Annotated in this window: 48 protein-coding genes and 1 pseudogene (2 of these 49 only partly in view); 8 read left to right on the forward strand and 41 right to left on the reverse strand. The window is 63.0% G+C overall.

The genetic code is table 11. The features are described 5' to 3' along the window. The 5 genes from C1M53_RS04510 to C1M53_RS04530 form a co-directional block, all read right to left on the reverse strand. On the reverse strand, nt 1–13 hold the 5' portion of the coding sequence (locus tag C1M53_RS04510) for a sugar ABC transporter permease (RefSeq protein WP_129411149.1). It extends 884 nt beyond the left edge of the window; only the first 13 of its 897 coding nucleotides appear in the window; it begins with the start codon at nt 11–13; its stop codon lies off the left edge, out of view. After that, nucleotides 10–1,128 (reverse strand): ABC transporter ATP-binding protein, encoded by a 1,119-nt coding sequence (locus C1M53_RS04515; RefSeq protein ID WP_129411150.1) that lies wholly within the window; start codon nt 1,126–1,128, stop codon nt 10–12. The genes C1M53_RS04510 and C1M53_RS04515 overlap by 4 nt, the downstream gene beginning before the upstream one ends. A gap of 72 nt (nt 1,129–1,200) precedes the next feature. Next, on the reverse strand, nt 1,201–2,463 hold the full coding sequence (locus tag C1M53_RS04520) for an ABC transporter substrate-binding protein (protein WP_129411151.1): 1,263 nt from the start codon (nt 2,461–2,463) through the stop codon (nt 1,201–1,203). A gap of 44 nt (nt 2,464–2,507) precedes the next feature. After that, nucleotides 2,508–3,449 carry a carbohydrate kinase family protein gene (locus C1M53_RS04525; protein WP_129411152.1) on the reverse strand — a complete coding sequence of 314 codons (942 nt, stop codon included), beginning with the start codon at nt 3,447–3,449 and terminating at the stop codon, nt 2,508–2,510. Further along, nucleotides 3,449–4,831, reverse strand: coding sequence for a 6-phospho-beta-glucosidase (locus C1M53_RS04530; RefSeq protein ID WP_129411153.1), 1,383 nt, complete (start codon nt 4,829–4,831; stop codon nt 3,449–3,451). The genes C1M53_RS04525 and C1M53_RS04530 overlap by 1 nt, the downstream gene beginning before the upstream one ends. A gap of 161 nt (nt 4,832–4,992) precedes the next feature. On the opposite strand from C1M53_RS04530, the gene C1M53_RS04535 reads away from it, so the two are divergent. After that, nucleotides 4,993–5,739, forward strand: coding sequence for a GntR family transcriptional regulator (locus tag C1M53_RS04535; RefSeq protein WP_245488446.1), 747 nt, complete (start codon nt 4,993–4,995; stop codon nt 5,737–5,739). 47 nt (nt 5,740–5,786) lie between these two features. On the opposite strand, the gene C1M53_RS04540 is transcribed toward C1M53_RS04535, so the two are convergent. The 18 genes from C1M53_RS04540 to C1M53_RS04625 form a co-directional block, all read right to left on the reverse strand. Next, nucleotides 5,787–6,533 (reverse strand): SDR family NAD(P)-dependent oxidoreductase, encoded by a 747-nt coding sequence (locus C1M53_RS04540; RefSeq protein ID WP_129411154.1) that lies wholly within the window; start codon nt 6,531–6,533, stop codon nt 5,787–5,789. Between the two features lie 31 nt (nt 6,534–6,564). Continuing rightward, a complete protein-coding gene (locus C1M53_RS04545) occupies nt 6,565–7,743 on the reverse strand; it encodes an alanine--glyoxylate aminotransferase family protein (protein WP_129411155.1) in 1,179 nt (392 codons plus the stop codon). 120 nt (nt 7,744–7,863) lie between these two features. Further along, nucleotides 7,864–8,670 (reverse strand): 4-pyridoxolactonase, encoded by an 807-nt coding sequence (locus C1M53_RS04550; protein WP_129411156.1) that lies wholly within the window; start codon nt 8,668–8,670, stop codon nt 7,864–7,866. A 47-nt stretch (nt 8,671–8,717) separates the two neighbouring features. After that, the gene (locus C1M53_RS04555) at nt 8,718–9,653 is read right to left on the reverse strand and encodes an ABC transporter permease (RefSeq protein WP_129411157.1); all 936 of its coding nucleotides are present in this window, start codon (nt 9,651–9,653) and stop codon (nt 8,718–8,720) included. A gap of 3 nt (nt 9,654–9,656) precedes the next feature. Further along, a complete protein-coding gene (locus C1M53_RS04560) occupies nt 9,657–10,754 on the reverse strand; it encodes an ABC transporter permease (RefSeq protein ID WP_129411158.1) in 1,098 nt (365 codons plus the stop codon). Then, the gene (locus C1M53_RS04565) at nt 10,751–12,313 is read right to left on the reverse strand and encodes an ABC transporter ATP-binding protein (RefSeq protein WP_129411159.1); all 1,563 of its coding nucleotides are present in this window, start codon (nt 12,311–12,313) and stop codon (nt 10,751–10,753) included. Before C1M53_RS04565 ends, C1M53_RS04560 begins: the two co-directional genes overlap by 4 nt. A gap of 78 nt (nt 12,314–12,391) precedes the next feature. After that, the gene (locus C1M53_RS04570) at nt 12,392–13,366 is read right to left on the reverse strand and encodes a BMP family protein (RefSeq protein ID WP_245488447.1); all 975 of its coding nucleotides are present in this window, start codon (nt 13,364–13,366) and stop codon (nt 12,392–12,394) included. 163 nt (nt 13,367–13,529) lie between these two features. Then, on the reverse strand, nt 13,530–13,895 hold the full coding sequence (locus C1M53_RS31600; RefSeq protein ID WP_165358043.1) for a hypothetical protein: 366 nt from the start codon (nt 13,893–13,895) through the stop codon (nt 13,530–13,532). Between the two features lie 82 nt (nt 13,896–13,977). Beyond that, entirely contained in the window at nt 13,978–14,988 is a 1,011-nt protein-coding gene (locus C1M53_RS04580) for an ABC transporter substrate-binding protein (protein ID WP_129411161.1), read from the reverse strand. Between the two features lie 36 nt (nt 14,989–15,024). Continuing rightward, nucleotides 15,025–15,834 carry an ABC transporter permease gene (locus C1M53_RS04585; protein WP_129411162.1) on the reverse strand — a complete coding sequence of 270 codons (810 nt, stop codon included), beginning with the start codon at nt 15,832–15,834 and terminating at the stop codon, nt 15,025–15,027. Next, on the reverse strand, nt 15,831–16,661 hold the full coding sequence (locus C1M53_RS04590; RefSeq protein ID WP_129411163.1) for an ABC transporter ATP-binding protein: 831 nt from the start codon (nt 16,659–16,661) through the stop codon (nt 15,831–15,833). Before C1M53_RS04590 ends, C1M53_RS04585 begins: the two co-directional genes overlap by 4 nt. Before the next feature lie 58 nt (nt 16,662–16,719). After that, nucleotides 16,720–17,649, reverse strand: a complete 930-nt coding sequence (gene fhmpcd1, locus C1M53_RS04595) for a 5-formyl-3-hydroxy-2-methylpyridine 4-carboxylate 5-dehydrogenase (RefSeq protein ID WP_129416022.1) — start codon at nt 17,647–17,649, stop codon at nt 16,720–16,722. Further along, entirely contained in the window at nt 17,649–19,283 is a 1,635-nt protein-coding gene (locus C1M53_RS04600) for a choline dehydrogenase (protein ID WP_129411164.1), read from the reverse strand. The genes fhmpcd1 and C1M53_RS04600 overlap by 1 nt, the downstream gene beginning before the upstream one ends. Before the next feature lie 111 nt (nt 19,284–19,394). Continuing rightward, on the reverse strand, nt 19,395–20,117 hold the full coding sequence (locus C1M53_RS04605) for a class II aldolase/adducin family protein (protein WP_129411165.1): 723 nt from the start codon (nt 20,115–20,117) through the stop codon (nt 19,395–19,397). Between the two features lie 75 nt (nt 20,118–20,192). Beyond that, nucleotides 20,193–20,651, reverse strand: a complete 459-nt coding sequence (locus C1M53_RS04610) for a YbhB/YbcL family Raf kinase inhibitor-like protein (RefSeq protein ID WP_129411166.1) — start codon at nt 20,649–20,651, stop codon at nt 20,193–20,195. An 84-nt stretch (nt 20,652–20,735) separates the two neighbouring features. Beyond that, nucleotides 20,736–21,326 carry an amino acid synthesis family protein gene (locus C1M53_RS04615; RefSeq protein WP_129411167.1) on the reverse strand — a complete coding sequence of 197 codons (591 nt, stop codon included), beginning with the start codon at nt 21,324–21,326 and terminating at the stop codon, nt 20,736–20,738. Between the two features lie 68 nt (nt 21,327–21,394). After that, on the reverse strand, nt 21,395–22,534 hold the full coding sequence (locus C1M53_RS04620) for an NAD(P)/FAD-dependent oxidoreductase (RefSeq protein WP_129411168.1): 1,140 nt from the start codon (nt 22,532–22,534) through the stop codon (nt 21,395–21,397). 44 nt (nt 22,535–22,578) lie between these two features. Beyond that, on the reverse strand, nt 22,579–23,409 hold the full coding sequence (locus C1M53_RS04625; protein ID WP_129411169.1) for an alpha/beta hydrolase: 831 nt from the start codon (nt 23,407–23,409) through the stop codon (nt 22,579–22,581). Nucleotides 23,410–23,596: 187 nt separating this feature from the next. Here C1M53_RS04625 and C1M53_RS04630 point away from each other — a divergent pair, with 187 nt between their 5' ends. After that, nucleotides 23,597–24,268, forward strand: coding sequence for a GntR family transcriptional regulator (locus tag C1M53_RS04630; protein WP_129411170.1), 672 nt, complete (start codon nt 23,597–23,599; stop codon nt 24,266–24,268). A gap of 146 nt (nt 24,269–24,414) precedes the next feature. Then, on the forward strand, nt 24,415–25,968 hold the full coding sequence (locus C1M53_RS04635; protein WP_129411171.1) for a GMC family oxidoreductase: 1,554 nt from the start codon (nt 24,415–24,417) through the stop codon (nt 25,966–25,968). A gap of 1 nt (nt 25,969) precedes the next feature. On the opposite strand, the pseudogene C1M53_RS04640 reads toward C1M53_RS04635, so the two are convergent. After that, a pseudogene (locus tag C1M53_RS04640) lies at nt 25,970–26,260 on the reverse strand (oleate hydratase); the annotation flags it as partial. Nucleotides 26,261–26,321: 61 nt separating this feature from the next. On the opposite strand from C1M53_RS04640, the gene C1M53_RS04645 reads away from it, so the two are divergent. Both C1M53_RS04645 and C1M53_RS04650 read left to right on the forward strand, forming a co-directional pair. Further along, nucleotides 26,322–26,900 carry a TetR/AcrR family transcriptional regulator gene (locus C1M53_RS04645; protein WP_129411172.1) on the forward strand — a complete coding sequence of 193 codons (579 nt, stop codon included), beginning with the start codon at nt 26,322–26,324 and terminating at the stop codon, nt 26,898–26,900. A gap of 82 nt (nt 26,901–26,982) precedes the next feature. Beyond that, nucleotides 26,983–27,477 carry a hypothetical protein gene (locus C1M53_RS04650; protein WP_129411173.1) on the forward strand — a complete coding sequence of 165 codons (495 nt, stop codon included), beginning with the start codon at nt 26,983–26,985 and terminating at the stop codon, nt 27,475–27,477. Between the two features lie 104 nt (nt 27,478–27,581). Here the strand turns inward: C1M53_RS04650 and rsgA are convergent, their stop codons facing one another. Further along, a complete protein-coding gene (gene rsgA, locus C1M53_RS04655) occupies nt 27,582–28,661 on the reverse strand; it encodes a ribosome small subunit-dependent GTPase A (RefSeq protein WP_129411174.1) in 1,080 nt (359 codons plus the stop codon). Between the two features lie 558 nt (nt 28,662–29,219). Further along, nucleotides 29,220–30,746, reverse strand: coding sequence for an MFS transporter (locus C1M53_RS04660; RefSeq protein WP_129411175.1), 1,527 nt, complete (start codon nt 30,744–30,746; stop codon nt 29,220–29,222). 155 nt (nt 30,747–30,901) lie between these two features. Here C1M53_RS04660 and C1M53_RS04665 point away from each other — a divergent pair, with 155 nt between their 5' ends. Then, the gene (locus C1M53_RS04665; protein ID WP_129411176.1) at nt 30,902–31,819 is read left to right on the forward strand and encodes a LysR family transcriptional regulator; all 918 of its coding nucleotides are present in this window, start codon (nt 30,902–30,904) and stop codon (nt 31,817–31,819) included. A gap of 106 nt (nt 31,820–31,925) precedes the next feature. On the opposite strand, the gene C1M53_RS04670 is transcribed toward C1M53_RS04665, so the two are convergent. The 4 genes from C1M53_RS04670 to C1M53_RS04680 all read right to left on the reverse strand — a co-directional run bounded on the left by C1M53_RS04670 (nt 31,926) and on the right by C1M53_RS04680 (nt 36,051). After that, on the reverse strand, nt 31,926–33,692 hold the full coding sequence (locus C1M53_RS04670) for an iron ABC transporter permease (protein WP_245488448.1): 1,767 nt from the start codon (nt 33,690–33,692) through the stop codon (nt 31,926–31,928). A 91-nt stretch (nt 33,693–33,783) separates the two neighbouring features. Continuing rightward, nucleotides 33,784–34,821 carry an extracellular solute-binding protein gene (locus C1M53_RS04675; protein WP_129411177.1) on the reverse strand — a complete coding sequence of 346 codons (1,038 nt, stop codon included), beginning with the start codon at nt 34,819–34,821 and terminating at the stop codon, nt 33,784–33,786. A gap of 145 nt (nt 34,822–34,966) precedes the next feature. Next, nucleotides 34,967–35,092 (reverse strand): hypothetical protein, encoded by a 126-nt coding sequence (locus C1M53_RS32305; protein ID WP_281040919.1) that lies wholly within the window; start codon nt 35,090–35,092, stop codon nt 34,967–34,969. 74 nt (nt 35,093–35,166) lie between these two features. Continuing rightward, the gene (locus C1M53_RS04680; RefSeq protein ID WP_129411178.1) at nt 35,167–36,051 is read right to left on the reverse strand and encodes a LysR family transcriptional regulator; all 885 of its coding nucleotides are present in this window, start codon (nt 36,049–36,051) and stop codon (nt 35,167–35,169) included. A 148-nt stretch (nt 36,052–36,199) separates the two neighbouring features. On the opposite strand from C1M53_RS04680, the gene C1M53_RS04685 reads away from it, so the two are divergent. Beyond that, nucleotides 36,200–36,580 (forward strand): nuclear transport factor 2 family protein, encoded by a 381-nt coding sequence (locus C1M53_RS04685; protein WP_129411179.1) that lies wholly within the window; start codon nt 36,200–36,202, stop codon nt 36,578–36,580. 277 nt (nt 36,581–36,857) lie between these two features. Here the strand turns inward: C1M53_RS04685 and C1M53_RS04690 are convergent, their stop codons facing one another. The 6 genes from C1M53_RS04690 to C1M53_RS04715 form a co-directional block, all read right to left on the reverse strand. After that, the gene (locus C1M53_RS04690; protein ID WP_129411180.1) at nt 36,858–46,580 is read right to left on the reverse strand and encodes a filamentous haemagglutinin family protein; all 9,723 of its coding nucleotides are present in this window, start codon (nt 46,578–46,580) and stop codon (nt 36,858–36,860) included. Next, on the reverse strand, nt 46,547–48,046 hold the full coding sequence (locus C1M53_RS04695; RefSeq protein WP_129411181.1) for a filamentous hemagglutinin N-terminal domain-containing protein: 1,500 nt from the start codon (nt 48,044–48,046) through the stop codon (nt 46,547–46,549). The genes C1M53_RS04690 and C1M53_RS04695 overlap by 34 nt, the downstream gene beginning before the upstream one ends. Nucleotides 48,047–48,200: 154 nt before the next feature. After that, nucleotides 48,201–49,214: a FecR domain-containing protein gene (locus C1M53_RS04700; protein ID WP_129411182.1), complete on the reverse strand. Its 1,014-nt coding sequence runs from the start codon at nt 49,212–49,214 to the stop codon at nt 48,201–48,203. Between the two features lie 94 nt (nt 49,215–49,308). Further along, entirely contained in the window at nt 49,309–49,824 is a 516-nt protein-coding gene (locus C1M53_RS04705; protein WP_129411183.1) for an RNA polymerase sigma factor, read from the reverse strand. Further along, nucleotides 49,821–50,423 (reverse strand): STN domain-containing protein, encoded by a 603-nt coding sequence (locus C1M53_RS04710; protein WP_165358044.1) that lies wholly within the window; start codon nt 50,421–50,423, stop codon nt 49,821–49,823. The genes C1M53_RS04705 and C1M53_RS04710 overlap by 4 nt, the downstream gene beginning before the upstream one ends. A gap of 495 nt (nt 50,424–50,918) precedes the next feature. Next, a complete protein-coding gene (locus tag C1M53_RS04715) occupies nt 50,919–51,482 on the reverse strand; it encodes a TetR/AcrR family transcriptional regulator (RefSeq protein WP_207213067.1) in 564 nt (187 codons plus the stop codon). Between the two features lie 87 nt (nt 51,483–51,569). On the opposite strand from C1M53_RS04715, the gene C1M53_RS04720 reads away from it, so the two are divergent. Further along, a complete protein-coding gene (locus C1M53_RS04720) occupies nt 51,570–53,021 on the forward strand; it encodes an amidase (protein ID WP_129411186.1) in 1,452 nt (483 codons plus the stop codon). A 799-nt stretch (nt 53,022–53,820) separates the two neighbouring features. Here the strand turns inward: C1M53_RS04720 and C1M53_RS04730 are convergent. The 5 genes from C1M53_RS04730 to C1M53_RS04750 form a co-directional block, all read right to left on the reverse strand. Then, on the reverse strand, nt 53,821–54,339 hold the full coding sequence (locus C1M53_RS04730) for a hypothetical protein (RefSeq protein WP_129411188.1): 519 nt from the start codon (nt 54,337–54,339) through the stop codon (nt 53,821–53,823). A 55-nt stretch (nt 54,340–54,394) separates the two neighbouring features. Then, nucleotides 54,395–55,951, reverse strand: a complete 1,557-nt coding sequence (guaA, locus tag C1M53_RS04735; protein WP_129411189.1) for a glutamine-hydrolyzing GMP synthase — start codon at nt 55,949–55,951, stop codon at nt 54,395–54,397. A gap of 57 nt (nt 55,952–56,008) precedes the next feature. Further along, nucleotides 56,009–56,665 (reverse strand): 5'-methylthioadenosine/S-adenosylhomocysteine nucleosidase, encoded by a 657-nt coding sequence (locus C1M53_RS04740; RefSeq protein WP_129411190.1) that lies wholly within the window; start codon nt 56,663–56,665, stop codon nt 56,009–56,011. A gap of 94 nt (nt 56,666–56,759) precedes the next feature. Further along, nucleotides 56,760–57,218, reverse strand: a complete 459-nt coding sequence (locus tag C1M53_RS04745) for a PaaI family thioesterase (protein ID WP_129411191.1) — start codon at nt 57,216–57,218, stop codon at nt 56,760–56,762. A 144-nt stretch (nt 57,219–57,362) separates the two neighbouring features. After that, nucleotides 57,363–57,671 carry the end of an RsmB/NOP family class I SAM-dependent RNA methyltransferase gene (locus C1M53_RS04750; RefSeq protein ID WP_129411192.1) on the reverse strand. Its footprint extends 981 nt past the window's final position, so the window shows 309 of its 1,290 coding nt (coding positions 982–1,290); the start codon falls outside the window, past its right edge; its stop codon occupies nt 57,363–57,365.

Genomic DNA, 57,671 nt, shown 5'->3' on the forward strand with positions numbered 1-57,671 from the left:
GCCTTGTCTTCACGCCCGCACCCCATTGGCTGCGGCGGAACGCTCATGGCTCAGGGAATGGTCGAGCCGGCGGCCATCCCTGTCGAACAGGAAGAGATCCTCGAAACGCCAGTCGAGGCCGACCGATGTGCCGGTCGCGACCTTACCCAGCGCATTCGGCAGCCTGACAGACCAGGCAATGTCGGGCGCGATGCGCACGTAGGCGAGATGTTCATGACCGAGGTCTTCCAGCCGTTCGAGCGTGCCTGTGACCTTGCCCTGCCCCTGCGCGGCAATCGACAGGGCTTCGGGCCGGATACCGATTTCGGCCGGCATACCGGCGCCAGACAACGTGACATCGAATGACAGGTTTCCCGGTCCCTGCACGCTGCAATCGACACCGGAAGCGCTTGCCGAGACAGCCATGAAGTTCATGCGCGGGCTGCCGATGAAACCAGCGACGAAACGGTTCTGCGGCGCATGATAGAGCTGCTGCGGCGTGCCGATCTGCTCGATGCGCCCCTTGTTCAGGACGACGATGCGATCGGCCAGCGTCATCGCCTCGACCTGGTCGTGGGTGACATAGATCATCGTCGCCGCCAGACTGGCGTGCAGCTTGGCGATCTCCATGCGCATTTCCATGCGCAGGTCGGAATCGAGGTTGGACAGCGGCTCGTCGAACAGGAACACTTCGGGCTGACGCACCAGGGCGCGGCCGATAGCGACACGCTGGCGCTGCCCGCCGGAGAGTTCGCGCGGACGCCGTGACAACAGGTGATCGATCTTCAGCGTTGCCGCGACTTCCGTCACCTTGGCATCGATCTGCTGCCGCGACAGGCCGAGCGTCTCCAGTGCGAAGCCGATGTTGCGGGCGATCGTCATGTGCGGGTAGAGCGCATAGCTCTGGAAGACGAAAGCGATGCCACGTTTGGAAGCGGGGATATCGGTCACCACCTCGCCGTCGATGACGACGTCGCCGGCACCGACCGGTACCAGTCCCGCGATCAGGCGCAGCAGGGTCGACTTGCCACACCCCGAAGGACCGACGAAGACGACGAGTTCGCCATCGGCGATTTCGAGGTCGACGTCGGTGATGACGGGAACGTGGCCAAACGACTTGGACACTGAACGCAAGGCGACTGATGCCATGGCATCCTCTGGCTGTATTGAAGACAAATGGATGGTTCCGGCGCCGTCCAGCGCCGGAACCAATCGCGAAAGCTAGCGGCTTTCCTTCAGCTTCTCCAGCCGACCGGCAAGATCGGTCAGCGTCTTGTCGACATCGGCGCCGTCGGCGATGATCTCGTGGACGGCGCGGTAGAAGGCCTGCGAGACGCGGTTGTAGCTCGACCCGGTGTAGCCGGACGGACGCGCCACCGACCCGTCGAAGGCCGCCTGCGCATCGGCAAGGAACGGCAGTTTCGCCAGCACGTCCTTGTCGCTGTAGAGCGACTTCTGCGTCGGGTTGTAGGCACCTTCGATGGCGCGCATCTTCTGCACCTCGGGCCCGACAAGATAGCGCAGCAGCTCCGTCGCGAGCTCGGGCTTGGCCGTGTATTTCGAGATGCCGAGATACATCGGACCGAGGCAACCGCTCGACTTCTGGCCATCGGCGCCGACCGGCAGCGCCATCATGCCGACCTTGCCGGCGACCTTGGAACCCTCGGCCTGCGAAGTGCCCCAGACATAGGGCCAGTTGCGATGGAAGACGGCATTGCCGGCCTCGAACACCGCGCGCGAGGTTTCCTCGTCATAACCGAGCACGCCTTCCGGGCTGATCGTCTTGACCCAGTCCTTGGCGCGCGTCAGCGCCTTGGCGGCTGCCGGATTGTTGATCGAAACCTTGCCATCCGGCTCGATGATGGTGCCGCCACCGCTGGAGGCGACCCATTCGATCGCGTCACAGGTCAGGCCCTCATAGCTCTTGCCCTGCCAGGTGAAGCCCCAGAGATCGGGATTGCCGGCCGCCCTTTCCTGTTCCTGGATCAGCTTGGCCGTTTCGGTCAGCTCATCCCACGTCTTCGGCGGCTGCTTGCCGTACTTCTCCAGCAGGTCCTGGCGGTAGTACATCAGCCCGGTATCCATGTACCAGGGCAGCGCCACCAGACGGCCATCCTGGGTGGTTGCCGCATCGATGGTCGACTGGAAATGCTGGGCCACTTCCTCTGCCGGAACCAGCGGTTTGAGGTCCAGCATGTTGCGCTGGAGCATGCCGATCCAGATCACGTCGATGAACAGCACGTCGGCATCGGTGGACTGGGCGGCAAGCAGTTGCTGGTAGATCGGAATGGCGTCGTCGAGCAGCGCCGGCATCTTGGTGATCTTCACCTCATTGCCGGTCTTTTCCTTGAAGCCGGCAGCCGCCTTGGCGCAAAGCTCGTACTCGCTGGCGCCGCAGAACATGGAGACGGTGTCCGCCCAGGCGGGCGTCGCCGCTGCGGAAAAAAGCATGGCCGCGCCGAGCGCGATGGATCTCATCATCATTGTCTCGTTCCCTCTGTTGTTGCTTCGGATGATGTCGGTGGTGGCTATCGCGCGTGCTTCTCCTTCCCGTCTTGTGAAACACGTGCGAGCAGATCGGCTTCGCGCGGCAGGGCGCGACCGCCATAGTCGGTGGTGGAGAGCGAACCGCAGATGACGGCATAGCGGAGCGCTTCCTCGAACGGCGCGCCGCGCAGCACGCCATAGATCAGGCCGGCGTTGAAGGAATCGCCCGCCCCGGTGGTGTCGACGACCTCGACCTTCGGAGCCGGCACCGCATAGCGGCGCCCTTCATGGCTGGCGATGGCGCCATTGGCACCGCGCTTGATCACCACGGTCGGGACATGACGCTCCAGAACGTCGAGTGCGGCTTCGGCATCCGCCGCCCCGCTGAACTGGATGGCCTCGCTTTCGTTGGGCACGAACATGTCCAGCGCCTGCAGGACATCGACGACACCCTCGGCCTCGATGCCGAAATCGAGATGCTGGCACTCGCCGCAGACCAGAACGCCGTTCCGGCGCGCGCCGCTTATCAGGGCAAGCCGCTCGGCGCTCCTGGAAAACCCCTGAAGCATCAGCACAAGCGGCTGCGCGGCCTCGACATCTTCGGCCGTGGGATCGCGGTCGTGTTCGTCGACATAGCTGATGAAGCCGCGATCCTGCTGGAAGGAGAAAGCAGCACTGACCCGGCGCAACGGACCGTCATGCCACTGGAACAGCCCTTCGTCGATGCCTTCGCGCCGTACCTCGTCCAGCACCATGCGGCTGAAGATGTCGGTGCCGAAACCGCACCACCAACCGGCCTTCAGCCCGAGCCGCGTGAGCGCCAGCGCCGTCGTATAGCTGGCGCCCGGCAGGTCGTCGAAGCTGCTGGCCCAGATGTCGGTTCCCAGGCGCGGCAATGTGGGCAGGTCGGTGAAGATCAGGTCGTAGTAATATTCCCCCACAACCATGACGTCATAGCGGTTGGCCGGCGCGGGTTCCGTCATCAACGCCACTCGCCGACATAGGCGGCATGCGCCTTGAGATACTCATCCACCAGCGGTTCGGCACGCGAATAGGACAGCACCAGCGGATGCGCCGCCAGCGCTTCCACGGCAATGTCGCGGCGACGCTCGCGGATGGCCGCAACCGCCAGCCGCTCGTAGTGCTTGACGTTCTGGACGAGCTGCGACTGCGCTTCGGGCATCGCACCGATCTTCGTCGGACGCACGCCGTCCCTGTCGATGACGCAGCTCACCTCGACCACGTCGTCGGCGCGCAGGCCGTCAATGGCATCGCCGTTGCGGATGTTGAGCCCGCTGTAGCAGGGGACGCCGGTCTGCAGCGCATCGACGAGATTGAGCGCGACCCCGGCATAACCTTCCCCTTCATGGCCAGTCGTCTCCTCCGGCAGGGACGCATTCCGGTCTGCTTCTTCCATGCTCGGCGCATCGCCGCGGGCATAATGCATGTAGGTGGCATTGCGGCGCTGCTCATAGGCGAAATAGGCGGACAACGCCTCGTCGGCGTTCTGCGTGACGCCGATCTCCTTCAACCGAGCCATCAGGGAACGGTTGAGATCGCGCACTTCCTCACCGCGGGTGCGCTTGTCGCTCTGCACGGCGGCAACCGCCTTTTCCGCATAGTAGTAATAATAGAGATATTCGTTGATCCACAAACGATGGCGGCGCACGACCGACGGCGAGAACATGCGCTGCGAGGTCGAAGCGAGGAAATCATCGTCGTCGAGCAGGTCCTGCAGCACTTCCTTGCCATTCACATAGGCAGCGCGCGTGAACGACAGATGGTTCAGACCGAAGACCTCGGTGCGGACATCGTTCTGCGGCAGATGAAAGCGCGATGCGATGGCTTCCTGCGCGCCGTTGGCACCGTCACAGATGCCGATGGCACGGTCGAAGCCGGCATCCTGCAGGGCCTGTGTGACGAGGCCGGCCGGATTGGTGAAATTGAACAGCCAGGCCTTGGGGCTGACCCGCTGCAGCTGAGCGGCATAGTCGAGAATGACCGGAATGCTGCGCAGCGCCATGGCGAAACCGCCGGGGCCTGTCGTCTCCTGCCCCAGCACGTCGTGCGCCAGCGCGATGCGCTCGTCCTTGATGCGGCCTTCCTCGTCGCCGGGACGGACCGTGGTGACGACGTAGGAGGCTCCGTCGAGCGCCCGCTCGGTATCCGAAGCCGTCGATATGCGCACCCGTGACTGCATGCGCGTGGCGAGTTCTGAACTCAGCGTACCAAAGATCTCCAGCTTGTCGGCATTGATGTCGTGAAGGCAGATTTCCGTCAGTCCGCTTCGCTCGGCACGCCGCAGGGCCGACCCCACGAACAAGGGCGCGCGAACCCCTCCACCACCGATCAATGTCAGCTTCATCTGTCCCTCATGCTATGCCGTGACAAGGCAATTAGAACTGGATATAACCAGTAATGTCAACGAACATTTGTTGCTTATATACAGCCCGGCGTGCCAGAAGATTTTTCGATGCCTCGCGCCGGTTGCGACGATAGCGGCATCCGCCCAACCGGAGATCATCGTTGAAGGACACCCGTCCCATCCAGCCAGTCGACCGCAACGATCCGGCACCGCTTTACATGCAGGTTCGACGGCACATCATGAACCTGATCGAGAACGGACGGCAGCCGCTCAATTCCAAATTGTCATCGGAACGCGAGCTGGTCGAACTGCTCGGCGTCAGCCGGATCACCGTGCGGCAGGCGCTGAAGGATCTGGAGCATGACGGCTATATCGCCAGCCATCCGGGCAAGGGCTTCTACGTCACCGGCGGCAAGACCAAGCCCTTCGAGCTCGACCTGCTGAAGAGTTTCACGTCGACGGCGATCACCACCAACCGCAAGCCGGGCAGCCGGCTGATCGAAGGCTGGGTCGGCAAGGCCGACCGCGAGATCACCCGCCCGCTGTTCCTGCCGGATGGGGCCGACGTCGTCTATCTCAGGCGCCTGCGCTTTCTCGACGACGTGCCGGTGACCGTACAGGAGGACTGGCTTTCGCCTGCGACCGCTCCCGGCCTGCTCGACCTCGACTGGTCGAGCGGCAACCGCTCGCTCTATGGCGAGCTGCGCGAACGCTACTCGGTCGTGCCGGTGCGCGGCGAGACGATCGTCAGCGCGCGGCTGCTGACCAGTGAAGAGGTGACGCTGCTGCAGGTCGATCCACCTGCCGCCGCCCTGGTCATCGACCAGATCGCCTACGACACCGAAAACAGGCCGGTGAACCTGTCGGTGTCGGTGACACTGCATCCGCAGGTGCTGTCACAGGCGTGAGGTGTCGAGTCCCACGGGAGCTCGACATCCTCCAAACAGTTGCAAACCTAGTGCCGCACCATGCCGGCGTCGACGTTGAGCGTCTGACCGGTGATCCAGCGTGCGTCGTCGGAGGCGAGGAACGACACGACATCGGCGATATGCTCGGGCTGGCCCTTGCCTTTCATCGCCTGCAGCATTTCGACGAAACCGAATGCCTCGTTGTGCGGGCTCGCCTTGACGCCGTCGCTCTCGATCAGGCCCGGCGTCACCGCATTGGCGGTGATGTTGTATTTGCCGAGCTCCGTTGCCAGCGCCCGGGTGAATCCGATGACACCGCCCTTGGCCGCGACATAGGCCGCCATATTCGGCGTGCCGGCGAAGAAGGTGTTGGAGGCGATGCTGATCACGCGCCCGGCCTTGTCAGCCGCCCGCATCTGGTCGGTCGCGGCGCGGGTGACGATGAAGGTGCCGGTCAGGTTGACGTCGATGATCTTGCGCCAGTGGTCGAGGTCGACATCGTCCCAGGCGATGAAAGGCACGATGCTGGCATTGTTCACGAGGATGTCGACGCCGCCGGACAGCGCCTGGATCTCGGCAAACAGCGCCTTGACCGATGCCGGGTCCGAAATGTCGGCAGCAATCGCCTTCGCCTTTCCACCGATCGCAGCGGCAGCGGCCCTTGCACCGTCGGCGTTGATGTCGCTGACGATGACGGTTGCGCCATCGGCGGCCAGCCGTGCCGCGATCGCCTTGCCGATGCCTTGTGCGGCGCCCGTCACCAGGGCCGTCTTTCCCGAAAGCCGTTCAGTCATGAAATCTCTCCCAAAGTCTCGTGATGTCAGGTCAGGCGTCGGCATCGATGACGGCCAGCGCCGCGTCGATGCCCTTGCCGATTGCAAGCTTCTGGCCAGCTGCGTTCATGGCGCCGCCCAGCGCCGTCAGCGCCGCGATCGCATAGATCGGTTGCGCGGTCGGCCCCATGTGGCCGATGCGTGTCAGCTTGCCCAGCGTTTCGCCGCGGCCCGATGAGAACACCACGCCGTAGCGGGCACGCGCGGCCTGGCGCAGCGCCTTCTCGTCGACGCCGTCAGGCGTGCGCACGGCGGTGGTGGTCGGCGACGCTATCGCCTCGCTCGCCGCCCAGATCGACAGGCCCATGGCGGCGACGCCGGCGCGCATGGCCTTTGCCGTCAGCGCGTGACGCGCCCACACTGCTTCCGGCCCTTCCTCGAGATAGAGGTCGAGCGCGGCGTCGAGCCCGTTGACCTCCGCGACCGATGGCGTGAACGGGAAAGGCTGCTCACGTGACCAGGCGTTTTCCCAGTCGACGATGCTCAGCATCGAGGCGCGAGGTGCCGCCTTGTTGGCCTTCATCCTGGCCCAGCCGCGCTCGCTGACGCCCATCAGCGTCAGGCCGGGAGGCGCTCCCAGGCATTTGTTCGGGCCGGTGACGTAGATGTCGGCCTTGCAGTCTTCCGGATGCGTCTTCATGCCACCGAAGGATGAAACGGCATCGACGACCAGATAGGCGCCATGCGCCGACACCAGCGCGCCGATCGCGTCGATCGGGTTGATGGTGCCCGAGGGCGTGTCATGGTGGCAGACCGACACGATGGTGATTTCCGGATGCTTCTTCAGCATGTCGGCGACCGCCTGAGGGTCGATCGCCTCGTTGTAGGGCACTTCGATCTCGAGCAGATTGGGCGAATAGCGTTTGGCCCAGTAGCCGAAGCCCTTGCCGTAGACGCCGGAGGCCAGATTCAGCACGACATCGTCGGGCGTGATCAGCGATGCCGCCGCGGCTTCGAGACCCAGCACGGGCTCGCCATGCAGGATGAGCGGCCTGTTCGACAGCCGCATCGCCTTCTGTGCCTTCTCGATCACCTTCTCATAGAAGATCTGGAACGCCGGGTCGTAGTCGTAGAGCACCGTGCGGCCAAGGCCGCGCAGCACCTTCGCATAAGCATCCACCGGCCCCGCGGTCAGCGTGATCACCGGATCGGCGTGTTCGAGGTAGCGCATTCTTCCGTCTCCCGATTGGAGCAATTCCAGCAAAAAGTGCGTAGCGGTTTTGCGTCCGGAATTTCGTAAAAACAAAGGTTGGAGCGTTTCCGCGAAGAACGGAAACGCTCTGGTGACCACTCAGCCGTAGAACTGCGTGCCGGTCCTGTAAGTTTTGAAATTGTCCATGTCGTGCGAGTACATCAGCTCAGCACCATGATCCTGCGCCAGCTTCTGCACCTTGCGCATCGAATTGACGCCCGCGACCGGGTCGATGTGGAAGGCGGCCTGGCACAGCGTCTCCAGGCTCTTCTGGGTGTAGGCGGCGTCGATCGTGAACAGGATCGGCTGGCGCTTGGGGAACTCGACCAGAAGACTGTAGTGGCCGATCGAATGACCCGGCGTCGAGATCAGCCTGACACCTTTCGCAAGTTCGACGTCGCCATCGATCCCCTCGAAGGTCGAATTGGCGCGCGTGGTGCCCGCCAGCAGTTGCGCCGTCGCGCCGCGCGCTTCCGCCGCCTCCGCCGAGAAGCTCAGGTCCGAATAGCCGAGATGTTCGAAGGGCTGCGGATTGCAAGCCTGCGGCACTTCCGTGCGATGGCAAATCTTCTTGGCGTGCGGGAAATATTTGTTGCCGCCGCAATGATCGAAATGGAAATGCGAATTGACGACGACGTCGATGTCCTTCGGCTCCAGCCCGAGCAGCGCCAGCGCGCCCGGAATGGTCTGGTGCTTTTCCTGGATCGGCTTTTCGAAAGGCAGCACCTTCATGACGTGGTCGTAGTCGAAGCCGGTGTCGATGAGGAAGCGGCCCTCGGCATGCTCGATCAGGATCGAATAGACCGGAAAGCGGACTTCACCGCCCGGGCCGCGGTTCCAGAACACATGATAGCCGTCGAGGACGAGCGAGCCGCCGTCGAGCAGGTAGACCTTGGTATCCGACATTCTTGCCTCCTGTTTTGGCGCGGCTCCCGCCCGCGCATCGGTTATGGTCAGCGCGCGCCGCGCTCATAGGGAATTCCGAGTGCAGCCGGCAGGCTGGCCCGCCGCCCGAACAGCACCAGCATGATCATCACCGCCAGGAACGGCAGCATCTGGATGACGTCGGTTGGGATGTTGATGCCCGCCACCTGCATGGCCGTCGTCAGCGACAGGCAGACACCGAACAGCAGAGCGCCGAACAGCACCCAGACCGGGCGACCGCGGGCCAGCATCGCCAGCACGATGCCGAGAAAACCGGCGCCGTTGGTGATGAAGGGAATGAACAACCCCGCCCCGACATTGGCAAGATAGGCGCCGCCCAGCCCGGCCAGCGCGCCTGTCGACAGCACGGCGATGGTGCGGGTCCTGATGACGTCGATGCCGGCGACATCGAGCGCTGCCGGCTTGTCGCCGGCCGCCTGCAGGTTGAGGCCGAGCTGCGTGCGCCGGTAGAGGTAGCCCATGGCGAATACCAGAGCGACAGCCAGATAGACGATCAGGTGATGTTTGAAAAAGGCCGGCCCGATCACCGGAATATCCGCCAACGTCGGAACTACGGTGGGATTCGGAGCCGGCAAACGGGGATAGCTGCGCGAGAACTGGAAGTGGTGCAGCAGCGCCGTCAGGCCTTCGAGACCGAGCGTCAGCGCGATGCCGATGACGATCTGGTTCAGGCCGATGCGCACGCACAGAAGCGCCATGACCAGCGCCACCGCGACGCCACCGGCCGCACCGGTGAGGAAGCCAAGCCACAGCGAGCCGGAATAGAAGGCGCCGACGAAACCGAAATAGGCGCCGGCCAGCATCATGCCTTCGATGCCGATGTTGAGCACACCGGCCTTTTCCGACATCTGCTCGCCAAGCCCCGCAAGCAGAAGCGGGATGGCCGCAGTGACCGCGCCGAACAGCAGCGCGCTGAGAAAGACTTCGCTGAACAGCCCGGTCATGCGTCAGGCCTTTCTCGACTGGTTGTAGCGATGGTCGACATATTCAGCGAGCGCGAGCACGATCAGCACGATCGAGACCAGCACCAACGTGAAATGATTGGGCACGCCGAGCCGCCGCGCCGCGCTCTCGCCGCCGATCGACAGCACCGAAAGCAGGAACACGAAGCCGATGGCGGCAAAGCCGTTCATGCGGGCGAGGAACACCGCCGGGATGACCGCCAGCCCGTAAGCCGGGTTCCAGTCGGCGCGGACATTGCCCTGCACGCCGATGATGTCGACGGCCCCGGCAAGACCAGCCAATCCGGCCGAAATGGCGAAGACGGCAATGGTCAGGCCGGGCACGCCGAGCCCGGCATGAATCGCTGCCCGCGGATTGGCGCCGACGATCCGCAACTTCAGCCCGAATGCCGTCCGCGTCATCACCAGATGCACGATGATGATCGCAGCCAGCCCGAACAGCAGGCCGCTGGTGATGGTGGTGTCGAACAGGCGCGGCAGCCGGTCCTCCACCGGCAGGGTGCGGGTCTGCGGCACGGTCGTGCCGGGGTCGCGGAAGAAGAGCTTGACCAGCACATTGGCAAGCGAAGTGCCGAGGAACGTCATCATCAGCGTGGTGATGATCTCGTTGACGCCCTGATAGGCGCGCAGCAGCGCCGGCACCAGCGACCAGATCATCGCGACAAGCGTGGCGATGACGAAGGCGCAGAACAAGGCGAGCCAGGCCGGCATGATGCCGACGAAGAACGGCGCGCTGGCCGCCGCCGTCACAGCGCCAAGCAGGAACTGGCCGTCGCCGCCGAGGTTCCACATGCCGGCGCGAAAGGCCACGATCAGCCCGGCGGCAAGGAACAGAAGCGGCGCCATGCGCGTCAGGGTCTGCTGGATGCCGAGCGGCGAGAACAACCCCTTCTCCAGCACGTAGCCATAATAGGCGAGCGGGTCGACGCCGACGGCAAGCAGGATGCAGCCGGCGATGACGAGCGCGGCAAGGATCGGGCCGAGCGTCATCAGCAACCGGCGCAGGATGTCACGACGCGCAGCGATGCCGCTGGTGGCGTCCAGTGCGGTGGCGCTGACGGTGGGGGCGGTGTCAATGCTCATGCGGCCAGTCCGATCATCAGGCGACCGACCCTGGTGCGGGCGTCTTCGGCATTGGTGACGGTGCCGACAAGCGCTCCGTTGGCCATGACGGCGATACGGTTGCAGATGCTGAGCAGCTCCTCGAGGTCCGTGGAGATCAGCAGCACGGCGAGGCCGCTTTGGGCCGCGTCGCGGATGCGCTGGCGCGATGCCAGCGTGTTGGCGAGATCGAGCCCGTAGGTGGGTTTGTTGAAGATCACCACCCTGGCACCTTCCGCCAGTTCGCGTGCCAGCAGCACCTTCTGGATGTTGCCGCCCGAGAGCCGCGCGACGGGCGTCTTCAGGCTCGGCGTACGCACATCGTATTCGCGCACCAGCTCGGCGGCGCGCCTGTCGATCTCGGCGCGCTGTTCGACGCCGCCGCGCCAGAACGGCGCGGCACCGACCTGCTTGAGAAAGAAGTTGATCGATACCGGGAAGGTGCCGACCGTGCCCTCGCCCAGCCGGTCGTCGGTCAGGTAGCGCAGGCCGCGCCGGCTGCGTTCGCCGACGCTCAGCGCCTCGATGGCGACACCTTCCAGCCGCACCGAGCCGCCGGTCACCAGGCGCTGGCCGGAGAGTGCCTCTGCCAGCTGTTTCTGGCCGTTGCCGTCAATGCCGGCGATGCCGAGAATTTCGCCCGGACGGATGTCGAAGGAAATCGACGACAGGCCGGGCGCATCGTCGCTCGCCGCCACCGTGAGGTCGGTGACCTGAAGCAGCGGCGCGGCTTCCGCGTGGGGCGAAGCGACGGGGCGCTCCGCCGCTTCCGGATCATCCTTCTGCTTGCCGAACATCAGCTCCACGATCTCGGAGATGATCTCCTGTTCGCCGAGCGTCCGAAAACGTTCGGGCGGGATCTCGCCGACCTTGCGGCCGAGCTTCAACACCGAGATGCGATCGCCGAAGGCTGCGGCCTCCTTCAGCTTGTGGGTGATGAAGACGATCGCCAGCCCCTGTTCGACGAGGCGGCGCATCAGCGCGCCAAGCTCTTCGATGCCTTGCGGCGTCAGCATCGAGGTGGATTCGTCGAGGATCAGCAGCCGGCTGTTGCGCACCATGGCGCGCACGATCTCGACCTGCTGCTGCTCGCCCAGTGAAAGCTCGGAAACCCTCGCATGCAGCTTGACTGCAATGCCGAGGCTCCTGCTGATCTCGGCGACACGCGCCTCGAGTTCCTCGGTTCTCGGCCGCTGCCACCAGGGGCCGCCCAGCAGGAGGTTTTCCGCCACGGTCAGCGTTGGCACCAGCATCATGTGCTGGAACACCGTCCCGATACCCAGCGCCAGAGCCTGGCGCGGCGAAGTGATCGGCATCGGCCTGCCGTCGACCAGGATGCGGCCTTCATCCGGCTGCTGCAGGCCGGACAGCATGCTTATGAGGGTGGATTTGCCTGCCCCGTTCTCGCCGAGCAGCACATGCACTTCGCCTGGACGGATCGACAGGTCGATGCCGTCATTGGCGACGATGCCGGGAAAGCGCTTGGTGACGCCTTCGAGTGTGACGATGTCGCCAGCAGGGGACGAAGAAGCATTGCTCATGAAAGCCCAGCCCTGAAAAAGGGAAATCGTCCGAAGGGGCGAACTGGTCGCCCCTTCGGCAACTGACCGGTCGCCGCCTTACTGGGCGACGCTCGTCATCAGCGCCCTGACGGCGGCGGCGTCATAGACCGGCTCGACCTTGATCTTGCCGGAGATGATGTCTTCGCGCACCGCCTGGACTTCGGACCAGACCTTGTCCGGGATCGCGGCGGTCTTCAGCAGTTTCACGGAATCGTCCTTGAGGCCGATCGTGTAGTGCTTGCTGCCGAAGGTGTCGGCCTTGAGGTCGGCGATCATCGCGGCGTAGACAGGTTCGATGTTCCACACCACCGACGACAGCAGGAAGCCCTTGTCGATTGGCGACTTGTCGCCAATGACGTCGATGAAATAGACCTTGCCGCCATCGGCAGCCTTGGTCGTCTCGACCGCCTGCAGCATGCCGAAGCTGGAACCGTTGCCCTGGCCGAAGATGATGTCGGCGCCCGAGGCGATCACGCTTTCGGCGACGCGCTTGCCGCCGGCCGCATCGCTGTAGGCGGCGGGTCCGATCACTGCATAGGTGATCTTCACATCCGGGTTCTCCGCCTTCACGCCCTGCGCGAAAGCCGCCGACTGCGAGTTCCAGGACGGCGGCTCGCCGGAGACGACGATGCCGACCGACTTCGAGCGCGACATCTTGGCGGCAAGACGGCCAGCCAGATAGGCGCCCTCATGGCCGCTCAGCGTGTAGTCGGCGACGAGGCCTTTCTCCAGACCGTTCGGCGTGTCGACGATCGCAACGGGAACCTTGGTTTCCTTGGCGATCTCGGGCGCAGAGGTGTTGTAGCCGCTGGCATGTGCGATCAACAGGCTGGCACCGTCGGCGGCAAGTTCCCGCAACGTCGGACGCACGTCGCCATAGCCGAGGCCCTGGGCCACGACCACTTCGACACCGGCGGCCTTGCCGGCTGCCTTGGCGGCATCGATGCCCTGCTGGTTCCAGCCGTAATCCGTACCCTCTTCGGGCGTCAGGATGGCTATCGACTTGACTTCGCCGGCAAACGCGCTGCCCATCAAGACACCACTAAGTATAACTGCACTTACGCTACTTTTGAGAAGCTTTAACATGTTACCCTCTTTTGTTGCCTTCCGGTTGATATTCTTATTGTCAATACGCAGAAGAGAGATAGACTTTCGGAATTGAACACATCCGGAGCCTATTCGAAGTGAAGATCCGTCATGTCCTCCCGTTAGCGCTGGCGTTCGTACCTTTTGCCAACGCGGTTGAGTTGCACCACGTCACCGTCCGCACCGGCACCGACGGACTCGCCATGGTGCCGTTGACGATCTCGAATTCCGGCAAGGACGGCCTGTCCTGCAATGCCGAGTTCGCCCACTGGTATTCGGCCGGGATCGCGACAGTCGAACCGGGCAAGAGCGCCCGTATCGAACTCTGGTTCGACGCCGCGACCGGCACCTTCACCATCCTCAACGACAAGCGCGAAAACCTGCCGGTCGAGCGCCTGTGGTGCGGCCTGTCGGCGCGCGCATATGCGACCCGCGTCCAGATAACGCTCGACCGCACCGACGCGGAAAGGGGCACGGCGCCGTGTCCTGCGGCATGGAGCAGGACAGCCTGCTCTGCCGGTAAGCGCTCATCGTGCCCTGCTCCTCAGGCATCGCCCCTATTCCTTCGCCAGGAATTTGTCGGTGAAGGTCTCATCCGCCGACAGCGGCGCCTTGAGCACGCCCTGATCGCTGAGCGTCTTCAGCGTCTCTTCCCACTGCGTCTTGCTCATCCAGCCGAGGCCGTGTTCCTTGGTTTCAGCGCTGGTGAAGGTCGAGGCGATGTCGGCGTTGATCTGCGCCAAAAGCACGTCCTTCTTGTCGGCATAGCCCGGTGCTGCCTTGGCGGTGATCTCGGCGGCTTCCTCCGGATGGGCGACGACATAGTCGAAGGCTTCGCGATAGGCCTTGACGAAACGACGCACGACGTCGGGCTTGTCCTTGATCATCTTTTCCGACGTGAACAGGCCAGAGCCGTAGGCCTTCCAGCCATGGTCCGCGCCCATCATGATGCTGAGCGAACCCGGACCACCCGCCTTGGCTTCAAGCTCGGGAACCTCGGCGTCGACATAACCGACCACCGTCTGGACGCGTCCGAGCAGCAGGTAGCTCTCATAGGGCGGCGAGACGCTGTTCAGCGTCATGTCCTTCTCGGTCAGGCCGTTGGCCGCCAGGAAGCCGCGGAAGAAGATGTAGGTCGAGCCCGCCGGATGGATGCCGATGGTCAGCCCCTTGAGGTCTTCCGGCTTGGTGAGCTTCAAGGTCTTGGCGAGCGAGATGATCGCCAGCGGCGAGCGTTGGTTGACGGCGGCGAGCGCCACCACCGGAACCTTCTGTGACCGCGCGACGGCGAGCGTGGGCAGGTCGCCAAAGCCGAAATCGGCGTTCTCGTTGCCCACCAGCCGCATGGCGTCCGGTGAACCCGAGCCCTTGCGGATCTCTGCAAGGTCGATGTCGTTCTTGGCGAAGAAGCCCTTTTCCTTGGCCACGAAGAACATGGCGTGGTTGCCGCGCACCACCCAGTCAAGCTGGACGTTGACGGTGTCGGCGGCAAGCGCTGCGCCGGAGAAGCCAAGCGCGCCGGCAAACGCTGCAAGCGTGGCCGCCTTGATGAGTGAGCGTCTCAGCATTGTTCGATCCTTCCCTGTCGTTGACCGCCCGGAACCCTAGGCGTGGCTGAATTTCGGTGCCCAAGGCACCACGATGCGTTCGAGGATCTCGGCCGCGTAATAGAAGGCGATGCCGAGAACGGAGACGAGCAGCAGCGCCGCGAAGACCAGTGCCGTGTCGAGCTGGGTCGAGGCGAACTGGATGACGTAGCCCAGCCCGTCCGAGGCGCCGGCGAATTCGCCGACGATGGCGCCGATGACGCTCAGCGTGGCGGCGATCTTGGTGCCGGCCATCAGGTTGGGCAGCGAATGCGGCACCCGGATCCGGAACAGGATCTGCGTGCGGCTGGCGCCGACCGAATTCATCAGCGACAGCAGCGAGCGGTCCACCGACTGCATGCCGGCCAGCATCGACAGCGTCACCGGGAAGAAGGCGATGACCAGGATCAGGCCGATCTTCGGCGCCAGTCCATAGCCGAACCAGAGGATGAAGATCGGCGCCAGCGCCACCTTGGGCACATTCTGGAACAGCACCACCAGCGGATAGAGCGCCCGGCCCAGCCAGTCGAAACGCACGATCACCAGCGCGATGGCGACACCGACCACGACCGAGACGACGAAGCCGAGCAATATCTCGGCCGCAGTCACCAGCGTGGCCTGCATCAGCGTCTCCCATTGCGCGACCAGCGATCGCCCGATCTCCGACGGAGCCGGGATGATGAAGGGCGAGATGGCGAAGATCCGCACGATCGCTTCCCAGACCACGACCGTGGCCAGCAGCAGAATGACGGCAGGCAGCCAGCTGCTTGTCGCAGCAGCGAAACCGGAAGCCGAGCGAGGCTCGGCGGTCATGGGTTGATCGCTCATGATGCGTCTCCCGGTTGATGGCTGGCGCGCAGCATGGTGCGCAGTTGCACGACGAGGCGCACGAACTCCGGATCCTCCGTCACCGCCAGGTCGCGCGGGTACGGCAGGCCGATGTCGATGCTGCCGGTGATGCGCCCAGGCTTGATGCCGAGCGCGTGGACATGGCGCGACAGATGGATGGCTTCGTCGATCGAATGGGTGACGAGCACGATCGTCTTGCCGGTACGCTGCCAGATCTCCAGCAGCGACTGGCCCATCGCGTCGCGGGTGATGGCATCGAGGGCGCCGAACGGCTCGTCCATCAGCAGCACTGCCGGATCGAGCGCCAGCGCCCGGGCGATGGCGACGCGCTGCCGCATGCCGCCCGACAGTTCATTCGGCCGCTTGTGGGCGGCATCGCCAAGGCCCACCAGCTCCAGCATCTCCTGCCCGCGTGCCCGAAGCTCGGCACGCGACAGCGATCTGTCGGCGATGGAAAGCAGCATGGAGGCGTTGTCTACCGCGTTCTTCCACGGCAAAAGGTTGGCATCCTGGAAGACGACGCCGATCATGCGCTTGCGCGCTGCCTCGACCGGCGAGAGTCCGCCGATCGAAACGCTGCCGCTTGTCGGCTCGACCAGCCCGGCCAGCACCTTGAGCAAGGTGCTCTTGCCGCAGCCGGAAGGACCGATCAGCGAGACGAAGGAGCCTTTCGGCACCGCAAGATCGATGTTCTGGAGCACCAGCTGGCGAGCGTAGACCACCGAGACGCCTTTGACGGAGATAAGGTCGTCATGGCGGATATGGGCCGGCTTGCCGCCGTCTGCCCGGATCGTGTCAATGCGCATGGCTTGTTCCTCCGTGCGTTCCGATCCAGCCCTTTGCTTGCATGGTGCGATCCATGGGCTACTCCCGGCCTTCCAGGATGCGCCGCACCGCGACGAGCTTGCGCGCCCGCTCGGCCTGCAGCGCCTTTGTCTGCTCGGGCGTGTAGGAGAACATGCCCTCGCCCGACTTGATGCCGAGCTTCGCGGCGCCGGTCTTCTCCAGCACCATCGGCGCGACATCGCCACGATTGGAAAGGTCGGCGTTCAGGAAGGACGAGACGGACTTGTAGATGTCGAGGCCCGCCATATCGAGCAGCGCCATCGGACCGACGACGGCGATCTTGTAGCCGATGCCCCAGGACACGCAGGTGTCGAGGTCTTCCGGCTCGATGACACCGCGCTCGACGAGATCGACCGCCTCGCGCAGCAGCGCATAAAGCACGCGGTTCTCGACAAAACCCGGGACGTCCTTCTTCACCACAACCGGCAACAGGCCGATCGAACGGATGAGTTCACGAATGGTCGCCACGGTCTGCGGCGCGGTCTTCTCGCCGCCGATCACCTCGATCATCGGAATGATGTGCGGCGGGTTGGACCAGTGCATGCCCACCATCCGCTCGGGATGCGAGATGTGCGCCTGCAGCTGGGTGATCGGGATGCCCGACGTGTCCGATGCCACGATCGTGTCCGATGGGATCAGTCCGTCGATGGCGCGATAGACCTCGGCCTTGATCGCGATGTTTTCGGGAACGTTCTCGATGACGAGGTCGGCACCGGATACCGCATCGGCGATATCGTCGGTGAAGCGCACGCTTCCGGCACCTGCCACCGGTGCCGCGATGCCCAGGGCATCGAGAACGCCCTCGGCCGTTTCCAGCATGGTGCGTGCGCGTTCGATCGCGGCCGGGGCGACATCACAGGCCGTTACCTGCAGGCCGCCCCTGGCGAGCCTTGCGGCCATGCCCGGCCCCATCGTGCCCAGACCGATGATGGCGATACGTTGGATCATCACGCTGCCCTGCTTTCCGTTACTGCTCTCGATGCCGCGATGAGGTCGGCGGCCTTCTCGGCGATCATGATCACCGCCGCATTGATGTTGCCGCAGACAAGGTCGGGCATGACGGAAGCATCCACCACGCGCAGGCCGTCAACGCCGCGGAGGCGCAGTTCCGGGTCGACGACCGATGCCGCATCGACACCCATCCGGCAGGTGCCGGCCGGATGATGCACGGTGATGGAGGTCTTGCGGATGTGCTCGTCGATCTCGTCATCGCTCTGGCATTTCGGGCCGGGAAAGAACTCGGCCTCGATGAAGGGCTGCATGGAGGGTTGAGCCGCGAGGTTCCTTGCCACCCGGAAACCGGCGCGCAGCGATTCCCAGTCCTTCGGCGAGGCGAGGAAGTTCTGATGAATCAACGGCGCGGCCGAAGGATCGGCCGAGGCCAGTTTCACGGCCCCCCGGCTTTCCGGTTGCGTCGCCACGATCCGCGTTGCGAAGCCATCGGCGAAAGGTGCCTTGAACGGCTTGAAATACGGCCATGCGGCAAGCGGGGCCGCGGTGAACAGCAACTGCACATCCGGCAGCGGCCGCTCGGGGCCGCTTTTCAGGAATGCCACGACACCACCGGGCACATCGCCCGAGAAACCGCTTCCCGTCAGATAGGTCTTGAGGAAATCGAAGCCGATCCGGTCGGCGCGCATGTTGTGCAGGAACGGCCCCGGGGTCCTGCGCCGGTACATCAGGATGACCGAAACATGATCCTGCAGGTTCTTGCCGACCGCCGGCAGGTTCACCCTTGTCTGGATGCCGTGCGCCGCGAGTTCGTCCGATGCGCCTATGCCAGACAACATCAACAGCTGCGGCGTGTTGATCACACCGCCGGAAAGCAGGACTTCCCTGCGCGCGACAACCGTCCGTTCATCACCGCGATGGCTGATCGTCACCCCGGTGGCGCGCGTGCCTTCCATGACGATCTTCGTCGCCATCGCTCCGGTCAGCACGGTTAAATTGGGCCGCGCCATGGCCGGGCGCAGATAGGCCGATGCCGTCGAGCTGCGGCGACCGTTCGAGATCGTCATCTGGAGGCGGCCGAAACCTTCCTGCCGTTCGCCATTATAGTCGTTTGTCTGCGGATAGCCCGCGTCGACGCTGGCCTGTGCGAAGGCTTCGATCAGCGTGTCCTTGTAGCGGCAGAACTGGGTGCTGAGCGGGCCATTGCCGCCCCGGAAGCGGCTTCCGCCCTTCTCCCAGCTTTCCTGCTTCTGGAAATAAGGCAGCACCTTTTCATACGACCACTCGCTGAGCCCGCTGGCGGCCCAGCGATCATAGTCTCCGCGGTTGCCCCGCACATAGGCCATGGCATTGGTCGAAGACGACCCGCCGATGACCTTGCCGCGCGCGCACTCGACACGGCGTCCGCCGACATTGTCTTCCGGTTCGCAGAAATACATCCAGTCATGGCGCCGCTCGGTCAGGATCTTGCCCCATCCGAGCGGGATGTGGATCATCGGGTCACGATCCCAGCCGCCGGCTTCGAGCAGCAGCACCGAGCATTGCGGATCGGCACTCAGCCGGTTGGCGAGCACGCAACCGGCCGATCCGGCCCCAACGATGATGTAGTCGTAGCTTTCTGCGTGCGGCATGGTTCTACTGCTTTCGCCTGACGCTCTGGCCCCGGAGAATTTCAGGATCGGGGCCCGCTACCCTGGCGGAGACCGAGCTCCTTCCAGGGAATGTTCAAAGACCTGCTGGCGCTAGACCAGGCCCTTTTCCTTGAGACGTTGCGACCAGTGATCCCATCCCCGGTCGATCTGTTTGCCGACAAGCGCGCCTGCCGTCTTCACCTCGCCGGGCGTCAGGTACTTGACCTTGCCGATCTGGAGTCCGGTCGTGAGCGCCTTGGCTTCCTGCTCGAGATAGAAAGCGCGGAACACGACCTCGCGGACAGAACTGCCGACGTTCACCACGCCATGGCGTGCCATGAGGACCACTGTCTGGTCACCGAGGCTTTCGGCTATGTCCGCGCAGACGTCGTGGCCGCCGCCGAAGAGATCGGTCTCGTCACCCTGCTTGTCGCGGATCTCATACACAGGCACAGCCTCGCCCATGAATGCCCCCATATGCGTGACCGGGCGCAGCGGCGTGTCGGTAAAGCAATAGGGGAGCACGGCCGGCGAATGGCTGTGGAGCACGCACTGAACGTCCGGCCGCGCCTTGTAGATTTCGCTGTGAATGTAGCGCTCCAGGTAGGACGGCCGATTGTCGGACGTTTCGCCGTCGAGATTGAAACGCAGGATGTCGCCGGTCGTTATCAGGCTCGGCGCGAGCTTCTGGGCGAGGAAGAAGCTTTGGGGATCCTCCGGGTCACGGGCACTGATGTGCCCGAACGTATCCAGGATGCCCTCGTTCAGAAGGATCTTGGTCGCCGTGACCAGTTCCTGGAAGACCTTCTGGCGCGTGGCGTTGCTGTCTGTCATTCTCGAATTCTCCCATTACACAGCGACCGCGATCGTTCTTGTTATTGTTGTTTTCGATCGCCAGGGTCGCGCTGTTCACCTGTTTTCGTAGATGCCGACGATCCGGTTCTGCTCGATGATGTTGCCGGCATATTTCTGGAGGAACTCCTCCCGGTTGGGCGTCCCTTCGACCTTGGTGTCGAGGGCGTACACCCAGAAATAGTAGTGATGTTCGCCATGGCCAGCGGGCGGCTGCGGTCCGTAGTACTGCATGTGCCCGGCGCCGTTGGGGCCGACGCGGAACTTTTCCTGCGCGTCGGAAAGATCGGTGGTCGACGGATCGATGCCATAGACGACCCAGTGGGTGAAGCCATTGGCCAGCGGCGCATCCGGATCGTGGCAGATGACCGCGAGTTCTTTCGCGCCTGCCGGGACGCCGCTGACGGTCAGCCTGGGCAACACGTTGCCCTTGTCGCCGGCATGCTCGTCGCGCAGCCTGCCGAGCGGATGGAAATCCGCCGAGGTGATCTTCAGGTCCTTGATGTTCAGGGGCATGCAATGTGTCCTTGTTCGGTAGAACTGGAGCAATTCCAGGAAAAGTGTGCAGCGGTTTTCCGTTCGGAATTGCGTGAAAACGCTCTAGACGGTGGCCTCGAGGTCGGCGACGGTTTTGCCGCCGACACGCTGATGCACGCGTGGCCCCGATGCGACGGCGACGCAGATCAGAAGCTCGTCCGGACGCGGGCCATCCGGCACGGAGAAGGTGACGGCATCGTAATGGGAACGGATGTAGAGCTCGTCCTTGTGGGCGAGCGGGATGTCGATGGCGGTGCCGGCAGCGGCGACCTTGCTGACCGACGAAATCCAGGCCCTGCCGCCACCCACCTGCTCGCGCAGCGGGTCGCCGAACAGCGTGGTGATGCAGGCGACGACATGTTCCTGTTCGCCGGCCGTGCCGGCGATGCCGCCCTTGCCGTAGCTGTTGACCGGCCGGTTGCCGAGCAGCGACGCGGCCCGTTCGCCGAGCGCGTGACCAATGGCCGGGCTGGGGTTCACGATATCGGAGAGGTCGGCGACGAACTTGCCTGCGAACGGGTTGCGGATGACCACGCCCACCGCGACCTTGACCAGCCTGTCGCCGGGCTCTCCGCCATCATGGCGGATCTCATGGACGGTGGAATACCAACCGCGCACCTCGTAGTGTTTCTCAACTTCTGCCGAATAGTTCATTTAAGTCTCCCGAGGAGAGCACAGCTTCCGCCGCACCGATTGATCTGTTGCCCGCCGTCCATTCGAAATCACTGCGGCCACGAGAAGACCCGGCGCAGCGGGTCGTAGCGAGCCGACTCCAGGGCGGCCGGCGTGAACATGTTGCCCTTCGAGAGCGAGCGATTGGCCGCATAGTCTCCGGAAAGGGCCTGGCAGCGATCGGTGACCGGGCGAATGCGCTTCTCCCAATCGACGAGCGCGTCTTCGACAGAAGAGCCCGTCTCCAGGTCCTGCGACAGGCTGAAGGCGTTGACCATCGCGCAACCGGCGCCCTGGGCGAGAGCCGGGCACATGGCGTGCGCGGCATCACCGACGAGCGCGACCTTGCCTCGTGTCCAGCTGTCCAGCTTCGTCGTCTCGTACTTGTCGTATCGAGCGGTTTTCAGCTTGGCCGCCTCGACCAGGCACGGCTCCAGGAAGGGGAACATCTCGACCCAGACCTCGAGGTCGATCGGCACCGCCGATCCACGCGGATCGGCGGCCGGGGCCATCAGGCCGAGATAGAGCTCGTTCTCGTTGCAGGGCGAGTAGAGGATGCGCTGGACGCGCGGCCAGAAATTCCACATGTCGATGGTGTTGTCCCACTCGCCATGACCGAGTTCCTTCTTCATGCGCGGGACGATCAGCCGGATCAGGCCGTCCTTCGATATCCAGCGATCCTGCTTGAAGCCGATCGAGTCGCGTACCTTGGAGCCGACGCCATCGGCGCCGACGATCAGGTCGGCTTCGAGGACCTCTCCGGTCTGAAGGGTCAGGCGACCGTCCGGGTCGGCGGCGACCGCCTCGGAATCGACGCGGATGTCGATGCCCAGTGCACGGGCGCGCTTGACCAGCGCATCATGCAGATGGCTGCGGGTCATGATGCGCCAGGGCAGGCCGTTGAACGTCTCCTTCGAGACGGACTTGTTGTGCATCCAGGTTTCGTAGGTCGGTGGCGTGTGCGAACCCTGGAGGACATCGTCCAGCGCCCCCAGCCCCTCGAGGACGCGGAGGCCGTTGTGCCAGAGATAGATCCCTGCGCCGAAGGCCCGCAACTCCGAGCTCTTCTCGTGCAGCCGGACGTCCCAACCGCTCTGCTTCAGCGCGATGGCAGCCGTCAGGCCGGCAAAGCCACCACCCGCAACCTCGGCACGACGCGCCTTGCCCGGAGTTTTGTTTACATTGGCCATTTTCTATCCTGATCCTGGGTACAAGAAGACGGCGTGCAGAGCCGTCAGGCGTCGATGAAATTGGTGATGGCTTTCAGCGTGATCTCGGGAGCCGTTTCGTTGACGTAATGGTCGGCGTCCGGGACGACGACGACTGGCAGGTCCGGCCGCAGCCGGCTGGTCTTTGCCAGCGCCGCCGGCGAAACCAGCTTGCTTTGTTCGCCACGGACGATCAGCACCGGCCTAGTCACATCCCGATAGGCCTGGGTCAGGTCTGCGCGCAGGCCCCTGGCGGTCTGGGCCATGGCCGAGGGCGACGCCAGCGGACGAAAGCCGCCATCGACTTTCTCATAGCCGCTTTCGGCCCTGATCCTGATGGCGTCTGCGGGAATGTTCGGGTAGCGGGCCGCCAGATATGCCTCGACCGACTTGAGGTCGTCGAAAAGCCGGCTTCCCGCGTTCACCCGGGTTTCCAGCGCGTCGAGCGCCTCGGTCTCGATGTAAGGCGTGAAGTCGATCGCGATGACCGAACGCACCAGATCCGGATAACGTGCGGCAGCGGTGACGGAGTTTCTGGCGCCGAGCGAATGTCCGACCAGGATGGCAGGTCCGTGATCGAGCGTGCGGATCAGCGCGGCGATATCATCCGCATAGTCATTGGCCTCGTAGCCGGTTTCCGGCTTGTCGCTGAGGCCATGCCCGCGCTGGTCGACCGCGATGGTCGTGAAGCGATCCGAAAGCCTGGCCATCAACGGTGCAAAGACAGCCGAATTGGAAGTGATGCCGTGGAAGAAGAGCAGCGACGGGCCGCAGCCTCCCTCGCGCACATGCAGGGCGATGCCCCCCGTCTCGATGCGTCGCGAAATCAGCTGGTCGGAGCGTATGCCTGCCGCCATGTTCTGGATCCTTTTTGTTGCGGCCCGTCTCACTCAAGAGGATCATATTAGAAAAGGCTCGTCAACCAGATTGTCAGACATTCTTGCAATCTTGATAATTGACAATCTGGCTATTCCTGCTGTCCAATGCGCGCAGCGTCGCATATGATGCGTCCGATCGTGACCCCGAGCCCAAGAGACGTCATCAATGCCGGCAGATCTGAATTTGCGGATTTCCCCACGGACGGTGCAACAGGAGACTGTCGACAAGTTGCGGCTCGCCATCCTGTCCGGACTGTTCCAGCCGGGAAGCCGCCTGATCGAAAGCCAGCTGTGCGCCCAGCTCGGTATCAGCCGTCCTTCATTGAGGGAGGCGTTGCGCAGTCTCGAGGCCGAACGGCTGATCGAGATCGTGCCCAACCGCGGACCGGCAGTGCCCGCGCTTTCATGGGAAGAGGCAACCGCCATCTACGAAGTCCGGGAGCTTCTGGAAGTCGAGGCGGCGGGACGATGCGCATCACGAATTGCCACCGAACAATTGCAGGAACTCGAGAGGTCGCTTCTAGCCTTCGAGGAGGCCGCGGCCAGCCATGACAGCCTGGCGCAGGTCACGACCGCCGCGGACTTCTATTCGATCATACTCGCCAATTGCGGCAACCCGATCCTGGAGGAAGTCCATCGTGGCCTTGTGGCCAGGATCAGCTTCTTTCGAGGACGGTCGATGTCCCTGGAAGGCAGGGCGCAGAGCAGCCTGGCGGAGATGCGGGAGATCTACGAATCCATCGCCGCAGGCGACGAGAAAGCCGCCCGCAAGGCTTCGAAGAAGCATCTTCTGAAGGCGAAGGCGGCGGCGAAGATATCGATGGACAGCGTGAGCTGAATTTCCCCGGAAGGTCCCTTCCGAGGTCTCGGAATCCCTGACCACCTTTCGGTATCCGCAGAACGCAGATCAACGTGCCGGGGCTTGACCGCACCGGTGCGGTCAATGCCGGTTGTCGAAGCCGGCCCACGCAAGACGGGGTGCTGATGACCAGGGCGACTGCAAGCGAACGGAATGCCGATGTCGTTGTCGTCGGAGGCGGTTCCGCCGGCACATTGCTTGCTTCGCGGCTGAGCGAGGATGCGACCCGCCGCGTCCTGCTGATCGAGGCCGGCGAAGAGGAGAATGACCCCGACATCCGCAATCCGGCAGCATGGCCGGCACTGCAGGGCCGCAGCTACGATTGGGACTATCGCACCAAACCGCAGGCCGGAACCGCGGGACGAGTGCACCGCTGGGCGCGGGGCCGGCTGATCGGTGGTTCCAGCTGCCTGCACGCCATGGGCTACATGCGCGGCCATCCCGCCGACTTCCAGGCATGGGTCGACGCCACCGGGGATCGCCGGTGGGGCTGGGACGAATTGCTGCCGGCGTTCCAGGCCCTCGAGGATCATCCGCTCGGCGGCAACGGCCTCTATGGCAAGGGCGGGCCGATGCCCGTTCATCTGCCGTCGGACGAAGTCAGTCCGGTCGCGCGTGCCTTTATCGAAGCCGGCGCTTCGCTGGGCCTGCCGCGCCTTGAAGGTCACAACAGCGAACAGATGATCGGTGTCACGCCCAACTCGTTGAACATTCGCGACGGGCGCCGGGTCACGGTGGCTGACGCCTGGCTGACCGCGGCTGTCCGCAGCCGCGCCAACCTGACGATCCTGACGGGATCGCAGGTGCGGCGGCTCACCATGGCCGGCAATCGGGTACGCGGCCTCGAGATCGTGCAGAGACAGGGCAACCTCGAGACGATCCTGGCGGACCGGGTTGTGTTGTGCGCCGGCGCGCTGGAAAGCCCGGCCCTGCTGATGCGCTCCGGCATCGGTCCGCTCGACACACTCTCCGCGGCCAAAGTCGAGTGCCTGATCGATGTGCCGGAGATCGGCCGCAACCTCCAGGACCACCTGCTGGGCGCCGGAAACCTCTACGCGGCCCGCAAGCCCGTTGCGCCGTCACGCCTCCAGCATTCGGAATCGATGGCCTACATGCGGGCCGGCGACTTCACCGCTGGCGGACAGCCTGAAATCGTCGTCGGCTGCGGTGTCGCGCCGATCGTATCGGAATGCTTCCAGGCCCCTGCCGCCGGTACGGCCTATTCGCTGCTGTTCGGCATCACCCACCCGACCAGCCGCGGCAGCCTGCGCATCAGCGGGCCGGAACTGGGCGACCGGCTGATCATAGACCCCGCCTATCTGCAGACCGAGCGGGATCGCACCCTGTTCCGCCGGGCGCTCGCAGCGGCAAGAGAGATCGGCCACCATGACGAACTCGCCGGGTGGCGCGAGCGCGAACTTCTGCCCGGCCCCCTGAACAGTGCCGCCGACATCGACGATTTCATCGCGCAGGCGGTCATCACCCACCATCATCCCTGCGGTACCTGCCGGATGGGCAAGGACACCGATGCCGTCGTCGATGCGGACCTGCGGCTCAAGGCGCTCGACAATCTCTTCGTCGTCGACGCTTCGGTCATGCCCAGCCTCACGGCCGGGCCGATCCACGCCGCCGTGCTGGCGATCGCCGAGACTTTCGCGCGCAGGATCAACGCGGCTTGAACTATGGACGTTTCCTGCGCGAGGCCAGGTTCTCCCGCATCGTTTCCAGCCAGCCGGCGATCCGGCCGAACGCCTGGCCTCCCGCGCCAAGCAGTTCCGCCAGCTCTCCCTCCGCCTTCTCGCGCCAGGCAGATTCCTGATCCGGCAGCGGCGGCAGGATGTGCGCGAAATAGGTCTTGTCCAACAGACGGTGCAGCAGCCGCTCGCCCGGAAACGGCTCATTATTGTTGAGCGCCCGCGCGGCCTTGAGGAGCGTGCGGATGTCGTATTGGACCTGCCGGATTCCCGGGACGGAAAAGCCAACAAGAGATGCCTCAGGTTGACATTCTACCTACTAGTTGGTAGGTGAAACTATGGATCATCCACAAACCAAGGCCGATGAAATTCTGCGCTGCGCGCGCGCCCTCATCATCCAGGGCGGCTACAACAGTTTCAGCTATGCCGACATCTCCAGCGTGGTCGGCATCCGCAATGCAAGCATCCACCACCATTTCCCCAGCAAATCGGACCTGGTCCGCGAGCTGGTTGCGCAGTACCGCGAGGAGGCTGCGGCTGGCCTTGCCGAACTGGAACGAAATGTCTCCGATCCGCTCGAACAGCTTCGCGCCTATGTCGGCTACTGGGAGAGCTGTATCGCTGAGGCGACCCATCCCTTCTGCGTCTGCGCCTTGCTCGCCGGGGAGATTCCGGTTCTGCCCGAAGCCGTCGTCTTCGAAGTGCGCGCGCATTTTCGAGGTCTCTCGGACTGGCTCACCGCCGTCCTGGAGCGCGGCGCCGCACAGGGCCACCTGACCCTGACGGGCACGGCCCAGACCGATGCCGAACTGTTCATGGCGACCGTGCATGGCGCGATGCTTTCGGCACGCGCCTATGGGGATGCTACGGCTTTCGGCGCCATAACCCGCCCCCTGCTAAGCCGCATCGCAGCTTGAGACTCCAGACACGACCAAGGAGATCAACGCATGTCCAGAATACCTACCAACTAGTAGATAGTTCAATCAGAGGTAACCTCTCATGTTCGGAATTTCCCCGCTTGGCTGGGTCCACACACTCGGCAGCCTGCCGGCCATCCCGGTAGCGCTCTACATGTTTGCCCGTCATGGTCGTATCGTTCCCCGGTCCGTGCCGGGATCGATCTACTTCGTTTCCATGCTTGTCGGCGCCGCGACGGCCTTCCTCGTCGCGCACCAGCCGATCAGCTACGTCATCGGCGGCCTGACCCTGCTGTTCCTGCTTGCCGGCTACGGGATCGAACGCATCGTGGGTCCAACGCGCCTGGCCCGGTATGTCGAAACCATATGCCTCAGCGTGAGCGCGTTTCTTCTGATGCTGCCGACCATAACCGAGGTCCTGCGTCGCGTTCCGGACGGCCATCCCTTCGTGACCGACCTGAAGTCGCCGCTGCTGCTCGGCGCCCAGGGCGGGCTGCTGGTCATCCTCGTATTTGGTCTGGCAGCCCAGATCATCCACCTGGCCAGGCAAGGCAGAACGACCGTGAACCACAATTAGGCCAGCCATCCCCAGGAGCCGGCCTGCCGTCGGCAGCCTTTCTGCCAGCACGCCCTGCAGCATCATGGCCGCAGGGCATGCTGGCGGGCAGATGACAGAGCTTCCTATTCGTCCGCCCAGCCTCTGCCCTTCTCGCGCTTGCGGCTGCGATAGTCCTTGTTGAGACGGACCCATTTGCGCCGCTCCTCCCCCTGCGCCACAGGATCGTCCCGGCGGTCGAGATATGCCTGCTCGCGCTGCAGCTTGCCGTAGCTCAGCCAGCGGTCCTCGGGCAGGCTGCCGTCCCGCAGGGCCGCTTCGATGGCACAGCCCGGCTCGCCGCCATGGCTGCAATCGCGGAACCGGCATCGGCTCGCCAGTTCTTCGACATCCGCAAAAGTTGCGGACAAGCCGGCACCCGTATCCCACAACCCGAGCTCGCGCATGCCGGGCGTATCGAGCACCAGCCCTCCCCCGGGCAGCAGCACGAGCTCGCGATGGGTGGTGGTATGCCTTCCGCGCGCATCATCCTCGCGAATGGCCTGCGTCGCCATGAGAGCCTGCCCGGCAAGCGCGTTGAGCAGGGTCGACTTGCCGACGCCGGAACTGCCGAGCAACACCGCCGTTCGCCCCGGCAGGATCAGCCGGCGTACGGCATCGAGCCCCTGCCCCGTCAGCGATGACATGGCGATCACCTCGGCCCCCAGAGCCACGGACCCGGCGGCGGCGATGGGACCGGAAGGATCGTCGCAGGCGTCCGCCTTGGTCAGGACGATCACCGGCGTGGCACCGCTCTCCCGGGTCACTGCCAGGTAGCGCTCGAGCCGCCGCGGATTGAAGTCGGCGTTCAACGAAGCGACGAGCAGCGCCACATCGACATTGGCGGCAATGACCTGAGCGGTCTCGCCGGTACCGGCCGCCTTGCGCCGGAAGCAGGTGGCGCGCGGCAGCAGATGGTGGATCGTCGCGGCACCTTCGTCAGGACGCGCGGCGGCCGCCACCCAGTCACCGGCGACGGGATGTTCCATGTCGCCCGCCGTGTAGGCAAAGCGGCCGGCAAGGCCGGCGTTCAATTCGCCGAAGGGTGTGATCAGCCGGTAGAGGCCGCGCTGCTGAACGATGACGCGGCCAGGGACGAGACCCGACGCGGCATACGGCAGGAATGCATTTTGGAGCGTTTCGCTCCAGCCATAAGTTTCTAGCACTTGGAAAATCTTTCGGTCGGAATGCCATATCAGGCGCCGGCCGAGAGCTGATCAAACCCCTGTGGTCAGGGCAGCCGAACGGCGGCGCAGCGGAGCGCGTTGGCGACAAGCACAATCATGTAGCAACTCCTTTTCTGCTCGCGTTGCGGTTCAGTCCGGAAGTGAACCTATACCAGAGGGCGTCGTCCTCGCAATATCGCGCGGTATCCATTTTGCGCCCTGACGATGGCGCGAGACTCACGTGCCGTCGGCAGACCCATCCTGACCCTGCTCGCCGTTTGCAGCTGATCGAAAACGCTCGCTGGTGTCGGTTCAGTTTGAGCTCGAGCGATCGTTCGCCGAGAGCCACGAGACTAACGCTCCCGCCACGAGCCCGAGCCCCGCCCCAATCACGATCGCGAAAGGCCCCATCGCGGGCGCGAAGAGAATGCCAACACCAGCTCCCAGGATCATCCCGCCAGCAGAAGCCATCCGCGGTCCTTCCGAAACCAAACCCTGTTTACCAGACGATGCACATCCAGACATCGCAAATCGCCACGGAGGTTGTTGCTGCAGGCGTCATTGAGATTGCCCGGTCTCCGAAGCTTTCGGCTTGCGAGATATTCCCGCGTCGAACGTCAGGAAGCTCAACGCAGCCATGATCCAGACTCCAATCCCGCCATAGAGCGCCACCCATCCGAAGCCGGTTGCCAGAGCTTCATGTACGATCGGGTCCGTCAGACCTGGGATCGAAGCGCTGTCGCCGCCGGAAATTCTCTCGGCGAGCGGCCGGATCTGGCTGGCATCCAGTTCGGGCAACGCTCGCCTGAGATAAGCTGCGACGCCGCTCGCCAGGATGAAGCCCATGATCGCGATATTAACCGCGAGCGAGACCATGCGCGCACTCATGTCTATGCCCGACGCCATCCCTGCCCGGTCGCTGGAGACCGAGCCCGTCGTGGTGTTGGTAACAGGCGTGTTGGCGATGCCGAGGCCGATACCGGCGGCCAGGCATCCGGGCAGCATCGTCAGCCAGTTCGGATGCGCCGACACGATGCCGAACCTCATCAGGAAAAAACCGACGCCAATCGTGAACAGGCCGGCCGGGATAACCAGGCCAGGCTGGTAGCGAAGCGACAGGCGCTCCGCGAAAGGCGGCATGACCAATGTCGGCACCGTGTAGGCAAGCAGGGCGAGGCCGGCCGTGACGCTGTCATAGCCGAGACCGGCCTGCATCCAGATCGGCAGATAGATCATGAACGGCCAGAAGCTGATGTTCATCGCCGCCGAACCGATGATCGCACCGGAGAAAGGGCGAATACCGAACACCGAGAAGTCGAACATTGGACGTGCGCTGACCTTCTCGACAATGACGAATGCGATGAGGCTCGCCACCGACACGCTGAGGATCACAAGGCCAGTGGTGCCGGTGAAACCGAGATCCGGCCCCTGCGTGATGTAGAAGGCGATGCAGAAGACCCCCGTCGACAGCGTGAGGATGCCTGCGATGTCGAGCCTGCCCGCCAGCGGATCTTTCGACTCATCGACGCCAGTCAGCGTCAGCAGGAAGGCGATCAGCGCCAACAGCACATGGATCAGGAACACCCACTCCCAGCTCGATACGGCGACGATGCCGCCGCCGATGATCGGTCCGAAGCCCAGTCCGATGCCGAAGATGACGCCCCACCAGCCCCAGGCGATGGCGCGCTCCCGACCCTGCTGAAACGCGTGCGAGAGCACCGCTATCTGACAGATCAGCAGCGCCCCGCCGCTCATGCCCTGGAGAAACCGCGCCACGATGAGGGTCCGGACATCTGCGGCAACACCGCAGATCAACGATGCGATGCCGAAGACAGCGATGGATATGAGAAAGACGCGCTTGCGCCCATAACGATCCGCCAGCGCGCCGACCGCCATCAGCACCGTCGTGACCGCGAGCGTGTAGGCGTTCATCACCCACTGCAACTGCTTGAAATCCGCGTGCAGCACCTTTTCCAGCGTCGGCAGGATCGTCGGGACGCTGGAGATCTCCAGTCCGAACATCAGGCAGGCGAGACAGACGGCGGACAGGACGACGACGCCTCGGCGGGTCAGGGCATTTGGCATGGTCAGCCTTTCGATAGATTGGGGCGGCGGCCAACGGCCCAGGATTGCAGGAAGGAGCGCAGGCCCGACGCATGTTGCGCGTTGGGCGAAAAACTAGGGTCCGCTGGATGATTTTAGAATTGGATGAACCTACATTTCAGTGACAACAAATCCGGATGGATCGCATGGCCTCACTGGACGTCGACGCCGTAAAGGCATTCCTGGCCATCGCCGATTTGCAGAACTTCACGCGTGCCGCCGCGACGCTTGGCACCACGCAGGGCGCGATCAGCGTGAAACTGAAGCGACTGGAAGATCAGGTTGGTCAAAAGCTGGTCGAACGAACACCGCGGCAGGTGCGTCTCTCGGCCCAGGGCGCGGTCTTCATCGAGGCTGCCCGGGAGTTTCTTGCTGCCCATGACCGGGCGATGGCCGCGCTTGCGTCAGCCCGGCGCCGTTTCGCGCTCGGCATCGCAAGCCATGTCGGAGGACCGGAGCTCCCGACCTTGCTGGCGCGCCTGAACGCACACGATCCCGCCCTCACCATCGAAGTGAGGCTCGACGACTCCCGCGACCTGCTCGACGCGTTCGATCGCGGTGAAATCGACGCCGCGATCATCCGACGCGAAGATGACCGGCGCGATGGCGAAGTGCTCGCGCCGGAACATTTCGGCTGGTTCGCCACCCCGGATTTCGAGCGTCGCGCAGGCGAGCCGTTGCGGCTGGCGGCCTCCTCACCGACCTGCGCCATCCGTAATCTCACGACCCGCGCGCTGGACGATGCCGGCATCGCGTGGACGGAAGTGTTCCTCGGTTGCGGGATGTTTGCCGTTGCGGAAGCCGTCGCCGCCGGCCTGGCAACCTCGGTGTTCTCGTGCCGGCTCGCACCACGCGGCACGGAGGAAGCCGGTGGGCGGCTCGGACTGCCCGCACTTCCCTCATCGGAGATCATCCTGCTCTCGACGCTTTCAGATGCCAGATCGCGGGCGACGCTCAGAACCCTTGCCGCGGCGTTTCGCGAACATCGTCCTTCCGCCTCGATATCCGAGCCGGTTCGAGCACGTGGCCCCGAGGCATGGAGCGGCGTTTCTTGACGATGACGCCTGATGCTCCTCGGGGCGGACTACCCTCACAAGTACTGACCAGTTTCGACTTCGGCAGGTCGACCACAGGCTGAACTGCCTCCCTTTCCAGACAAACTCACCGGCCGAAAGCCGCTCCCGAATTGCGGCGTAGGAAGGCGTAGGCAATTCCGGCAACGACAGTCATCAGGCCGGCCCAGACCAGTCCGAACGCCGCCAGCTCTCCTTCCTGGCCATTGGTGGCCTTGTCGAACATCGCGACGGCAATCGTCTGCGAGCGTGGCCCCGACAGAAGCACGGAAATCGCCAGCTCCTTGCCGACGCTCAGGAAGACGAAAAGCCAGGCCGAGACGATGGCCGGAGACAGCAGCGGCACGACGATGCGGCGAACGAGCTGGAGCGGAGAAGCTCCGGAGATGGCGGCTGCCTCCTCGAGTTCGCGATGGATCTGCAGCACACCCGTATAGGTGTAACGCAGGCTGAACGGCACCGCCCGGATCACGAAGGCAAAGGCCAGCAGCCAGATCGTGCCGTAGATCGCGAAAGGCACCTGCAGCCCGATCTGCATGACCGCCGCGCCCATCACGATGCCGGGAAACAGCATCGGCACTGTGCAGAGCTGGTCGAGCATCGTGCTGCCGGGGGCCCGACGCGCCGTCAGCCATCCGATGATGGTCGTGAGCAGGACCGCCATGGAAGCGGCAACGGCTGCGATGGTGATCGTGTTGGTGGCGTATTCGAGGTAGGACGCCTCCTCGAAAACCGCAGTGAAGTTCTTCATCGTCAGCAGCTTCAGGTTCGACCATCGCATCGGCGCCATGAACGGCGTGGCGGCAATCCAGATCAGCGCCGCGATCGGCACGAGCAGAACGACGAAAAAATCGACGAGGATGAAGGCACCGCCGAGCCAGCGCAGGCGGCCGAGATCGATCGGGCGTGGGCGATATCCCTTGCCGGTCACACTGGCGAACCGGTCGGCGTTGCGCGACAGACGACCGTACCAGAGCATAAGGCAGGATATTGCGAGGATCAGCAGTATGGAGAAGGCGCTGGCATGGTCGAGCTTCGGCGGCACCTCGCGTATGCTGAAGTAGATGTCGCTGCTGAGGACATTGATGTTGCTCGGGACCCCGACAAGAATAGGCACGTCGAATGCCTGCAGCGTGTTGATGAAGACAAACATCGCGACCGCAGCCATTGCCGGCCAGACCAAGGGTATCGAAACCCGCCAGAACATGTCGAACACCGAGGCGCCACTCATCCGGGCGGCTTCCTCCATCTCCGCATTTGCGGCGCGAAACGCGGCGGAGAACATCAGGAAGACCAGCGGCATCCACACGAAGGTCTCGATCAGTGCCATGCCCCAGATCGAATTGACGTTGAACAGCACGCCGGCACTGCCGGTCAGCGTCCGGTAGAGATCGTTGAGCGGGCCCGCCCGTCCGAGCACGTAGAGCCACGCGGCGGTGTAGAGGATGAAGGGCGTACCCAGCGAGATGATGGTGGTGAGGTAGGCGAGCCCCTTGAATGGCGCATTGGTCCGCTCGACAAGCCAGGCCAGGAAGGCGCCGATAATCAGCACCATGACCGTCGACAGCCCGGCGAACTGAACCGTGTTCCAGGCGCTGACATAGAGATCCGGCTGCGACAGGATCCGGGAATAGTTCTCGAACGTGAAGGAGCCGCGGGAGCCGTCGGGATTGCCCACCGTCAGGCTGTTGCGCAGCAGGATGAGCAGCGGCGGCAGCATCAGCACCGCCATGACCGCTACCATCACCGCGCTGATGATGGAGGTCGGTCTGGTCCGAAGCGATTTGAGGATGTCGGGAAAGTTCCCAGCCGGCGGCTTGTCGAGCGTCCGCGCCTTCATGATGTCATCGCTCATCGTTTCGCCTCGCCCTGATATCCGCTGTCGGTCCTGGTGAGGACCTGTCACGGAGCCGCCGCAGCGGCTCCGTCGTGATTTCACAGAAGAACTAGCCGGCGACGAACAGGCGCTTGTAGATCTCGAGCCATTTCGGCAGCTGCTCCTGGTTCATCGAAGGCAGGATCGGGACCGCCGTGAAGCCACCCTGTTCGGGTTTCAGTTCCGGCACCTTCGCCGGCACGTTCGGATCAGCCGGCAGGTAATTGGCTTCCCGCAGCACATTCTGCCCTTCCGTCGACAGCAGGTAGTCGAAGAGCAGTTTCGCGGCGTTCGGATGTGCCGCGCCTTTCACCAGGCCGACCGTCTCGGCGGTGCTGGCCACCGGTCCGATCTTCAGCCACTTGATGGGGGCACCCTGATTGGCACTGATGACGACGTGATGGTTGAGCGCCGTTATCGCCAGGGGGTATTGGCCCAGGATGACCTGGTCGAGAGCCTTGCGTGCATTGCCGGGAACACGGGTGATGTTCTGTTTCGCCAGTTTTTCGAGATAGGCCGTGCCGGCCTCCTCGCCCATCGAGATCAGCCTTGCCCCGATGAAGCTCGGAGGACCGGCAAAGTTCTCGTTGTTTTGCCAGACCATCTTGTCCTTCCATTTCGGATCAAGCAGGTCCTCGTAGCTCTTCGGCTCGTCCTCCGGCTTGACCATGTCCGTGTTGATCGCCACCGTGTAGAAGAACACGCAGCACGAGGCCCAGTAGTTCTCGGCGTCCTTGTGCTCAGGGCGGTACCTGGCCGTTTCCGGAGAGGCATAGGGAACGATCAGATCGGCCGCGCCCATGGCCGAGATGGTATCGCCGGCGTTGTCGAAAATATCGATCGTCGGCTTGCCCGCACTTGCCTCGTTGGTCATGCGCAGCAAGAGGTTGTCGGCCGTGGCGATCTCGACATGGATGCCATATTTCTTCTCGAAAGCGGCCGCCACGGGCCGAACGGCCTGGTTCACGATGAGACCGCTTGCCCAGGTAACGGTGCCTTCCGCCTTGGCTGCTTCAATCAATGCCGGGTCGGAGTCGGCCCGTGCGCCTGCGCCCGACAAGGACAAGGCGGCGGCGATCACCGCTGCCCACAATTTCGCCTGCAACATTGCGTTCTCCCATTTTTCCAAGCCGCGCCCATGCCGGCGCGTTCGAGACGCGCAGCTCGCGATCGGCGGTTCTTGTGGTTTTGTTCCCTCACCGCCCTCCAGCGGCAGGCAAAAACTGATCTTGGCCGGGGAGTCCGTCAAACGACTAAACGAAGCGGCCGGTTGAGTTCTCCTCAAGTGCGATCAGTGAGGACATCCCTGCGTCCGGCACGCCGACGCGGTTCTGCACGCAGCGCGTCAACGCAGGCATGCGTGCGAGCTTCGGGGACATGTCGAAACTGCCTGCTGCATCCATCGCCGCGACTGGTTCGGGACGCGAAACGATGCGATCGCCGCAGGCACGTGCTACCCGGAAAACCGCAGCGTTCGCACAAGCGCGGCCAGAGCGGCCGGCTGATGCTGACGGCTGGGATAGTACAGGAAGAAGCCGGGAATGGGCGGCGTCCAATCCTCCAGCACGCGGATGAGACGGCCGTTTGCAATGTCGTCCGCGACCTGTTCTTCATAAGCGAGGCCGAGCCCGACGCCAGCAAGCGCCGACTGGATCACCAGATGGGTATCGTCGACCACAAGCGGCCCGTTCGCGCCTATCGTTGTCGACTTACCTCGCTTCTCGAACTCCCACCGGTATGGCCTGCCGGCAAACCGCAGGGTGATGCAACGATGATCCTTGAGATCGCTTGGTGCCTGCGGAATCTGCCTGGACGCGAAATAGAGAGGCGAGCCGACCACCGCCAGGCGCAATTCGGGTGTGACACGAACAGCGATCATGTCTTTTTGAATGTACTCGCCGAGCTGGATACCCGCGTCGAACTCTCCCGCCACAAGATCGATGGGGCCGGTAGCCGTGACGACGTCCAGCACGATGTCCGGGTAGGCTTCCGCGAATGCCGCGAGCCGCGGCAACAACACCATCTCAACCGCAGAACGCGACATGATGATGCGAAGACGCCCCGCGGGCCGGTGGCGGTTGCTGCGCGCACCGTCGACAGCGCGACCGATCTGTTCGAGCGCCGGCGCCAGGTCCTTCAACAGTGCAGCGCCGGCGGCTGTCGGCGCCACGCTCTTGGTCGTCCGGGCAAGCAACTGCACATCAAGGCGCTGCTCGAGCCTCCGGATCGTATGGCTCAGGGCAGACTGTGAAAGCCCCAGCTTTGCCGCGGCGCGCGTAAAGCTTCGTTCGGTGGCAACGGTCGCGAAGGTTGCAAGTTCATTGAGCTCGTTTGTCATCAATGATGAACATCAGTCATAAAATCATCCAACGCAATGCGACTACCCTCATAATCAGCTCAGGCGTAGGTTTGACCGGAGAGATGGCCGCCATGTCCTGCCCGATGGCGGCCGGCTCGACATGAACAGTCAACTGACAGGATTCGGCATGCCAACTTCACAGGACACGGACGTTTCAGCTCTGCGCGCATTGGCGCAGACATATTTCGACGCTGCTTATGAAATGGATGCGGAAAAATTCGCGTCCATCTTTCATCCTTCGAGTTCCGTGACGAAGGTTGCCGAGAACGGCACTTTGAGCGTGACGCCGATCGCAAACTGGCTGGCAGCGGTGCGAAGCGCAAAAGCTCCGCAGCAACAAGGTTCCCAGCGCGAAGACCAGATCCTCTTGATCGACGCTGAAAGCGACCTCGCGCTCGTGAAGGTGAAGCTGCGCGTTCCGCCACGCTCCTTCACGGACCTGCTGTCATGCCTGAAGGTGAACGGGAGCTGGAAAATCGCGCAGAAGGTGATGACGTCGAACGCGTGATTGCCTCAAACGCCACCGAATGCCGGCCGTCCTCAATACGGCCGGCATGCCAAGCTCACTCCCACTCGATGATGCCGCAGCACAAGCGTCGGTGTGAGGTCGCGACGGCGCCGACAGACCAGACGATCTTCTGCGCCGCTGCTTTTTCAATGCCACAGCTTCAGGGCGAATTCGGCTAGAGCATTTTGTAGCCAAGTGGAATCACTTGGCGTTACAAAAATGCGGCGAAAACAAAAACTTAGAGCGTTTCCGCGTTTCCGTGAAAAACGGAAACGCTCTAGTCTTGCTGGCTGGCCAACGTAGTGCGCTCCTCCTGCGTCAACTGTGTCATACCCTCGGCCGTGACGGCGCCATCGCCGAGGACACGGACCATGCCGGTGGGCTCGTAGTTGCTGTTATTGCTTTGTCTCTGGCGGTTTCGCTGCTGCGGATTGGCAGGCTGCACGTCTTTTCCCTCCCCGCCGCCGAAGCCGAGCACTTCGACGATGATGATCGACGGCTGCTCGTTGGCTCCGGATTGGGCCGGATTGGCCGCAGCCTTCGACGCCGCACCGGCCACGTTCCCGGCTTCGGTCAGGCCGCCGATGTTCGGTGCCACGACCTGCGGCACGCCGGTCACCGTGCCCTGGCCCTGGATGTTGGCCGCATTGACGACGTGCAAGGCGGCAACGTTCACGTTGCCGGAGAACCGGATGCCTGCCTCGCCGGCATCGATGGTGCCGAGCGGCGCAACCAGGTCGATATCGCCGGGTTTCACTTCCGGGATCGGGTTCAGCGTCGCAATGCCGGCGCCCGACGACGGATCGTTCGGTGATAGCGTGATAACGCCATAGTTATCGTAGATGCGCTTCGGTGGCGTATAGAGCACCGTCGTCTTGGCACCGCGTCCGGCATTGATGTCGCCCTCGCTCGACCAGGCGACAATATCACCCCCGAAAGTCGTCATGATGCGCGACAGGCCGAGCAGGATCGAGCCTTTCGAGTAGAGTCCGATGTCACCCTGCCCCTGTGTGACGATGCCGGCAGTGGATGGCGGCACTTGACCCTCCACACCAATGACAATCTGCCCGCCCGGCGCCAGCATCTGAATGTCGCCTCCGAACTGCGTACGCACACCCGAACCGCCGAACATCGTGATATCGCCGGCGTAGGCAATCGGACTGCCCGAGGCATCGCGCTCCGGGAACAGAGCCGCGATTATCTGACGGCCGCGCAGATAGGACTGGAAGCGCGTCGAGTTCGGATTGTTGTACTCACGCCCGGCCTCGCGCAGTTCGGCGAAGTAGATGCTCCGGAGGAAGACATTCTGCTCTTCCGATGCGAGACCTGAGAAATAGACCCGCGCATCTTCATCACCAACAGCTTCATAGCCGTAACGCTCTTTGAGCCAGACGATGAGCTCCTTTTCATAGGTCTTGACGACCTTGCCGGATTGGTCTGCAAGCGGGGTGCCGGCAATCGCAAGATTGGCCGGATCGAGATACGGCAGCAAAACTGCATAATTTGGACCGTTCGCGCCGCTACCTGCTGTCATAACGATCGACGCGCCCGGACGAGTATCGCCCGGAACGACAGCACCCAAGCTGAGCAATGAACCACTGTCGGCCTGGTAGATGTGGCGGCCTGCGGTGAGCACGAGAACACCCGGACCCCCAACCTTGAAATTGGGATAGATGATGTCTCGGCCAGCCTGAATGATCGACATATCATTGTCGCGGCTGTGGACGATCAATCCGCCGATTCCAGCCTCGTTGGCCCAGTCGGAAGTGGGATCGTCAAGGCCGCCGCCGGCGATGATATCTCGACCAGCCCGTATCCACACCGGCCCGCCACCGATATAAAGGGGCTCTGATCCTATCGCACCCATCTGTCGAAGATATCCCGTGCGAATGCTGGTGATGTCCCCATTCACGGCATAGAACCGCAGCGGATCGGACAGCGCGTTGTTCGCGTGTCCGCTTCCCCACACGGTGAGATAGTTGCCTTCTCCTACTGGGTTGAAACCGTAATGGATCGAATCGCGCGCCAGCAAGTCGAGCCGCGCGTTTGACAGCGGCTTCAACTCGGCCTGGCCAAAAATCAACACGTTGCCACCGGCAGCCACGACACCGAGAGCCGGCGGATAAGGCCGCCGATCGGTGATGTCTTGAGCATAGGAATAAAAGCTGTTCGCCCCGGCGCCATCGATGTCGTAGGATGAGATGGGCGCAACGGATCCACCTGCCGAGAACAGATCAATGGCGCTGCGCCTGGTCCACAGCGAGAAGCCAGGTGCACTCATGGAGGGCAGCATGGTGCCGTCAGCACTGGCTGGATCGGTCGCGCCAGGATCGGTGGCGTGCAGAATGACGAGATTGCCGCGCGTGTTGATGGTGGCGCGACTGTCCCCCAATGCCAGCATCAGGCCACTATCGAGCCTGTAGTCATAGGCGCGCGTAGGATCGATCGGGCGCGGATCGGAATAGCCCAGAGGCCGCCCGTAGCTTCTTGCACTCACGAGACCGATCGCGGAGGCGGTGACCGAGATATCGCCGCGAACATTGACGAGCATGCCTCCGCCCGGCTGGTTCGCCTTGAAAAGCGGCGCCGTATTGAGACGGCCACCAATCTTCATCACGAGATCGCCGCCGCCGGTCTGCCGCAGCGTCCCGTTCGGGTCGAGGTAACCGCCGCCGCCGATCGCAATCTCAAGACCACTGGCCTTGTAGACATCTATTCCGGTATCGAAATCCAGAGTTTGTGGGGACATGACTCCAGCGTCGCCGCCTGAAGCGACATGGACATTGCCGCCTCCCAATGCGCCGATGCCGGCAAAGCCCGCGAGTTCGTTGATACCCCAGCTGTCCGGTAAATAGGCGCCGAAATTGATGCCCCATGCGCCGTTTTCCGAACGCAGCCACCCGTTGATTCGCCGTTGGTTCGTGTCGATACCGGTCATGTAGCTGTTACCAGCCAGGGTACCGCCAGCCTCGACGCGGACATCACCGCCTCCGTCAGGGAGCCAAATGCCGCTGTAGTTTTGTGTTTCGGCAGAAGCGGTGCCGGCGGTATAGACGCCATACAGTGAGGCGTGCCGATAGTTGCGTCCGGCGATAAGATCGAGATAGCCAGTGCCGGTGCGCACCACGCTGATCCCTTCCGCACCCAAATCCCCTGCAGCGTGCGGATTTTCGAGGACAAGATCGCCGGTTTCGCCCAGCACATGCATAGGCTTGACCGATCGCTTATCGCTTGCGGCAAGATCAGCTCCAGAGACGAAGCGCATGGACCACGACAAAGAGCCAGGTGCCAGCATCGGCGCTATCACTACGTCTGGGTCTGATACGAAGCCGTCATTGATGTTGCCGTTGATCTTGAGATTGCCGCCCGTGCGCACGACGAGCACGCCGGGATCGACGCTGGAGCCATAACGATAGCCCGAGAGATCGAGATCGCCTTGCGTCGAGAGGTCATTGGTGTTCGTGATCTCGACGCCCGGCCGCAGACGATAGGCCGAACCATAGGCTCTCAGGCCGGCAAGCTGCGCCTGCAATGCGCCATTCAGGCTTGCCGCATTGATGAAGGCGTCGCTGTCGATGTGAATGCCGTCCAGATAGGCTTGGTTGATGATGCCATCCGCTGGCGAATAGCTGCGGAACCCGTTCACTGCGATGCTGGCCGCGCCCCGGATGCTGATACCCTTCGCCGCGTCGAGGGCGATGCTGTCGTTACCCACGCGCGGCGCGTTGATTTCGAGCTTGCCGCGCGCAATGCCGTCGGCTGATCGTAGATCGATGGTGGCGCCCTCGGCGAGCGTAACGATGCCATCCTTCGTTGTCAGTTCGATCGACGCGCGATTGGAGGCCTCAATCGGCGCACCGTGGCTGTCGACCTGCAATACGGTGCCGTGCGCATCGAGTATGGCACCGGACGCGAGCGTGAGACCGTCGCGCGCCGCAAGCCGAATGGTACCAACCCGCTCGCCACTCGCATCGATTTTATCATTCACGATGAGGCTACCGCCATCGGCCGAGATATTGACGACACGCGCCCTCACCTCACCGCCCACGGTAATGTCGCCGCTTTTGGTGACGAAGCGACGTTCGCCAAAGAAGCCGCTAGAGTTCAGCTTCGCATTCAAGTCCGCGAAATTGCCGATGATGTTTGCGGAAAGCGAGAACCCGCCTGCATCGTGGCCGCCGCCCGTCTCGCCCCGTAACACACCGTCAAAGGTCGCGGTGCCATTCGTTGCAGAGGCCTTGACCGAACCGGCGTTATTGCTACGGGCCGACACATCGATGACCGAGCCCGCAGCCTGAATGATGCGACCGGCGCTGCTTTCCATTTCGAGGCTGCCGCCCCAGCTGTATTTCTTCACCTCATAGAAGGAGATCGCGCGGCCTGCGAGATCGACGATGGCGCGGTCACCGAACACGATGTCACCTTGTGCCCCCATGATCAGGCGCCCGCTTGGCAATGCGACTGTTGTATCGAGCGTGATCGTGCTGCCCTTCAAGCGAATCTCCCCGCCGAGGTCGCTGCGCGCGGAAGGAGCGGTGGCCGCGCCCGCCGCCCTGACCCTGATCTCGCCCCCCGCGCGAATGTCGATCATCGCGCCGCCATCTGCCGTGAAAAGCGGCGTGGTGATGGTGAGATTGCCTCCCGCATAGGAGGCCGCATCCGTACCGCTCTGATAGAAAGAGACGATACCGCGATTGTTGGCTGTCATCTTTTCGCTGGCGATCATATCGACGCCCGAAAAGCCAAGCACCAACCGTTCGAGATCCGCGCTGCTCTGACTGCGCGCCAGCGGATCGTAGCCGAAATGGATAGCGCGCGCGTTGAAGGTGAGGTGGCCCAATCCGGTGCCGGCTCCCCCCGGCCGCACGGCGGGTGGCTTCAGGCTCGTATAAGGGTTCTCCACCGTGCCGCTTCCGGAGGCGATGCCGTTCCAGACGAGCGTATCGGCGGCGAGAACAGCGGACGTCCCCGAATCGCCCCAGCCATATATGGCCGGCGTGTTGAGCACGACCATGGTTCTGGCTGAGCCGCCAGCATGGTTGCGCGCATCGAGCATGACATTGCCATAGAAATTGATCCCGTCGCGCGCCGAGAACGACAACCGCTCGAGCGATGCGAGATTCGTCGTCGCCGGATTAAGCAGACGATCCAGCGTCGTCTGCGTCAGATTCCAGCCGGTGCCGAGCACACCCGCCGCCTCCGCGGCAGCAAGGGAAGCTTCCGTCCCGACGTTCACGGCAGGCAGGCTCAATGCGAGATAGCGCGCGTTGAGCTGCGCCTGCCCAAGCGAAAGCTGATCGGCGGCGACAAATCCGACGGTCCCGCGCGTACGCAAGATGGCGCCGTCCGCAACCATCAACTGGCTCGCCCGACCGTCCTTGGGAGCCACCGCCGGCAAAAGATTGAGCCATCCGTTCGCGACCATGAGCACAGAGCTGAACGTCACGTCGTCGGGGGCACTGCCATTCGCAAAGACATAGCCGAGGGTAGAGTCAGGTACGGCAAAGTCGCTACGGGTCGTATCGAGGATGGCTCCGTCTTCCACCGAAACGTTATTGCCCGCCAAGACGATCTGACCGGCTTCGACCACGGCGCCCGCCCGCACGACAATCCTGCCCGCCGTTGAGAAGTTTGACCGCAGATAAACGGTTCCGCCACCGACATAGCTGTACGATCCGCCGACGAACAAAGTCCCAGCGTCAAAGCGCGACAAATCCTCCGCGTCGAGCGCGATCATGCCTGCGGTCGCCGGGGCACCGGAGGCTCTGATTTCTATCGGACGGTAGCCCTGAACCAGCAGCGATCCAGCATATCCACCCTTGCCCGGCGCGAACAATGCAGTGCCTTTGAAATCGAGGGCATCGCCGGCCTCCTCGAGGGTCAATATCAGTTGCTTGCCGTCTATGGGCAGGCGCGCGCGCGTGGTGCCAAATCGGCCGGCCTGTTCGAGTGCGAAACTGCTGTAACTCGTCTCGTTAAATTGCGAATGGGTGCGCACTGTCGTTCCAGGCGTCACCACGATCTGGTTCGGCAAAGCTGCACGGATTGCCGTATTGGCAACACCGAGATAAGCGCCCGCGGCATAGGAGCCGTTCCCAAGCGCTGTCGCGCCCGTATCGCGCGGCAGACTACCGCCGATCTCGACGCGATAAGCACCTGGCAGCAGGGCAAAGGTTGAGGGCAGCAACGTATACGTGCCGGCCGGAAGCCCAGGAATGCCAGCAGGGATCGTGATCTGCTGGCCAATCGCCGGGTCGCCTGCTCCCGTTTCCTGCATGAGAGGCGCATAATCCGAAGCATTGCCTGGAAGGATGGCATAGACTTTGTTGCCTGCCGCGCTGAACGCGAAGGCGGGATTGGCGTTTGAGAGCGGTGTTCTCAAAATGTTGACCGATCCGCCGCGGCCCGCGACGAAGCCAGCGCCGGCAAGCTCGCCACCACCTGAGAGATCGAGCACAGAGCCCGATTCCGCAACGAATTTGCCCGAGGCGATTTCGATCTTGCCCATGGCGTCGAGCGCCATCAGGTCGGGGGGGCTCAACTCCCGGCCATTGTAATTGTACTTGAGGCCATCAACCGTGCCACCATAGGGAAGGACAAGGCCAGCCGCGCTGACTGAGGTTATGCTGCCATCGCGCAGAACCACGTGGTCGCTATTTTGACTGAATAAGCCTCCGCCGCTGACCATCCCGCCCAAGCGAATGGAGCCAAGTGGCGCGCGCAGGACGCCATCCTGTTCGATGGTACCCGCGACGAGCCCGAGTGCGCCGAAAATGGACGACGGCGTTTGCGCCGACTTGCCATTGCTACCAATGGCGAGAGTGCTGTTCGGACGCGGGGTGTTTCCAGACCCATCCCATGACGCACCCGCGAGGATCGTAGCGCTCGCCCCGGTGACAGGATAAAGCTGCGTCGAAGTCAGCGTCAGATCGCCCGCGCTGGCGAGCGAGCCAGTGCGGAAACGAATGTCGCCGCGACTGTTGAAATGAATGTGACTGAAGCCCGGCGCCTCGATCGGGGCCTTCGCAGTCTGGTCATGCGTAATGAACGCGATGTCATATACATCGGACACGCCAAACCGGACCCAATTGCCGACATCGATCAGGTCTGCGTCCACCGTCAATCGAGCGGTATTCTCAGCTGCAGGTCGCCAACTTCCCGTCCCCGAATTTCGCAGGAACGGCCGAACCAATCCATTGGAGCTGATTTCCCGTGCGACTGCGCCATCAAAGCGCACAACTGGCGCCGAGAGGGCGATATGCGCGTTTGGTGTCGCGTCGGCAGCGGAGATGACGCCACGCTGCAGGATCAGGCTCTGATCGAGACGAAGCGAGACATCCCCTTCAAAACGCAGGATATCGGCGCTCCAAAGCGACAGATTGTCAAAGCCCCCCGCCTGCACCTGCTCGGCGCTCAGCCGCCCCCAGGAATAACCGAGCTCACCATGATGCTTGCCCGGTTCAAGGTCTGTGGGCAACGACGATGGCCGGCGCGCTTGAGAGATGGTCAAAATACGCGGTTGCTTGACCGCATCAATGTCGACGGACGTATATGATCCTGATTCAAGGATCACATTGAGACTTCCGCCGGAGACCCCTGCACCGCCTGCGAAGGCGCGCATCTCTCCATCAAGCGCAAGTCCCGTGGAGGACGCAAGCGTGATCGAGCCCCCATGGCTGGACAACGTCCTGACGTCAGACTTGGCGAAGAAACTATCGCCCGTCGCAAGATCAATCGTGGCGTGTGCGCCGGATGCATCGAGGATCGCGCCCGGGCGGATGATAACGAATGCAGGCGAAACCGAATCCAGAAGTCCGCCCGCGTTCGGCGTGAGTTCAGTGACACCGATCTTGATCGTACCGCCATTCGACACACGGGCGAACGGCCGCTGATGCTGATCGAGGGCGGTAACCGCACGCGCAGCCACATCAAGCACAGCGTTGTCGCCGATCCACATCGAACGTCCGGGAACGATGCCGGCGATACCCGCGCGGACATTGTTGATGGTAATAGCCCCACCAAACGCGTTCAGTCGTCCATCGATCGTGATTTGGCCCAGCGCCGATATGGCGATGGTCTGCCCAGGATCGACTTCGATACGCGAGCCCGTGTTGATCGACACATCACCGACGTCGACAAACGCGAGGCTTGCTCCCTTGCGCTGGGCGATGGTTCTGGCGGCAGGATTCGCGCTGTAGAGCGGCGGTGTCCAAATCTCGAATGGGGCGGCGGAAGCGATACCGGTGGGTACGCCATGGGCTGCGGCTGTGGACCGGTAGACCGGCATTTCCACGGAGAGCATGGTGCCGTTCGCGACGGTGACATTGCCGGAACTGAGCAAACTGCCCTTGATCGTGTATTGCGAAAAGCCCTTTCTAAAGAAATCGGGCTTCAAGAAAACCTGCCCGGCTTCAAGCCCCGCGGCATGGTCGGCGATGAGCACGGGCGACCCGCCGACGCTGAGCTTGCCGCCGCCTTCAAAGCCATAACCACGCAACTCAGCGTCGAGCACCAATCTGCCTGTCGGCGCGCCGCTCAAATCTGTGTAGACGTTGGCCTCGATGGCAATATCGCCGCCTTTCCCGCCCTTTGTCGTTCCGTTGCGAAAAAGCGTGGCCCCGGACGAGACATCAATGCGACTTCCGGATGCAAGGATGACATTCTGAGTGGATGTGAACGAGACGCTGCCGCCATCAACATGAGCGAGGCCTGAAAAATCAGCCGGGTCAGTTAGGGTGTTGGTCCATTGTCCGCGGGTATCGATCGTGGCGCCACCATGCAAAGTGAACTGCGCGAGGCCGCCCGCCGTCGTCATGACCATCGGAGGGGCCGATGTAAGGTCTGATTTGAGAATATTGCTGACGCTGACGCTGCCCGAACGCGCCGTGAGACCGGCCTTGAAGTCGACGATAGGCGCGACGAGGTTGAGTGAGCCTCCATCGGCGAGTGTGAGGTCGCGCTCGATGCTGATCTTGCCACGCGTGGCGATATCGAGCCCACCCAGCTTCTGCGCGTTGAGATGTCCGGCATCGAACCACAACGTGCCGTTGCGCGTGGATGGCAGCGCGGCGCTCGTATCGAGCCCCTTCGTGATGCCGGTGATGTCGCCGATGACGATCGCGGAGTTGTGCGCGTCGAGCCGCCCCTGCGCCCCATAGCTGCCGACAAGCAGCTGGCCCGCCTTGGCCACCTGCGTCTGCCCGAGCTTGTAGCCGTCGGTGGTGCCGTCCGGGCGCGCCTGCCGCTGGCGCGTGCCCGTGACGACATCGGCCAGGATGTTGCCCTCGAACACCGCCGTCGGCGCCGACAGCACCAGCTGGCCGGCGTCGCGGCCAACCGTATAGCCGGCCTCCCAGCTCACATGCTCGCGGCCCCGCCCGAACGGACCCGTCCACACCTCGGTGAAGCCCCAGCGCGCATGCTCGCGCACATGGCCCTGGCCGAGCCCGTAGAACACCATGTCGGCGCGCGCATTATCGATGTTGTAGAGACGTCCGTCGCGGCCCAGGAAGTTCGTCGTGCGGATCGCCCCGCTTTCATATTTGAGCGAGCCGCCGGAGATGTCGAAGATGGAACCGGCCTGCGCCACCACCTCGGCCGCCGCCAGCGTGATCGTGCCGCCGACCGTCGACCATTCGCCGATCGAATGGGCGGTGTTGGTGAGATAGCCGCCGACCTCGAGCAGGCCGCCGCGCGTGTAATAGCGGTCCGCATCATAGCCGCCGGTGCCGGCCGGCACATAGATCAGGTCGCGGATGTCGACCCACACATCCTTGTTCTTCAGATCGTTCTTGTCGCGGTTGGCCGGGCTGTCACGCAGCTCGTTGCCCTGGATGTTGACCTTCAGATTGTTGGTCGCCATTGCCAGCACGACATCACGCACGCCCGACACGTCGATCGTGGCACCACCCTCGGTGACGATGCGTCCGCCCGCCGATACCGCGGTCTGGCCGCCCTGGGCAATGGTCAGCGAGCCGGCGGCCCCGCCCTTGAAGACCACATTGCCGCCGCTGACGATCTCGATGCGCGACTGGTCGAGCCGGTCGGCAAGCAGCGACAGGTTGTCGAAAGAGCCCTGGCCGACTGGCTGCGCTGGGCGTTGGCGCCGGCGGACGCCTTGATCAGCGCGTCGCGCTGCGAGTTGAGCGCCGTCTCCTTGCTCTCCAGCTCCGGGATGATGGTGGTGACGCTGCCGGCGCCGAGCGTCACGCTGCCGGCCTTGTCGGTCGCGGAGTTCAGGAGATGGATGGTGCCGCGGGTGTTGACCGAGGTCGAGGCAACCAGGATGCCGTTCTGCTCGACGGTGCGGCCGGCCAGCGTGATGTCACCCTGCGGACTGAAGATCATGCCGGCATTGCGCACCAGCCCGGCGCTGCTGCCCGCCTTGAAGAGCGGTGCGATCTCGTTGCCGCGCGTCGTCGATGCGAGGTTCGCGTCGGTGCCGTAGCCGCGGCGCAGCACGAAGTCATCGCCGGCGGCAAGCTGGGTCTGGCCGTTGGGCGTGGTGATGGCGCCGGCATTGTCGACCGCGCCGCCCATCAAGAGCACGAAGCCGCCGCCCGCCGTCACCGAGGCCGGCGCACGGGTGGTGATCCGCGCGCCAGCCTCGACCTTGACCACGCCGCCGCCGGGGGTCTTGCCCAGCAGCGCTGCCGCATCGGTGAAGCTCGGTACCCAGTTCCTGCCGCTGCCTGACGAATAGATGCCGCTGTCGAGGAACTTCTGCGTATCGATCTTTGCCGTCGAGGCGATCAGCGCCCCGACATTGACCTGGCTGGTGCCGCCGAAGACGATGCCGTTCTGGTTGATGACCAGGACCTGGCCATTGGCATTGATGGAGCCGAGGATCTGGCTGGGCTTCGCATCGGTGCCCAGCACGCGGTTGAGCGCCACCCAGTTTCCAGCCTGCTGCTGGAACGTAAGGTCGGTCTGGCCGCCAACGTTGAAGGTATCCCAGGTGAGGATCGCCTTCTGCTCGTTCTGCTTGACGGCGACCTTGATGCGGTCGCCATCGGTGAATTCGGTCGGCAGGTCGGCGCCCTTCCACAGTTCCCGGTTCACGCTACCGTTGGAACCGACGACGCCGGTGCCGATCTGCAGGCCGCCGGGACGCAGGCCGTTGGGCACGACCTGCGGCATCGCCTGCAGCGCGGCGCGAGCGGCGTCACGGGCGGCGCCCTGGCTCGCCTGCATGGTCTGGATGGACAGCGTCGCCCGTTTCAGCGCGTTGGAGTTCTCGCGCGCCGCGCGCGCCGCTTCCTGCGACCCCGACTGCGCAGCAGCAAGCGCTGCCGCCGACGGCGCTGGCGCAGTACCGCCGCCAAGCTCGAGGGCCAGCACCTGCGGACCCGACAGCAGCAGCGCGGCCAGGCTGACACCGGCAAGCAGTGCCATATGACGAGCGCTGCGCCCAGGCATCCTGGAAAGAGAGACGGCGGCAATCGAAGGGGCGGAGCAAATGGACATGGCGACTCCTTCAGTCGGGTATGGGCAACCGGCGGCAGCAAGATGTCGCCGCCACTTCGGGGGCAACAGGGTCTCACTGCTAAGACGGAATCCGGGGAGGTCGTCGCCACGCCCCTTGGAAGTTTTTTTGTAACTTCCGGTCCGAGAGCGCGAGTCAGCTCAGCAACACGATTCCGCCCGGCAGATGCTGGAGCTTCGCGCCGAACACGCGCTCCAGCGCCAACAAGGCATCGTCCATCTGGTCGATGCGAAAAAGGCCGCTGAGCGGCTTTTGGCCAAGCGACGCGCTCATCAAAATGACGTGGCCGGGCCGGTAGCGATTGATTTCCTCTATCGCCTCGATGAGCGGCGTCGCGCGGAATTCAACGATGCCGCGGTGCCACTCCGAGGCGGTCTCCGGATTGACGACCGCAATCTGGCTCAATCCGTCGTGATCATAACGCACCCGCTGCCCGGGCTGCAGATCCACCACATCGGCACCACGCTCGATCCTCACCGCCCCCTCGAAGCAGGTCACGGTGACGGACAGCCGCTCGCCCGTTGTCGTACAGCGCACATCGAACCGGCCGGATTCGGCAATTGTCCTGCCGTCGCCAGCCAGGACCATGAGCGATCGCGCCACGCGCGCCGATGTTGCGAATGACGCCTCGCCGGCGACCAACTCAATGCGGTCCTGCGAGCCTTCGGCGGGACGGATAGCAAGGCTTGTCTGCGTGTTCAGGCTGATAGCCACGTCACCGGCGAAGGTAACGTGGCGCTGCTCGCCCGTGGCCGTACGATAATCCGCTCTCATCTCCGCGAGCGACGGCCACAGTCCGAGTGGCGGATTGGTGACGCCGTAGGCGAACGCGGCGGCAAGGGCCGCGACACCGCCGCCCAACGCTGCGCGGCGCGTCATTGTCCTTTCCCTGGTTCGCTGTCGCAACGCTTTCAGCCGGTCGGGGAAGCTCTCATCCGGGTCGAACAGATCCTGGCCGGTGGCGCCGGCCGCATGCCACAGATGCTTCGCCGCGACGAAGGCAGTTTCATGCCGGGGGCTTAGCGCACGCCAGCGCTCCAGCGATGCGACGTCTTCCGGCGTCGCATCTCCTGACGAGAGCTTTCGCAGCCAGTCGAGGGCTGCGAGCTCGATCGCGTCCAGACCGGGATGTGCCTTGCTCATGTCCATGCCATGCCTTGCGCGGTTCCTTGCCGTCGGACGGCAGGCGGCGATTGAAGGAGATTTACCCCTAAGACGATTCTTGACGACCTAACCGCCACGCTCAACCCCTCAATTCTTTCATCCGCATCAGGCAATGCTGAAGCGCCAAGCCGATCTCCTTGGTGGCGAGCTGGCGGGAGATGCCGAGGCAATCCGCAATCTCCTGATGGGACATGTTGCCCATCCGGGCCGCCATGAAGATTTCCCGGCGGCGCTCGGGAAGCTCGTCGACGATCGCCTTGAACGCCCTGAGGTCAGAGCGGGCCAGGACGGTTTGCTCCGGCGTCGGCGCATCGTCGGCCAGACCGAGCAGGCTATCGATCTCGATCGGCGATATCCGTTGTCGTCGCTCCGTCCGGCGATGATCGTGGGCCACGTTGAACGCGATCCGGTAGAGATAGTTGTCCGGGCTCTTGACGGGGCCAACCGATTCCGCGCGCGCCAGGCGCAACCAAGTGTCCTGCATCGCATCGCTGGCGTGATCGACCGAGCCAAGGCGCTTTGTCAGACGCGCTTTGATGTCGTCATAGCGATCGAGAAACATGCGGCGCATGACGGTCAAGGCGTTCTCGGTCATGGCCGATCACACCCCCGCGTGACACCCGGCCCTTGCGGTACGATCAGGATGATGACCGGCTGCTGGAAACCGGGCGGCGGGGCCTTGTTGAGCTGTACACGGCGCAAGGCCGCATCGATCTCATGATCACTCCGAGGCGTGCCGGTGGAGCCGATGCGCCGGGACCTCACAACCGCACCATCCGGCGCGATCCAGAGCTTGGCGGTAAAGCGGTAGCGTCCCGGATGCGCGCCCTGCGCATCGCAAAGAGCATCGGTAATGCCGGCCTGGATCAGTCCATAGTAACGCAGATGCTCTGGCGACGATGTTTGCCGTGCTTGCTGACTGGCCGGCACCGGCACCAGCACGAAAGTCTTCCCGGTGATGAGTTCGGCCTTGAGGCCGGTGCCGACGAGGAGCTTGTTGAGCGCCTCGTCCGGCGCAAATACGCCTCGAACCTCGCTGGAGAGACGGCCGGATGCAAGGTTCGCGTCGTAGAGCACGTCGCGTCCGGTGGCATTGCCGTAGCGGCTGATTGCGGCACCGAGTGGCTGGATCGGAATATTGAGTTCGACCTGCTCGTTCGCCAGCTTCGTTTGCGCAGGGGCTGGATCGACCATTGCGACCACATTTGCCGCGACCAGTGCGCATGCTCCAAGGATCGACCAAGGTGCCGACCGCCTGACAGCCGGCACCGCCGCACGCATCAACCTCGCACAGTCTGGTTTAACGTCGGCTACTGCCGATCGAAGCATCGCAACTGTCCCCGCTCGTGCAGATTAGGACAGTGTTCAGCCTCGAAGCGCCACGAGCTGCCCGCCGCCGGCAAAATAGCGCGCCAGCGCACGCCCCCTACGGACGCTTTGGTTAGGCTAGTGAGGCAATGTTACCGTTTGACGACAGACGGTGCTGCCGCTTGCCCAGCCTATCTCCGCTTCGGCGATGTCGAGCGGGACTGCTCGCGCCGCTCGCGAAATCTACCAGCATCCGTGTCAGATTCCTCATTTCCCATGGCGGTACTTTTCAAAATGGGTAGCAACAATATGGGAAAGGTCCGTCAGAACGCGCGAAAGGCCCGCCTGCTGCAGCCATCTCGCCCTCCCAGGAAGGCAGGATTATTTTCGTTCTGAAAGCATCTCACGTGTTAGCGTCGCGAGGGATTTTTCGATGGCAGGAAGACTGCCGTTCTGGGCCGCGACCTGAGCACCTTCCAACATAAACGTAATTTGTGCCGCAGCAGTATTCGGATCGGACAAGCCTGCCTTCCTGCACAAGGCCTTCAACCGCTCAACCTGATCCAGCTTGTGGTGCCGGATCTTCTGGCGCAACGGATGCTCCGGGTCCGGGACTTCTGCGATGGTGTTCACAAATGGACATCCCCGATGGGAAATGGCGGGGAGCCCTTCCAATACGTGGTTTACCCATTTCCGGAGCTGGGCATGCGGATCGTCTGGATGAAGATGTTCGATCTCATCCAGGACCCCGCGATATTTCGCAATCGTCGCGGTCAACCAATCATCAACAAGCACATCCTTCGAAGAGAAGTGGCGATAGACTCCCATCTTCGTAGTCTCAGCCGCGACGGCGATCGCATCGACCGAAACGTGTTGAATTCCCCTTTCATCGAAGAGCCGGAAGGCTGCTTCGATAATGCGTTGCCGTAGTGGCAGCTTCTTCATTGTGGGCACCATTTCGATTCCAGCTCTATTGACAAAGATACCACGCGGTATCATTGATACCAATGGGTATCATTTTGGAGTTTTGCAATGGAACTGCGTGACTATGTGTCTTACGACGCCGTCGGCCTGGCTGAGCTGATTGCCAAGCGAGCGGTCACTGCCGATGAGGTAATCAATGCGGGACACCGGGCGGTAGAGCGCGTCAATTCTGCGATTAACGCTGTTGTCGAGACGTGGGCCGACGAAGCTCCAGCCTCTCTGCAAGACCAGAACACTGGCGAGCCCTTTGCTGGCGTTCCGTTTCTCGTCAAGGATCTTGGCATCACGCGCGCCGGCCGACCCAATGAGCTGGGCAGCCGTCTTGCCAGAGGCCTCGTTGCGGCTTCGGACTCGACTTTGATGTCTCGATTCCGTGAAGCGGGTCTTGTCCCGATCGGTAGAACCACCACACCGGAGTTCGCGATCAGCACGACAACGGAAGGTGTCGCCACCGGCGCTACGCGCAATCCTTGGGCGCTGGAGCGTACTGCCGGCGGATCGAGTGGCGGATCTGGCGCCGCAGTCGCGGCAGGTATCGTCCCTGTTGCTCATGCAACTGATGGCGGCGGCAGCATCCGCGTTCCCGCATCCGTCAACGGTCTGTTTGGGCTGAAACCTACACGAGGCCGCGTGTCCAATGGACCTGCTGTCGATGAAGTCTGGAGCGGCCTCGCAGTCCAGCTCGGTGTTAGCCGAACGGTTAGAGACAGCGCTGCACTGCTGGATGCTGTCCAAGGCGGCGGTATTGGCGAACCTTACTACACCGCGGCACCTCAGGGGAGCTTCCTGTCCAGAGTCGAGCAAGATCCCGGAAAGCTCAAGATCGGTTTGATGCCAAACCCCTTGAACGGAGTTCGTACCTCCGCTCCTGTTGCGGCTGCGTTGGGAAGTGTAGCGCAACTGTGCCATCAACTTGGTCATGATGTCGAGGATGTGACGCTCGACGTTGGTGTCTCCTGGGAGGCCTTTGTGTTCGCCAATACCCAACTCTTCACGGTGAACACCACAGCCTGGATCGATGCCGTTTCTGCCGCCGTGGGCCGTGGTGCGACAGCCGATTATCTCGAACCCGCAACCATGGCCGTCTACACATATGGGCGTAAGGTCAGCGGCCTTGACCTTCTCGGTGCGCTTGATGTCAGGAACAAAGTCGCGCGGGCAATCGGCGCATATTTTGAAACGTTCGACATCTTGTTGACCCCCACCCTGCCGGAATTGCCATCCTTGATTGGCACTTACAATCAAGGGCAGAGCGAACTCGACGGGCCAGGTTGGGTCGACAAGGTATTCAGCAATTCGCCGTTCACGGCTCTGGCAAATGTATCCGGTATCCCCGCCATGTCGGTACCGCTGTCGACCGATCCTGTGACCGGCTTGCCTGTCGGGTCGCAATTTTTTGCCGGGTTTGGCCGCGAGGACTTGTTGTTCAGCTTGGCGGGTCAGCTTGAGCGCGCGCAGCCGTGGATAAACCGACGGCCAACCGTTTGGGCGGGTGCCTAACCAGCGATGGCAACGCCGCAAGAGTAATCCAATTGCAGTGGCCGTGAACCTTGAGCTGCATGCGTCAGTTTTCGCGAAGCTTTACAGCTGCTACTCAGGCCTTCGCGGCAGTTTGCAAGCATGCCAATCAAAAGTCTTACGGGGTGCTACCAGATGTTTTCTCTTCGCCGTGGTCGACCCGATGATCTGCCTACTATCTACCGGCTGGAGCGATTGTACATTGAGACAATGGAGCCACTTCAGCTGCAGAAATGGCTGTCCGCTCTTGAGCGGCATTTACAACAATGGGTGGAGGATCTTCCCCGGACAATTACGGTAGAACAACTAGATCAACCTCTCGGCTATTTGTTCTGGGAACGAGAAGACGACACAGCGATACTCGCTTCCGTCAACGTTGACCCTGGCTACAGACGGAGGGGAATAGCGACTACCCTCCTTGTCAGGTTTGAACATGAAGCAGCGGCGGCTGGGTGCCTTGATTTGGAGTTGAGTTGCTTGCCTCAAAATCCTGCTCGCCGCTTATATGAGTCCTTAGGATACATTTATGATCGGGAGGAAACGCCCTATGTGGTTCTGCGCAAGAAAGTCCTTGCGCCAAAATAAGGATCATCAACCACGATTATCTCCGTCTACACGATATGGCGGGCCATATTGACAACAACTGATAGAATAGACGCGAACCTCACGTAGTTTACGGCGTTGGTAGCGAAAGCCCGTTTCTCGACCATCCTGCGTCATCCGCGCCAGATGGCGATCGACGTCAGGCGCGTGGCACGACGACAGCAATCCGAGCCAGTCGTCAGTTGAATTGAAGGATGCGATTGACTTCGGGATTTGGATTCACTGCGGCGCGGATGCGAGCAGCCACATTCGGCGCCAAGGTCTTCAAATAGTTTGGATCCAGCAAGTAAGCCCGAATGGCCTCAGCCATCAGCTCTGCCCGCGCATCGGCACCGTAGCAGTCCTGCTGTTCGGGTCCGAAGTCCCCAATTTCGGGCCCGTCGCCCGGATCGACATTGCCATCAACCCGTCTTGCTGCTTTCAGCTGGGGATTCTGCAAATCGTTGTAAACGTAACGAAGCTCATCTTCGAGACCGTCTTGATTGATCGCCGAGATGGTTTCGTTGGAGTCGTTTAGAGTGGGCTGACCAGCCTTGATATCCAAGAGGTGGCCCAGCATGTGGCACAGTATATGATGGGCCGACGCCTCATCAAACTCATGCAGATGAGGGAGTGCTCGGCGACAGGGACAGCGAGCGAAAAGTTGCTTGTTCTTGGCGAAGAAGAACTGGACCTCGAAGTCTTCGAAGATCGACATGCTTTCCCCAAACAGCGTCCGCTCGACCGATCACTAACGCATTAGCGGCATCCCCTCACTCCCACTCGATCGTGCCCGGCGGCTTGCTGGTGACGTCGTAGACGACACGGTTGATGCCGCGCACCTCGTTGATGATGCGGGTGGCGGCGCGGCCGAGGAATTCCATGTCGTAGTGGTAGAAATCGGCGGTCATGCCGTCCACCGAGGTGACGGCGCGCAGGGCGCAGACGAATTCATAGGTTCGGCCATCGCCCATGACGCCCACCGTCTGCACCGGCAGCAGCACCGCAAAAGCCTGCCAGATGGCGTCGTAGAGGCCGGCCTTGCGGATCTCGTCGAGATAGATGGCATCGGCCTCGCGCAGGATCTCCAGCTTCTCTCGCGAGATGCCGCCCGGGCAGCGGATGGCAAGGCCCGGTCCCGGGAAGGGATGGCGGCCGATGAAGCTGTCGGGCAGGCCGAGCTCGCGGCCAAGCACACGCACCTCGTCCTTGAACAGTTCGCGCAGCGGCTCGACGAGCTGCATGTTCATGCGCTCGGGCAGGCCACCGACATTGTGGTGCGACTTGATGGTCGATGAGGTGGCGCCGGTAAAGGACACGCTCTCGATGACGTCGGGATAAAGCGTTCCCTGTGCCAGGAATTCGGCGCCGCCGAGTTTCTTGGCCTCTTCCTCGAACACCTCGATGAACAGGCGGCCGATGGTCTTGCGTTTCTTTTCCGGATCGCTCTCGCCTTCCAGCGCGGAGATGAAACGGTCCGAGGCATCGACCAGGATCAGCGGCAGGTTATAGTGCTCGCGGAACATGGTGACGACGTCCGCCGCCTCATTCTTGCGCATCAGGCCGTGGTCGACCAGGATACAGGTGAGCTGGTCGCCGACCGCCTCATGGATCAGCAGCGCGGCGACGGAGGAATCGACACCGCCCGAAAGCGCGCAGATGACCTTGCCCTTGCCGACCTGCTTGCGGATCGCCTCGACGGCGTGCTCGCGATAGGCCTTCATGGTCCAGTCGCCCTCGATGCCGGCGATCCTGTGCACGAAATTGCGCAGGAGCTTGGCGCCGTCGGGCGTATGCACGACTTCCGGATGGAACTGCACGGCATAGAACTTGCGCTCTTCGTCGGCGATCGCCGCGAACGGTGCGCCGGTCGAGGTGCCGACGACCTTGAAGCCTGGCGGAATGGCAGTGACGCGGTCGCCGTGGCTCATCCACACCTGATGGCGGGTGCCCTTTGCCCAGACGTCATCGAAGAGCGCGCAATCCTGCTCGACGTCGAGGAAGGCGCGGCCGAATTCGCGGTGATGGCCGCTCTCGACCTTGCCGCCAAGCTGGGCGCACATGGTCTGTTCGCCATAGCAGATGCCGAGCACCGGGATGCCTGCCGTGAAGACGGCGTCAGGGGCACGCGGGCTGCCGATGTCGACGGTGGAATGCGGGCTGCCCGAGAGGATGACCGCCTTGGGATTGATCCGCCGGAAGGCTTCGTCGGCCGACTGGAACGGCACGATTTCGCAATAGACGCCGGCTTCACGCAAGCGCCTGGCGATCAGCTGCGTGACCTGGCTGCCGAAGTCGATGATGAGAACTGTCTGGGGATGTGTCGTCATGGCGAGCCTTTAGAGAAAGAACCGATTCGACGCAATGGGCTCGCCCCGGAAGGATTGTCACGGTGTCAATGTCAAGCTGCCTGCGGCAAGTGATGCAGCGAGCAGACCGACGGCGGCAGCCAGCTTTTCGTCGATGACGTGGAGATATTCGGTCCAGTCGCCGACATGCTTGAGTTCCGCCGCACCGTCGGAGATGCCACGCAGCGCAATCAGGGGCACGGAGAACAGCTGGCAGGCGCGCAGCACCGCGAAAGTCTCCATGTCGACCATGTCCTCGGCGACGGCATCATAGGCCGCACCCGACACGATGTTAGCGCCGGTGGAGAGCGACGCGCCTTCGATGCCGGCGATGCGATGGCCGAGCGGCAAGGTCGCCGGCAGGTCGAGAAAGGGCGTGACGCCTTTTTCGAAGCCGAGCGCGGAAGCGTCCATGTCACGGTATGAGACCGACGTCGCCTGATAGATGCCGGTCTGCTCGAGACGGCGCGACCCGGCTGAACCAAGCGAAACGATCAGATCGGGCAATCGGCCGGCGGCCTGGAGGCGCGCGAACTCGGCCCCGAGCCGCACTCCGGCCTCGACCGGACCGACACCAGTCATCAAAGGCTTGAACAGGCGCTTGAGGTGCGGACCATATTCGGCGTCCGCCGCCATGACGAACAGGACCTTGCGGCCGGCAAGATCGACAAGCAGGTCTGCGGAACTGGGGCTCATCGACTTCGATACCTTGGGCACTACAGGGTGGTTAGGGCCTGCGTAACGTCTCGCCGTGTCAGTTACGCGACGAGCGACTTCGCGGACCGGCTGCTCACCCCTCGATGCCTTCGCGTCCGGTCACCGTCATCATGGTGCCGGTCATGGTGGCGATCAGCTTGGCTTCGCCGTCGGCGGCGAAGGCATAGGCCTGTCCGTCGGCGACGATGATGGTGCGGCCGGGTTTGGTGACCGAGCCCCGGAACAAGAAGCGTTCGCCCTTGCCCGGCGCCAGGAGGTTCACCTTGAACTCGATGGTCAGCACGCCGGAGTTTTCCGGCATCAGCGAATAAGCGGCGTAACCACAGGCGGAATCCAGTGCCGTGGAAATCACGCCGGCATGCAGGAAACCATGCTGCTGGGTCAGCGCCGTCGAATACGGCATCTCGATCTCGATGATACCCGGCGTGACCAGCGTCAGTTCGGCGCCGATCGTGGCCATGGCCTGCTGGCGCGAGAACGAGGTCCTGACGCGCTCCTCGTAATTCGGGGCCGGTACGATCTTGGCTGCCATGGCGTTTGCCCCCAAGCTGTCAGCGGATTGCCGTCCGCTCATTGCCCAAAAGCCTGAAACCTTCCGGGATTGTGCTCTAGCCGGCTTACAGCAGAGCCGGCAGGCAGGCAATGCCCATGCTGCATTGCAGCATGGGCCAGGGCGTCATGCAACCTTGCGCAGGGCGCAGAAATAGAAACCGTCGGTGCCGCTCAACGCCGGCGACAGCGAGATGCCGAATTGCGAGCCGATGCGGGCTTCAGCGTCGTGGCCCGGGAACCGCGCCTGCCACAATGCGGCATGGTCGACGGGTGCAAAGCCTTTGTGGCGCGCCAGGAAAGCCGAAACCTGCTCGCCGTTCTCGTCCGGAAAGACCGAACAGGTGATGTAGACCAGCAGGCCACCGGTTTTTACAAAACCCTTGGCCACATCGAGGATGGCAGACTGTTCGGCCTTGCGCGCATCGAGCTGGCG

It is taken from the genome of Mesorhizobium sp. Pch-S (assembly GCF_004136315.1).
Taxonomy (GTDB): domain Bacteria; phylum Pseudomonadota; class Alphaproteobacteria; order Rhizobiales; family Rhizobiaceae; genus Mesorhizobium.

Bases quoted from the DNA above. Each gene is read 5' to 3' on its own strand.
- C1M53_RS04615 (WP_129411167.1), bottom strand. From the start codon at position 21,326: ATGAACTATTCGGCAGAAGTTGAGAAACACTACGAGGTGCGCGGTTGG.
- C1M53_RS04740 (WP_129411190.1), bottom strand. From the start codon at position 56,665: ATGAGCCCCAGTTCCGCAGACCTGCTTGTCGATCTTGCCGGCCGCAAG.
- C1M53_RS04625 (WP_129411169.1), bottom strand. From the start codon at position 23,409: ATGGCGGCAGGCATACGCTCCGACCAGCTGATTTCGCGACGCATCGAG.
- guaA (WP_129411189.1), bottom strand. From the start codon at position 55,951: ATGACGACACATCCCCAGACAGTTCTCATCATCGACTTCGGCAGCCAG.
- C1M53_RS04635 (WP_129411171.1), top strand. From the start codon at position 24,415: ATGACCAGGGCGACTGCAAGCGAACGGAATGCCGATGTCGTTGTCGTC.
- C1M53_RS04530 (WP_129411153.1), bottom strand. From the start codon at position 4,831: ATGAAGCTGACATTGATCGGTGGTGGAGGGGTTCGCGCGCCCTTGTTC.
- fhmpcd1 (WP_129416022.1), bottom strand. From the start codon at position 17,649: ATGATCCAACGTATCGCCATCATCGGTCTGGGCACGATGGGGCCGGGC.
- C1M53_RS04590 (WP_129411163.1), bottom strand. From the start codon at position 16,661: ATGCGCATTGACACGATCCGGGCAGACGGCGGCAAGCCGGCCCATATC.
- C1M53_RS04675 (WP_129411177.1), bottom strand. From the start codon at position 34,821: ATGTTGCAGGCGAAATTGTGGGCAGCGGTGATCGCCGCCGCCTTGTCC.
- C1M53_RS04695 (WP_129411181.1), bottom strand. From the start codon at position 48,046: ATGTCCATTTGCTCCGCCCCTTCGATTGCCGCCGTCTCTCTTTCCAGG.
- C1M53_RS04540 (WP_129411154.1), bottom strand. From the start codon at position 6,533: ATGACTGAACGGCTTTCGGGAAAGACGGCCCTGGTGACGGGCGCCGCA.
- C1M53_RS04700 (WP_129411182.1), bottom strand. From the start codon at position 49,214: ATGGACATGAGCAAGGCACATCCCGGTCTGGACGCGATCGAGCTCGCA.
- C1M53_RS04605 (WP_129411165.1), bottom strand. From the start codon at position 20,117: ATGACAGACAGCAACGCCACGCGCCAGAAGGTCTTCCAGGAACTGGTC.
- C1M53_RS04580 (WP_129411161.1), bottom strand. From the start codon at position 14,988: ATGCTGAGACGCTCACTCATCAAGGCGGCCACGCTTGCAGCGTTTGCC.
- C1M53_RS04600 (WP_129411164.1), bottom strand. From the start codon at position 19,283: ATGCCGCACGCAGAAAGCTACGACTACATCATCGTTGGGGCCGGATCG.
- C1M53_RS04670 (WP_245488448.1), bottom strand. From the start codon at position 33,692: ATGAGCGATGACATCATGAAGGCGCGGACGCTCGACAAGCCGCCGGCT.
- C1M53_RS04730 (WP_129411188.1), bottom strand. From the start codon at position 54,339: ATGTCGATCTTCGAAGACTTCGAGGTCCAGTTCTTCTTCGCCAAGAAC.
- C1M53_RS04570 (WP_245488447.1), bottom strand. From the start codon at position 13,366: ATGGGCAGCGCGTTTGCCGGCGAAGTCAAGTCGATAGCCATCCTGACG.
- C1M53_RS04705 (WP_129411183.1), bottom strand. From the start codon at position 49,824: ATGACCGAGAACGCCTTGACCGTCATGCGCCGCATGTTTCTCGATCGC.
- C1M53_RS04650 (WP_129411173.1), top strand. From the start codon at position 26,983: ATGTTCGGAATTTCCCCGCTTGGCTGGGTCCACACACTCGGCAGCCTG.
- C1M53_RS04630 (WP_129411170.1), top strand. From the start codon at position 23,597: ATGCCGGCAGATCTGAATTTGCGGATTTCCCCACGGACGGTGCAACAG.
- C1M53_RS04610 (WP_129411166.1), bottom strand. From the start codon at position 20,651: ATGCCCCTGAACATCAAGGACCTGAAGATCACCTCGGCGGATTTCCAT.
- C1M53_RS04710 (WP_165358044.1), bottom strand. From the start codon at position 50,423: ATGGTCGATCCAGCCCCTGCGCAAACGAAGCTGGCGAACGAGCAGGTC.
- C1M53_RS04550 (WP_129411156.1), bottom strand. From the start codon at position 8,670: ATGTCGGATACCAAGGTCTACCTGCTCGACGGCGGCTCGCTCGTCCTC.
- C1M53_RS04645 (WP_129411172.1), top strand. From the start codon at position 26,322: ATGGATCATCCACAAACCAAGGCCGATGAAATTCTGCGCTGCGCGCGC.
- C1M53_RS04715 (WP_207213067.1), bottom strand. From the start codon at position 51,482: ATGAAGAAGCTGCCACTACGGCAACGCATTATCGAAGCAGCCTTCCGG.
- C1M53_RS04585 (WP_129411162.1), bottom strand. From the start codon at position 15,834: ATGAGCGATCAACCCATGACCGCCGAGCCTCGCTCGGCTTCCGGTTTC.
- C1M53_RS04685 (WP_129411179.1), top strand. From the start codon at position 36,200: ATGCCAACTTCACAGGACACGGACGTTTCAGCTCTGCGCGCATTGGCG.
- C1M53_RS04515 (WP_129411150.1), bottom strand. From the start codon at position 1,128: ATGGCATCAGTCGCCTTGCGTTCAGTGTCCAAGTCGTTTGGCCACGTT.
- C1M53_RS04620 (WP_129411168.1), bottom strand. From the start codon at position 22,534: ATGGCCAATGTAAACAAAACTCCGGGCAAGGCGCGTCGTGCCGAGGTT.
- C1M53_RS04660 (WP_129411175.1), bottom strand. From the start codon at position 30,746: ATGCCAAATGCCCTGACCCGCCGAGGCGTCGTCGTCCTGTCCGCCGTC.
- C1M53_RS04680 (WP_129411178.1), bottom strand. From the start codon at position 36,051: ATGACAAACGAGCTCAATGAACTTGCAACCTTCGCGACCGTTGCCACC.
- C1M53_RS04565 (WP_129411159.1), bottom strand. From the start codon at position 12,313: ATGAGCAATGCTTCTTCGTCCCCTGCTGGCGACATCGTCACACTCGAA.
- C1M53_RS04745 (WP_129411191.1), bottom strand. From the start codon at position 57,218: ATGGCAGCCAAGATCGTACCGGCCCCGAATTACGAGGAGCGCGTCAGG.
- C1M53_RS04555 (WP_129411157.1), bottom strand. From the start codon at position 9,653: ATGACCGGGCTGTTCAGCGAAGTCTTTCTCAGCGCGCTGCTGTTCGGC.
- C1M53_RS04665 (WP_129411176.1), top strand. From the start codon at position 30,902: ATGGATCGCATGGCCTCACTGGACGTCGACGCCGTAAAGGCATTCCTG.
- C1M53_RS04545 (WP_129411155.1), bottom strand. From the start codon at position 7,743: ATGCGCTACCTCGAACACGCCGATCCGGTGATCACGCTGACCGCGGGG.
- C1M53_RS04520 (WP_129411151.1), bottom strand. From the start codon at position 2,463: ATGATGATGAGATCCATCGCGCTCGGCGCGGCCATGCTTTTTTCCGCA.
- C1M53_RS04525 (WP_129411152.1), bottom strand. From the start codon at position 3,449: ATGACGGAACCCGCGCCGGCCAACCGCTATGACGTCATGGTTGTGGGG.
- C1M53_RS04720 (WP_129411186.1), top strand. From the start codon at position 51,570: ATGGAACTGCGTGACTATGTGTCTTACGACGCCGTCGGCCTGGCTGAG.
- C1M53_RS32305 (WP_281040919.1), bottom strand. From the start codon at position 35,092: ATGTCCCCGAAGCTCGCACGCATGCCTGCGTTGACGCGCTGCGTGCAG.
- C1M53_RS04560 (WP_129411158.1), bottom strand. From the start codon at position 10,754: ATGAGCATTGACACCGCCCCCACCGTCAGCGCCACCGCACTGGACGCC.